This window comes from Candidatus Pelagibacter sp. PS_23, from assembly GCF_059417905.1.
The window spans coordinates 401,300-458,970 of record NZ_CM182071.1 but is presented as its reverse complement, the minus strand read 5'-3'; the positions used below and the strand labels follow the sequence as shown (position 1 = coordinate 458,970).

General features: G+C 30.5%; 62 protein-coding genes and 3 tRNA genes (2 of these 65 running past the window's edge). 16 read left to right on the top strand and 49 right to left on the bottom strand.

What is annotated here, in order from left to right:
- From AC5SLY_RS02490 to AC5SLY_RS02360, 27 genes are all read right to left on the bottom strand, one after another.
- Nucleotides 1–587, bottom strand: partial view of an FtsX-like permease family protein gene (locus AC5SLY_RS02490; protein ID WP_494599041.1) — the 5' portion only. 646 nt of this gene lie to the left of the window's left edge; 587 of the gene's 1,233 nt are visible here — the first part of the coding sequence; its start codon is at nucleotides 585–587; the stop codon falls past the left edge of the window.
- Nucleotides 584–1,918 carry a proline--tRNA ligase gene (gene proS, locus AC5SLY_RS02485; RefSeq protein WP_011282024.1) on the bottom strand — a complete coding sequence of 445 codons (1,335 nt, stop codon included), beginning with the start codon at nucleotides 1,916–1,918 and terminating at the stop codon, nucleotides 584–586. Before proS ends, AC5SLY_RS02490 begins: the two co-directional genes overlap by 4 nt.
- 1 nt (nucleotide 1,919) lies before the next feature.
- Nucleotides 1,920–2,165, bottom strand: coding sequence for a DUF1467 family protein (locus AC5SLY_RS02480; protein WP_494599040.1), 246 nt, complete (start codon nucleotides 2,163–2,165; stop codon nucleotides 1,920–1,922).
- A complete protein-coding gene (locus tag AC5SLY_RS02475) occupies nucleotides 2,166–3,821 on the bottom strand; it encodes a ribonuclease J (RefSeq protein WP_006997020.1) in 1,656 nt (551 codons plus the stop codon). It abuts the gene before it with no gap.
- 2 nt (nucleotides 3,822–3,823) lie between these two features.
- Nucleotides 3,824–4,570, bottom strand: coding sequence for a type III pantothenate kinase (locus tag AC5SLY_RS02470; RefSeq protein ID WP_494599038.1), 747 nt, complete (start codon nucleotides 4,568–4,570; stop codon nucleotides 3,824–3,826).
- On the bottom strand, nucleotides 4,567–5,130 hold the full coding sequence (locus AC5SLY_RS02465) for a biotin--[acetyl-CoA-carboxylase] ligase (protein WP_006997022.1): 564 nt from the start codon (nucleotides 5,128–5,130) through the stop codon (nucleotides 4,567–4,569). Before AC5SLY_RS02465 ends, AC5SLY_RS02470 begins: the two co-directional genes overlap by 4 nt.
- Nucleotides 5,130–6,545, bottom strand: coding sequence for an NADH-quinone oxidoreductase subunit NuoN (gene nuoN / locus AC5SLY_RS02460; RefSeq protein ID WP_494599037.1), 1,416 nt, complete (start codon nucleotides 6,543–6,545; stop codon nucleotides 5,130–5,132). Before nuoN ends, AC5SLY_RS02465 begins: the two co-directional genes overlap by 1 nt.
- On the bottom strand, nucleotides 6,545–8,038 hold the full coding sequence (locus AC5SLY_RS02455) for an NADH-quinone oxidoreductase subunit M (RefSeq protein ID WP_006997024.1): 1,494 nt from the start codon (nucleotides 8,036–8,038) through the stop codon (nucleotides 6,545–6,547). Before AC5SLY_RS02455 ends, nuoN begins: the two co-directional genes overlap by 1 nt.
- The gene (nuoL, locus tag AC5SLY_RS02450; protein WP_494599036.1) at nucleotides 8,038–9,951 is read right to left on the bottom strand and encodes an NADH-quinone oxidoreductase subunit L; all 1,914 of its coding nucleotides are present in this window, start codon (nucleotides 9,949–9,951) and stop codon (nucleotides 8,038–8,040) included. Before nuoL ends, AC5SLY_RS02455 begins: the two co-directional genes overlap by 1 nt.
- Before the next feature lies 1 nt (nucleotide 9,952).
- Nucleotides 9,953–10,261: an NADH-quinone oxidoreductase subunit NuoK gene (gene nuoK, locus AC5SLY_RS02445; protein WP_026225064.1), complete on the bottom strand. Its 309-nt coding sequence runs from the start codon at nucleotides 10,259–10,261 to the stop codon at nucleotides 9,953–9,955.
- A complete protein-coding gene (locus AC5SLY_RS02440; protein WP_006997027.1) occupies nucleotides 10,257–10,889 on the bottom strand; it encodes an NADH-quinone oxidoreductase subunit J in 633 nt (210 codons plus the stop codon). Before AC5SLY_RS02440 ends, nuoK begins: the two co-directional genes overlap by 5 nt.
- Nucleotides 10,890–10,891: 2 nt before the next feature.
- Complete coding sequence (nuoI, locus tag AC5SLY_RS02435; RefSeq protein ID WP_018414061.1) at nucleotides 10,892–11,377, bottom strand: NADH-quinone oxidoreductase subunit NuoI; 486 nt, start codon at nucleotides 11,375–11,377, stop codon at nucleotides 10,892–10,894.
- A 2-nt stretch (nucleotides 11,378–11,379) separates the two neighbouring features.
- A complete protein-coding gene (gene nuoH / locus AC5SLY_RS02430; protein WP_018414060.1) occupies nucleotides 11,380–12,378 on the bottom strand; it encodes an NADH-quinone oxidoreductase subunit NuoH in 999 nt (332 codons plus the stop codon).
- A 3-nt stretch (nucleotides 12,379–12,381) separates the two neighbouring features.
- The gene (gene nuoG / locus AC5SLY_RS02425; RefSeq protein WP_494599035.1) at nucleotides 12,382–14,421 is read right to left on the bottom strand and encodes an NADH-quinone oxidoreductase subunit NuoG; all 2,040 of its coding nucleotides are present in this window, start codon (nucleotides 14,419–14,421) and stop codon (nucleotides 12,382–12,384) included.
- Nucleotides 14,414–15,745 carry an NADH-quinone oxidoreductase subunit NuoF gene (gene nuoF / locus AC5SLY_RS02420; protein WP_494599034.1) on the bottom strand — a complete coding sequence of 444 codons (1,332 nt, stop codon included), beginning with the start codon at nucleotides 15,743–15,745 and terminating at the stop codon, nucleotides 14,414–14,416. The genes nuoG and nuoF overlap by 8 nt, the downstream gene beginning before the upstream one ends.
- Nucleotides 15,738–16,346 (bottom strand): NADH-quinone oxidoreductase subunit NuoE, encoded by a 609-nt coding sequence (gene nuoE / locus AC5SLY_RS02415; RefSeq protein ID WP_494599033.1) that lies wholly within the window; start codon nucleotides 16,344–16,346, stop codon nucleotides 15,738–15,740. Before nuoE ends, nuoF begins: the two co-directional genes overlap by 8 nt.
- Nucleotides 16,346–17,521 (bottom strand): NADH-quinone oxidoreductase subunit D, encoded by a 1,176-nt coding sequence (locus AC5SLY_RS02410; protein WP_006997033.1) that lies wholly within the window; start codon nucleotides 17,519–17,521, stop codon nucleotides 16,346–16,348. The genes nuoE and AC5SLY_RS02410 overlap by 1 nt, the downstream gene beginning before the upstream one ends.
- A complete protein-coding gene (locus tag AC5SLY_RS02405; protein WP_006997034.1) occupies nucleotides 17,505–18,113 on the bottom strand; it encodes an NADH-quinone oxidoreductase subunit C in 609 nt (202 codons plus the stop codon). The genes AC5SLY_RS02410 and AC5SLY_RS02405 overlap by 17 nt, the downstream gene beginning before the upstream one ends.
- A 5-nt stretch (nucleotides 18,114–18,118) precedes the next feature.
- On the bottom strand, nucleotides 18,119–18,640 hold the full coding sequence (locus tag AC5SLY_RS02400; RefSeq protein ID WP_006997035.1) for a NuoB/complex I 20 kDa subunit family protein: 522 nt from the start codon (nucleotides 18,638–18,640) through the stop codon (nucleotides 18,119–18,121).
- Between the two features lie 11 nt (nucleotides 18,641–18,651).
- Nucleotides 18,652–19,020 carry an NADH-quinone oxidoreductase subunit A gene (locus tag AC5SLY_RS02395; RefSeq protein ID WP_006997036.1) on the bottom strand — a complete coding sequence of 123 codons (369 nt, stop codon included), beginning with the start codon at nucleotides 19,018–19,020 and terminating at the stop codon, nucleotides 18,652–18,654.
- 88 nt (nucleotides 19,021–19,108) lie between these two features.
- Nucleotides 19,109–19,185, bottom strand: a tRNA-Asp gene (locus AC5SLY_RS02390).
- Nucleotides 19,186–19,198: 13 nt separating this feature from the next.
- A tRNA-Val gene (locus AC5SLY_RS02385) sits at nucleotides 19,199–19,274 on the bottom strand.
- Nucleotides 19,275–19,323: 49 nt separating this feature from the next.
- Complete coding sequence (gene lon, locus AC5SLY_RS02380; RefSeq protein ID WP_011282012.1) at nucleotides 19,324–21,708, bottom strand: endopeptidase La; 2,385 nt, start codon at nucleotides 21,706–21,708, stop codon at nucleotides 19,324–19,326.
- Between the two features lie 59 nt (nucleotides 21,709–21,767).
- Nucleotides 21,768–23,036 carry an ATP-dependent Clp protease ATP-binding subunit ClpX gene (clpX, locus tag AC5SLY_RS02375; RefSeq protein WP_011282011.1) on the bottom strand — a complete coding sequence of 423 codons (1,269 nt, stop codon included), beginning with the start codon at nucleotides 23,034–23,036 and terminating at the stop codon, nucleotides 21,768–21,770.
- A 91-nt stretch (nucleotides 23,037–23,127) separates the two neighbouring features.
- Nucleotides 23,128–23,739 (bottom strand): ATP-dependent Clp endopeptidase proteolytic subunit ClpP, encoded by a 612-nt coding sequence (gene clpP / locus AC5SLY_RS02370; RefSeq protein ID WP_006997039.1) that lies wholly within the window; start codon nucleotides 23,737–23,739, stop codon nucleotides 23,128–23,130.
- 31 nt (nucleotides 23,740–23,770) lie between these two features.
- The gene (gene tig / locus AC5SLY_RS02365; protein WP_011282010.1) at nucleotides 23,771–25,204 is read right to left on the bottom strand and encodes a trigger factor; all 1,434 of its coding nucleotides are present in this window, start codon (nucleotides 25,202–25,204) and stop codon (nucleotides 23,771–23,773) included.
- Between the two features lie 16 nt (nucleotides 25,205–25,220).
- Nucleotides 25,221–25,305 (bottom strand) — tRNA-Leu (locus tag AC5SLY_RS02360).
- A gap of 100 nt (nucleotides 25,306–25,405) precedes the next feature.
- Between AC5SLY_RS02360 and AC5SLY_RS02355 the strand changes: the two genes are divergently transcribed.
- The 3 genes from AC5SLY_RS02355 to AC5SLY_RS02345 are packed head-to-tail and all read left to right on the top strand — an operon-like array spanning nucleotide 25,406 to nucleotide 26,241.
- Nucleotides 25,406–25,657, top strand: a complete 252-nt coding sequence (locus AC5SLY_RS02355; RefSeq protein ID WP_020169339.1) for a DUF1289 domain-containing protein — start codon at nucleotides 25,406–25,408, stop codon at nucleotides 25,655–25,657.
- Nucleotides 25,650–25,820 (top strand): hypothetical protein, encoded by a 171-nt coding sequence (locus AC5SLY_RS02350; protein ID WP_006997042.1) that lies wholly within the window; start codon nucleotides 25,650–25,652, stop codon nucleotides 25,818–25,820. The genes AC5SLY_RS02355 and AC5SLY_RS02350 overlap by 8 nt, the downstream gene beginning before the upstream one ends.
- Complete coding sequence (locus AC5SLY_RS02345; RefSeq protein ID WP_018414053.1) at nucleotides 25,807–26,241, top strand: hypothetical protein; 435 nt, start codon at nucleotides 25,807–25,809, stop codon at nucleotides 26,239–26,241. Before AC5SLY_RS02350 ends, AC5SLY_RS02345 begins: the two co-directional genes overlap by 14 nt.
- On the opposite strand, the gene AC5SLY_RS02340 is transcribed toward AC5SLY_RS02345, so the two are convergent.
- Nucleotides 26,238–26,375, bottom strand: a complete 138-nt coding sequence (locus AC5SLY_RS02340; RefSeq protein WP_018414052.1) for a hypothetical protein — start codon at nucleotides 26,373–26,375, stop codon at nucleotides 26,238–26,240. The two genes, AC5SLY_RS02345 and AC5SLY_RS02340, sit on opposite strands and share 4 nt — an antisense overlap.
- Nucleotides 26,376–26,393: 18 nt before the next feature.
- Entirely contained in the window at nucleotides 26,394–26,945 is a 552-nt protein-coding gene (locus AC5SLY_RS02335; RefSeq protein ID WP_494599032.1) for a histidine phosphatase family protein, read from the bottom strand.
- Between the two features lie 2 nt (nucleotides 26,946–26,947).
- On the opposite strand from AC5SLY_RS02335, the gene AC5SLY_RS02330 reads away from it, so the two are divergent.
- Nucleotides 26,948–27,622 carry a uracil-DNA glycosylase gene (locus AC5SLY_RS02330; RefSeq protein WP_006997045.1) on the top strand — a complete coding sequence of 225 codons (675 nt, stop codon included), beginning with the start codon at nucleotides 26,948–26,950 and terminating at the stop codon, nucleotides 27,620–27,622.
- Here the strand turns inward: AC5SLY_RS02330 and AC5SLY_RS02325 are convergent.
- Entirely contained in the window at nucleotides 27,615–28,040 is a 426-nt protein-coding gene (locus tag AC5SLY_RS02325) for a YbgC/FadM family acyl-CoA thioesterase (RefSeq protein WP_006997046.1), read from the bottom strand. The two genes, AC5SLY_RS02330 and AC5SLY_RS02325, sit on opposite strands and share 8 nt — an antisense overlap.
- A gap of 57 nt (nucleotides 28,041–28,097) precedes the next feature.
- Here AC5SLY_RS02325 and AC5SLY_RS02320 point away from each other — a divergent pair, with 57 nt between their 5' ends.
- Nucleotides 28,098–28,235, top strand: coding sequence for a hypothetical protein (locus AC5SLY_RS02320; RefSeq protein ID WP_018414048.1), 138 nt, complete (start codon nucleotides 28,098–28,100; stop codon nucleotides 28,233–28,235).
- Nucleotides 28,236–28,237: 2 nt separating this feature from the next.
- Here the strand turns inward: AC5SLY_RS02320 and AC5SLY_RS02315 are convergent, their stop codons facing one another.
- The 6 genes from AC5SLY_RS02315 to AC5SLY_RS02290 all read right to left on the bottom strand — a co-directional run bounded on the left by AC5SLY_RS02315 (nucleotide 28,238) and on the right by AC5SLY_RS02290 (nucleotide 34,460).
- A complete protein-coding gene (locus AC5SLY_RS02315) occupies nucleotides 28,238–28,879 on the bottom strand; it encodes a DUF3047 domain-containing protein (RefSeq protein WP_494599031.1) in 642 nt (213 codons plus the stop codon).
- Nucleotides 28,880–29,080: 201 nt separating this feature from the next.
- Entirely contained in the window at nucleotides 29,081–29,827 is a 747-nt protein-coding gene (locus tag AC5SLY_RS02310; RefSeq protein ID WP_494577518.1) for an SDR family NAD(P)-dependent oxidoreductase, read from the bottom strand.
- Between the two features lie 4 nt (nucleotides 29,828–29,831).
- On the bottom strand, nucleotides 29,832–31,289 hold the full coding sequence (locus tag AC5SLY_RS02305; protein ID WP_494599030.1) for a cytosine permease: 1,458 nt from the start codon (nucleotides 31,287–31,289) through the stop codon (nucleotides 29,832–29,834).
- A gap of 25 nt (nucleotides 31,290–31,314) precedes the next feature.
- Nucleotides 31,315–32,649: a TRAP transporter large permease gene (locus AC5SLY_RS02300; protein ID WP_018414043.1), complete on the bottom strand. Its 1,335-nt coding sequence runs from the start codon at nucleotides 32,647–32,649 to the stop codon at nucleotides 31,315–31,317.
- On the bottom strand, nucleotides 32,649–33,296 hold the full coding sequence (locus AC5SLY_RS02295; protein ID WP_034391601.1) for a TRAP transporter small permease subunit: 648 nt from the start codon (nucleotides 33,294–33,296) through the stop codon (nucleotides 32,649–32,651). The genes AC5SLY_RS02300 and AC5SLY_RS02295 overlap by 1 nt, the downstream gene beginning before the upstream one ends.
- 69 nt (nucleotides 33,297–33,365) lie before the next feature.
- The gene (locus AC5SLY_RS02290) at nucleotides 33,366–34,460 is read right to left on the bottom strand and encodes a TRAP transporter substrate-binding protein (RefSeq protein ID WP_018414041.1); all 1,095 of its coding nucleotides are present in this window, start codon (nucleotides 34,458–34,460) and stop codon (nucleotides 33,366–33,368) included.
- Between the two features lie 151 nt (nucleotides 34,461–34,611).
- On the opposite strand from AC5SLY_RS02290, the gene AC5SLY_RS02285 reads away from it, so the two are divergent.
- From AC5SLY_RS02285 to AC5SLY_RS02260, 6 genes are all read left to right on the top strand, one after another.
- The gene (locus AC5SLY_RS02285; protein WP_027306591.1) at nucleotides 34,612–36,207 is read left to right on the top strand and encodes a GMC family oxidoreductase; all 1,596 of its coding nucleotides are present in this window, start codon (nucleotides 34,612–34,614) and stop codon (nucleotides 36,205–36,207) included.
- Nucleotides 36,207–36,797: a TerC family protein gene (locus AC5SLY_RS02280; protein ID WP_027306592.1), complete on the top strand. Its 591-nt coding sequence runs from the start codon at nucleotides 36,207–36,209 to the stop codon at nucleotides 36,795–36,797. Before AC5SLY_RS02285 ends, AC5SLY_RS02280 begins: the two co-directional genes overlap by 1 nt.
- Complete coding sequence (locus AC5SLY_RS02275; protein WP_018414038.1) at nucleotides 36,798–37,556, top strand: SDR family NAD(P)-dependent oxidoreductase; 759 nt, start codon at nucleotides 36,798–36,800, stop codon at nucleotides 37,554–37,556.
- Entirely contained in the window at nucleotides 37,541–38,341 is an 801-nt protein-coding gene (locus AC5SLY_RS02270; RefSeq protein WP_006997063.1) for a M23 family metallopeptidase, read from the top strand. Before AC5SLY_RS02275 ends, AC5SLY_RS02270 begins: the two co-directional genes overlap by 16 nt.
- Nucleotides 38,341–39,117, top strand: coding sequence for a fumarylacetoacetate hydrolase (locus AC5SLY_RS02265; protein ID WP_494592795.1), 777 nt, complete (start codon nucleotides 38,341–38,343; stop codon nucleotides 39,115–39,117). The genes AC5SLY_RS02270 and AC5SLY_RS02265 overlap by 1 nt, the downstream gene beginning before the upstream one ends.
- A 120-nt stretch (nucleotides 39,118–39,237) precedes the next feature.
- Entirely contained in the window at nucleotides 39,238–40,389 is a 1,152-nt protein-coding gene (locus tag AC5SLY_RS02260; RefSeq protein WP_494599029.1) for a M24 family metallopeptidase, read from the top strand.
- Here AC5SLY_RS02260 and AC5SLY_RS02255 read toward each other — a convergent pair.
- Nucleotides 40,386–41,678, bottom strand: coding sequence for an NAD(P)H-dependent oxidoreductase (locus tag AC5SLY_RS02255; protein WP_494599028.1), 1,293 nt, complete (start codon nucleotides 41,676–41,678; stop codon nucleotides 40,386–40,388). The two genes, AC5SLY_RS02260 and AC5SLY_RS02255, sit on opposite strands and share 4 nt — an antisense overlap.
- Nucleotides 41,679–41,692: 14 nt before the next feature.
- Nucleotides 41,693–42,307: an arylesterase gene (locus AC5SLY_RS02250; protein ID WP_006997067.1), complete on the bottom strand. Its 615-nt coding sequence runs from the start codon at nucleotides 42,305–42,307 to the stop codon at nucleotides 41,693–41,695.
- Here AC5SLY_RS02250 and AC5SLY_RS02245 point away from each other — a divergent pair.
- Together AC5SLY_RS02245 and AC5SLY_RS02240 are read left to right on the top strand one after the other, a co-directional pair.
- Nucleotides 42,306–42,971, top strand: a complete 666-nt coding sequence (locus tag AC5SLY_RS02245) for an ABC transporter ATP-binding protein (protein WP_494599027.1) — start codon at nucleotides 42,306–42,308, stop codon at nucleotides 42,969–42,971. The two genes, AC5SLY_RS02250 and AC5SLY_RS02245, sit on opposite strands and share 2 nt — an antisense overlap.
- Nucleotides 42,907–45,492: an ABC transporter permease gene (locus AC5SLY_RS02240; RefSeq protein ID WP_494599026.1), complete on the top strand. Its 2,586-nt coding sequence runs from the start codon at nucleotides 42,907–42,909 to the stop codon at nucleotides 45,490–45,492. Before AC5SLY_RS02245 ends, AC5SLY_RS02240 begins: the two co-directional genes overlap by 65 nt.
- On the opposite strand, the gene AC5SLY_RS02235 is transcribed toward AC5SLY_RS02240, so the two are convergent.
- The 5 genes from AC5SLY_RS02235 to xsc are packed head-to-tail and all read right to left on the bottom strand — an operon-like array spanning nucleotide 45,493 to nucleotide 50,970.
- On the bottom strand, nucleotides 45,493–46,797 hold the full coding sequence (locus AC5SLY_RS02235; RefSeq protein WP_494599025.1) for an NAD(P)/FAD-dependent oxidoreductase: 1,305 nt from the start codon (nucleotides 46,795–46,797) through the stop codon (nucleotides 45,493–45,495).
- A 9-nt stretch (nucleotides 46,798–46,806) separates the two neighbouring features.
- Nucleotides 46,807–48,645 (bottom strand): carbamoyltransferase family protein, encoded by a 1,839-nt coding sequence (locus AC5SLY_RS02230; protein ID WP_494599024.1) that lies wholly within the window; start codon nucleotides 48,643–48,645, stop codon nucleotides 46,807–46,809.
- Nucleotides 48,646–48,795 (bottom strand): DUF5989 family protein, encoded by a 150-nt coding sequence (locus AC5SLY_RS02225; RefSeq protein WP_271623149.1) that lies wholly within the window; start codon nucleotides 48,793–48,795, stop codon nucleotides 48,646–48,648.
- Between the two features lie 2 nt (nucleotides 48,796–48,797).
- Nucleotides 48,798–49,187, bottom strand: a complete 390-nt coding sequence (locus tag AC5SLY_RS02220) for an SxtJ family membrane protein (protein WP_494599023.1) — start codon at nucleotides 49,185–49,187, stop codon at nucleotides 48,798–48,800.
- Between the two features lies 1 nt (nucleotide 49,188).
- Nucleotides 49,189–50,970, bottom strand: a complete 1,782-nt coding sequence (gene xsc / locus AC5SLY_RS02215) for a sulfoacetaldehyde acetyltransferase (RefSeq protein ID WP_494599022.1) — start codon at nucleotides 50,968–50,970, stop codon at nucleotides 49,189–49,191.
- A gap of 112 nt (nucleotides 50,971–51,082) precedes the next feature.
- On the opposite strand from xsc, the gene AC5SLY_RS02210 reads away from it, so the two are divergent.
- From AC5SLY_RS02210 to AC5SLY_RS02200, 3 genes are read left to right on the top strand one after another with little or no spacing between them, the layout of a single operon-like run.
- Nucleotides 51,083–51,367, top strand: a complete 285-nt coding sequence (locus AC5SLY_RS02210; protein WP_006997074.1) for a UxaA family hydrolase — start codon at nucleotides 51,083–51,085, stop codon at nucleotides 51,365–51,367.
- Between the two features lie 5 nt (nucleotides 51,368–51,372).
- Entirely contained in the window at nucleotides 51,373–52,539 is a 1,167-nt protein-coding gene (locus tag AC5SLY_RS02205) for a UxaA family hydrolase (protein ID WP_006997075.1), read from the top strand.
- A gap of 18 nt (nucleotides 52,540–52,557) precedes the next feature.
- Entirely contained in the window at nucleotides 52,558–53,631 is a 1,074-nt protein-coding gene (locus AC5SLY_RS02200; RefSeq protein WP_494599020.1) for a YeiH family protein, read from the top strand.
- On the opposite strand, the gene AC5SLY_RS02195 is transcribed toward AC5SLY_RS02200, so the two are convergent.
- The 6 genes from AC5SLY_RS02195 to AC5SLY_RS02170 form a co-directional block, all read right to left on the bottom strand.
- A complete protein-coding gene (locus AC5SLY_RS02195) occupies nucleotides 53,628–54,710 on the bottom strand; it encodes a sulfite exporter TauE/SafE family protein (RefSeq protein ID WP_494599019.1) in 1,083 nt (360 codons plus the stop codon). The genes AC5SLY_RS02200 and AC5SLY_RS02195 overlap by 4 nt on opposite strands.
- A gap of 28 nt (nucleotides 54,711–54,738) precedes the next feature.
- A complete protein-coding gene (locus AC5SLY_RS02190) occupies nucleotides 54,739–54,873 on the bottom strand; it encodes a hypothetical protein (RefSeq protein ID WP_011281986.1) in 135 nt (44 codons plus the stop codon).
- A gap of 67 nt (nucleotides 54,874–54,940) precedes the next feature.
- Nucleotides 54,941–55,291 (bottom strand): hypothetical protein, encoded by a 351-nt coding sequence (locus tag AC5SLY_RS02185; protein WP_494599018.1) that lies wholly within the window; start codon nucleotides 55,289–55,291, stop codon nucleotides 54,941–54,943.
- A gap of 18 nt (nucleotides 55,292–55,309) precedes the next feature.
- A complete protein-coding gene (gene aprA, locus AC5SLY_RS02180) occupies nucleotides 55,310–57,169 on the bottom strand; it encodes an adenylyl-sulfate reductase subunit alpha (RefSeq protein ID WP_271741154.1) in 1,860 nt (619 codons plus the stop codon).
- Complete coding sequence (aprB, locus tag AC5SLY_RS02175; protein ID WP_011281984.1) at nucleotides 57,169–57,639, bottom strand: adenylyl-sulfate reductase subunit beta; 471 nt, start codon at nucleotides 57,637–57,639, stop codon at nucleotides 57,169–57,171. The genes aprA and aprB overlap by 1 nt, the downstream gene beginning before the upstream one ends.
- A gap of 20 nt (nucleotides 57,640–57,659) precedes the next feature.
- Nucleotides 57,660–57,671 carry the 3' portion of a hypothetical protein gene (locus AC5SLY_RS02170; protein ID WP_011281983.1) on the bottom strand. The gene runs 783 nt beyond the window's last position, so the window shows 12 of its 795 coding nt (coding positions 784–795); its start codon lies off the right edge, out of view; its stop codon occupies nucleotides 57,660–57,662.

Sequence of the window (57,671 nt, the reverse complement as noted above, 5' to 3'; positions counted from 1 at the left end):
AAATCCGCTAAACCACTATCAAAGATAGATCTAATAATAAAAGTTTCTTGCCGGGGTAGACTTCCTATTATTGTTTCAATGCCTACTGGAGACATTATTGATACTTTATCTCCTACACTAAGATCTAAATTAAAACTTAATTCTTTACCTATTGATATCGAATTCTTTGTTAATTGGTTTGATTTACCAATTAAGTTTCCTTTTTTTACAACATCAAGTTTTAGAAAGTTTTCTCTACTATAACCTCTTAAAATTAAACCTTTAGTGTAGTTTTTGCTAATAACAATTGCTTCACCAGAATTACTAAGTATTAATTCTTTTGAAATTAATTTTAGATTTTCACTATCTAGTTTTTCTAAATCAATAGAAGCCTCATATGGCTTAACAGTAATATGAGCATTAAATCCTACAATCTTATTAATTAACTCACTTCTAAAACCATTCATAACAGACATCACAATAATAAGTACTGCAACACCAAGGCTAATTCCAATAAATGAAAAAATGGATATTATATTTAAAAAACCATCTTTTTTTCTGGTTTTTAAATATCTAAGTGTAATTTCTTTTTCTAATGCTGAAATCAATTTTTTAATTTTTGTTCAGTTAAAATTTGAGTTATTTGATCTAGTGTTAAACTTTTAGGATCCTTTCCAATCTCTTTAAACTCTAATAAATTATCTTCTGAATTTTTTCCTAAAATTATTTGATAAGGCACACCTATCAAATTAAATTTTTTAATTTTAGATGAAAGATTTTCATCCATATCATCAATAATTGTATCAATATTTTTACTTTCAAAATGTTTAAAAAGTTTATTCGCTTTATCTAATGCCGATGTATCATTTTTGTTAATCATAGGTATTATTGCAAGTTCGTATGGTGCTACAGAAAATGGCCATTTCATTATTTCATCTTTTTGATCATATTTAGCTTCTATAATTGCACCAACTAGCCTTGATACACCAATTCCATAAGATCCCATTTTAACAAAATCTTTTTTGCCACCTGGGAGATCTACAGCTGCATTTAAAGCTTTTGAATATTTATCTCCAAAATAAAAAATGTGACCTACCTCTATACCTTTTGTAATTAACCTATTTTCTTCTGACACCTTTTCTTCAAATTCATTTTTATTAAATTTTTCATCGGCTACAGCGTAATATTGTTCATATTTTTTTCTTAAGTCTTGTAAGGATTGTCTATCCAATACAGTTCCTTCACTACCTAAATCAAAAACTCTTTTATCTGTAAAAATTTTACTTTCTCCTGTATCTGCTAAAATAATAAATTCATGAGATAAATTTCCACCAATTGGTCCCGTATCAGCTGCCATTGGTATTGCTGAAAGTTCTAATCTTTTAAATGTTTTTAAATATGAGAAAAAGAATTTATTATACGAGAATGTTGCATCTTCGTCATTAACGTCAAACGAATATGCATCCTTCATATAAAACTCCCTACCTCTCATTATTCCAAATCTTGGTCTAACTTCATCTCTAAATTTCCATTGTATATGATATAATAATTGAGGAAGTGATTTGTAAGATTTTACACTTGATCTAAATATATCTGTAACTAACTCTTCATTGGTTGGTCCATAAAGCATTTCTCTACCTTGACGGTCTTTAATACGAAGCATTTCATCACCATAATCGTCATAACGACCACTTTCTTTCCAAATATCACTGGGCTGTATAGTTGGCATAAGTATTTCTTGGGCACCAATTTTATTTTGTTCTTCTCTTACTATTTGTTCAATTTTTTTCATCACCTTAAAACCTAAAGGTAGCCATGAATAAATACCTGCTGAGGATTGTTTAATCATACCAACCCTTAGCATTAACTGATGTGATTTAATTTTTGCTTCTGATGGGTTATTTTTTAATATTGGAATGAATGACTTTGAAATGTACATTTTAATTAATTATATATCTTAAATTTAAATATTCATATTTTATCAATAAATAAATTATCACGAAAATAACTGTTGTAATACCAGTACAAAAAATGAATTTTTTTAGCATCTTAGGATTTTCAGGAGAACCTGCGTCTTCACCATCAATTTTGATAGATTTTTGTCTATTTACATCAATTGGAAGGATTGTAAAAAAAACTATCCACCAAATTATTATATAAATTATAGCAAGACCTGTTGCACTCATTTAAATTCTTACTAGGTTGATATTGATAAATGGTCTTTTACCAGTGAAATCTTTAGCACATTTTCTACATGTTATTTTTAAAGCATCAATTAAATTAAATTCTTGCTTTTTACTTTTTATAGAAAAAGTTCTAGTTGTTTTTTCGATTGCTTCTTCTAATTCGTATATAAACTCATCGACATCATAAACAGGCAGTCCTCTAAAAGTTAATACCGGTCTTTTGTGGATATTACCTTTTGCAGTAATTAAAATAGTAACCTCCATATATCCATTTGCACTAATGTTTTTTCTATCTTTGATTGATTGAGCATCTTCTTCTACACTCATATTACCATCCAAATAAAGTCTACCACTTGGTGCTTTATCAAAAACATGTGGTTTGCCAGGTGCTAATTTTACAATATCTCCATTTTCAACTTGAACAGGATGTGGAACTTTCATTTCTTTAGCAAACTTCATATGCTCAATCATATGTCTGTGTTCACCATGAACAGGAACTGCACATTGAGGTTTTACCCAATCGTACATCTCTCTAAGATCATCTCTATTGGGATGTCCAGAAACATGAACAAATTCGCTTTCTTCTGAAATAACTTCAACACCATCTTTAACTAGTTGATTTTGTAATTTATACAATTTTTTCTCATTACCTGGAATAATTTTTGAAGAAAAAATAACAGCATCATCTTTTTCAATGAATACATCCGGGTGAGTATTACTAGAAATTCTCATTAGTGCTGCCATAGGTTCCCCTTGGCTACCTGTACAAAGATAAACTATTTTTTCTCTAGCAATTTTTTTGGCATCACGCGCATCGACAGGTTCTATAACATTTTTTAAATAACCACATTGTCTTGCTGCTTTAAATATTCTATGCATGGACCTTCCTACTAAAGATATTTGTCTACCAGTTTTTTCTGCACAATAAAAAGCTGTTTCCATACGTGCAACATTTGAAGCAAAAGAAGCCATTACAATTCTCTTTTTAAGGCTACCCATGATATTTAATAAGCTTTTTCTAACATCTAACTCTGAACCAGCTTTACCCATGCTAAATACATTTGTTGAATCACAAATCATAGCAAGCACACCCTCATTACCAATTTCTTTAAGTCTATCTGAATTGATCTTTTCACCAATAAGTGGCTCAGGATCAATCTTCCAATCACCAGTATGCAATATTACACCTGCTGGAGTTTCAATTCTAAGACCATTGGGCTCAAGGATTGAGTGAGTTAGAGTTATATATTCTATTTTAAATGGATCTAAATTTACTGTTCCATTTAATTGAACTATTTTGAGAAACTTGGTTACATCTATATTTTTTTCTTTAAATTTTTCTTTTATTAAAACCGCTGTAAATGGAGTTGCAAAGATTTTACATTTAAGTTGAGGCCAAAGATGTGCGATCGCACCAATATGATCTTCATGTGCATGAGTTAAAATAATTCCTAAAAGGTCATCTTTTTTATCAACAATAAATCCAGGATCTGGGTAAATAAGATCAATACCGGGTAAAGTATCATCAGCAAATGTAACCCCAATATCAACCATGATCCATTTATGCTCACCAGGTTTACCGTAGGCAAATAGGTTCATATTCATACCAATTTCTCCGGACCCTCCTAGAGGGCAAAATAATAATTCATCTTTCATATTTATTTAATTAAAGTAGTGGCTCTGATTAGGCCTTTAATTGTTATGTCTTTATTTAATGTAACTTTCGTTTTTATTGAATTTTTGAATAAACCAGAAAATCCTCCAGTAATAATAATTTTAAAGGACATCTTAGTCTCTTTCTTAATTAAATTAACAATATTGTCAATTAAACCCTCATATCCCCAAAAAAAACCTGCTCTAACAGCACTAATAGTGTTTAAACCAATTACTCTATTTGTTTTTTTTAAATTGATCTTTGGAATTTGTGATGCTTTATCGGTTAATGTATCCAATGAGAGTTTAACACCAGGTGCTATAACGCCACCATGATAAGTATTTTTAATCAAAACATCAAATGTGGTTGCAGTTCCAAAGTCTAAAATTATAAAATTATCCTTATTATTAATGATGCTAATTGCATTTGCTAATCTATCTGAACCAATTTGTTTATAATTAACTTTAATCTTAATCAATTTATTTAAATTAAGTTTTTTTAGTTCGTGACACTTAATTTTATAAACTTTTTTAAAAAAGATTTTAACTGCATTAAATTTTTTTGGTACGACGCTGCAAAATAAACATTTTTTAATTGATTTATTTTTTAAATTTAGGCCAAGTAAAGATTTATTAAGTGAGGAGTGATTTATTTTTTTTGTTAATAAAGTAACACGTTTAATAATAATGTTTTTAGAGTTTACTAAACAAATTTTAGTTTCAGTATTTCCTATATCGCCAACAATAATCATTTTAAATTTCTATCTAAGTTTTTTATATTAAATTTAGGAAACATTGGAATAAAAGTTTCATAAATTTTTTTTAACCTTAAAGCAGCATAATTAGGGGTAATTTTGGTACCAGTTAAGTCAAACAAATTTGTAGTTAAATAGTTTTTTATAATTGGACTCTTAGTCAAATTTATACCCACTCCAACAACAATAAATTTTTCACCAGATTTGGTTAATATTTCTTGTAAAATACCTGAAATTTTCATTCTATTAATTAATAAATCATTTGGTTTTTTAATTGTAATTTTACCATTATAAAATTTTGATAATAATTTTTTAACTAAAAGACAGTTAACTTTTGTTAAATCTTTCAATGATAATTGGACTTTGTTAATTTTAAAAAAAATACTAACAAATAAATTTCCTTTAAAAGAAGTCCATTTTTTTCCATATTGACCCCTTCCCTTTTTTTGTTTTTCAGCAATTATAATTCCAGATTTATTATTGGTTTTTTTAATTATTTGTATGGCTAGATCGTTAGTACTATTTACAGTTTTAAAATTAAACTTTTTTAATTTCATTAAATAATATTAATTCTAGATACAATTTCCACTAATTTGCTTGGAAAAATAAAATATAAGAGAATTAATAATGTTGAAAAAGTCAGGGATCCTTTTAGCCAAATATTATGATCTGTGTCATAACTTTCTTTTTCTTTATCAAAGTAAATAACCTTAATTATTTTGAGATAATAAAATGCAGCTATTACTGTTGATAAAAGACCCACAATAGCCAAGAAGTACATTGACTGCTCTATGACAGCTTTAAAAATATAAAATTTTGCAAAAAAACCAGCTAGTGGAGGAATCCCTGCTAATGAAAAAAGAATAGCTAGTAATGATAATGATAAAATTGGATGATTTTTTGATAGCCCTGATAAATCATCAATGGTTTCATAGTAAGCATCATTTCTCTTTAACATCAATAGGGAACTAAAAAAGGCAAGATTCATAACCAAGTATATCGACATATATACAATGGAGCTTTGAATGCCTTCGTTTGAACCTGTAGACAAACCAGCTAGAGCATAACCCATATGACCAATTGAACTATATGCAATCAACCTTTTAAGATTATTTTGACCAATTGCAGCAATAGCACCAAAGATCATAGAGGCGATTGATAAAAATATTAATATAGGTTGCCATTGATCGATCATATTAACAAAAGGTATATATAAAAATCTTATGAAAACCGTAAGAGCTGCAACTTTTGGTACAATTGCAAAGAATAATGTGACAGCAGTTGGAGAGCCTTCATACACATCTGGTGCCCACATATGGAATGGTACAGCTGATATCTTAAATGCCAAACCAACAAGTATAAAAACAATTCCAAATGTTAAACCATAATGAGATGAATTCATTAAATCACCAATAACATTAAAATTAGTTGATCCAGAAAACCCATAAACCAAAGAACATCCATACAACAATAATCCTGATGATAAAGCACTCAAAACAAAATATTTTAGTCCAGACTCTGAAGACTTTAATTGATCTCGATTAAATGATGCTAACACATATAAAGCTAAAGATTGCAACTCAAGACCTATATAAAAAACCATAAGATCATTTGAACTGATCATTACCATCATGCCTAAAATTGAAGAAAGAATTAAAACTGGATATTCTATTAAAAAAATCTTAAATATTTTGAGATATCTTGTTGAAATTGATAAAACAAATGCACCTCCTAAAATAGTGAGTATTTTCATAAATGATGAAAGATTATCCACAACGTAACCATCATTAAATAGTGAAATATTTTGATCTAACGGATTATTAAAAATTAAAATACCCGTAATAAGTAAAGATCCTACTGCAAGATTATGAACTATATTTGAGCTATTCTTTTTATAAACTCCAAGAAGCAATAAAAACATTATAGACAAAGATATAAATATTTCAGGTAGTATAAAATTTAAATTATCCATTAATTTTGTACCTCTGTTATATTCATATTTAAGTTAAAATTGTACATCTCTATTAAATCTTTTACAGAAATTTCAATCGTATTAATAAGAGGCTCTGGATAAAATCCAAAAAATAAAACTGGTATTGCTAAACACCACAAAATAAATTTTTCTGAATTATTAAGGTCAGGCATTTTTAAAAGTTCTTTATTTTTAATCTCTCCAAATACAACTCTTCTATATAGCCACAACATATATGCGGCGCCAAAAATAACACCTAAACTAGCTATAACTGCTACTAAGAAATTATCTTTAAATGCCCCCATTAGTATTAAAAATTCACCTATAAAACCACTAGTACCGGGTAAGCCTAATGCAGCTAAAGTGAAAAGCATAAATAATATAGAATATTTAGGCATAACCGAAACTAAGCCACCGTAAGTTGCTATTAATCTGGAGTGCATACGATCATAAACAACTCCAACACATAAAAACAATGCTGCTGAAACCAAACCATGACTTATCATTTGAACTATACTTCCTTCAATACCTTGTTGGGTAATTGTAAAAATACCTAATGTAACAAATCCCATGTGTGCAACTGAAGAATACGCTATTAACTTTTTCATGTCTTCTTGCATCAGCGCAACAAGAGATGTGTATACAATAGCAATCAAACTCAAGGCATAGACTAGAGGCGTAAATAAATCAGAAGCTACTGGGAAAAGTCCTAAAGAAAACCTAATAAACCCATAACCAGCCATTTTAAGTAATATAGCTGCAAGCAAAACAGAGCCAGCAGTAGGCGCTTCAACGTGTGCATCTGGCAACCAAGTGTGTACAGGCCACATTGGAGTTTTGACAGCAAAAGAACTAAAGAAAGCTAACCATAATAAATTTTGATATTTAGTGTCTATACCAAGTTCATAAAGCTGAGTTATATCTGTGGTTCCTGATATCCAGTAGATCGAAATTATAGCAATTAGCATTAAAACAGAACCAAGTAATGTGTATAAGAAAAATTTAAATGCTGAATATACTCTTCTTGCTCCACCCCATATTCCAATTATTAAAAACATAGGTATTAATCCAGCTTCAAAAAATAAATAAAATATAACAAGATCAAGAGAGCAAAAAACACCAATCATTAAACTTTCCATTACTAAGATAGCAATCAGGAAATCTCTAAGTCTGTCTTTAACAGTATTGTTAACTGAGATTATACAAAGTGGTGTTATTAGCGCAGTTAAAACTATAAATAAGATTGATATTCCATCAATACCTATCTTATAATTAATAATTCCCTTTAACCATTCTCTATCTTCAACAAACTGAAAATCAGAAGTGGTTGGGTCAAACTGATACCAAAGGTATAAAGAAATCAAAAAGTTAACAAACGATGTAAATAAAGCAACATATTTACCTGTATTAGAATTCTTATCTTTGGAAAATAATAGAAACAAAGAGCCCACTACAGGAAGTAAAATTAAAGATGATAAAATTGGAAAATTCATTAATTCAAAATTAAAAATGTTAATAACGCAGAAAATCCTAATAATATCATAAATGCATATTGATAGATAAATCCACTTTGAAATTTACTTGCTTTTAAAGATAGCCTATTAATCAATGAAGAAACTCCATCTGGTCCAAATTTATCAATAATTTTAACATCAACCACCTTCCAAAAAAATATTCCTAAATTTTTTGAAAATTTAATGAACAAAACATCATAAAGTTCATCGAAATACCATTTGTTTATTAAAAAATTATGTAATGGTTTATTGGATTGAGCAATTCGATTTGGAATATCTTTATCTTTAACAAATAAATAATAAGCAATTGGAATGGAGGTTAATACAAGTGCTGGTGTAGTTAAAAGAAACCATAAAGGAGGATGTTCTGTACTTAATGGATTTAAAAATTTAATTGAATCTCCCCAAAAACTATTTCCACTACTATTACCAATGAACAAATCCTTAAATAAAAAACCAGCAAAAATAGCTCCAATAGCAAGTATAAATAAAGGTAAAAGCATTACTAATGGGGATTCGTGCATTTCGTTAATATTAATTTTTTTATTATTATAATCACCATGAAACGTTTTAAAAATTAATCTCCAAGAATAAATTGATGTTAAAACAGCAGTCAAAATTCCTACACCTGCTGCATAATATCCTGTTGTATTTCCTTTAAGATACGCAAATTCTATAATTGCATCTTTTGAATAAAAACCAGATAAGAATGGAAAACCAGTTAGAGCTAATGTTCCAATAATCATAAATATATAGGTGTATGGAAGTTTTTTATAAACACCTCCCATCTTATTAATATCTTGCTCATCTTTAAATGAGTGAATTACAGATCCAGAACCTAAAAAAAGTAAAGCTTTGAAAAAGGCATGAGTAAATAAGTGAAACATAGCAACATTATAAGCACCTACTCCTGCCGCAAAAAACATATAACCAAGCTGACTACAAGTTGAGTATGCAATTATTTTTTTTATATCAGTTTGCACTAAAGCTACAGTTGCAGCAAAAAAAGCTGTAGTCATTCCAACAACAGTAATTATATTTAGTGTAAGAGGTGAGTATTCAAAAATTGGAGAACATCTTACAACTAAAAAAACACCAGCTGTAACCATGGTAGCCGCATGAATTAAAGCTGAAACTGGTGTGGGGCCTTCCATGGCATCTGGCAACCAAGTGTGTAAGAAAATTTGTGCTGATTTACCCATTGCACCTATGAATAAAAGAATACAAATTAAATCAATTGCTCCAACATTCATTCCTAAAAATAAAAGTTTTTTTTCAACAATTTGTGGAATTTGATTAAAAACTTCTACATAGTTTACAGTACCAAATAAATAAAAGATTAAAAAAATTCCTAAAGCAAAGCCAAAATCACCTACTCTATTTACCACAAAGGCTTTTATTGCAGCTGCATTTGCTGTTTCTTTTTTAAACCAAAAACCAATCAAGAAATATGAACAAAGCCCTACACCCTCCCATCCAAAAAATAGCTGAAGAAAATTATCAGAGGTAACCAATGTTAGCATTGAAAAAGTGAAAAGTGACAAATAAGCCATGAATCTTGGTTTATGCGGATCATGAGACATATAACCAATTGAGTAAATATGCACTAAAGCTGAAACTAAAGTTACAACAACAAGCATTACAGATGATAAAGCATCAACTTTAATAGACCAATTAACATCTAAAGTTCCAGAGTTAATCCAAGTTGCTACAACTACATTACTTTCATATCCGTTAACAATTACTTGATAGAATAATATAATTGAAAGTAACGCTGAAATTGACACAAAAAGACTAGTTATAATTTCTGAATTCCTATCACCTAAATATTTACCAAAAAAACCTGAAGTTATTGAGGCTAATAATGGAAGAAATATTAAAGCTAATTCCATATTATCCTTTTAAACTGTCAATTTTCTCAACATCAATTGTTGATGAGTTTCTATAATAGACAACAATAATTGCTAAACCTATTGCCGCCTCTGCCGCTGCAACAGTTAATATAAAAAGAGTGAATATTTGACCAGAAATATCGTTTAAAAATATTGAAAATGAAACTAAATTAATATTTACAGCTAATAAAATAAGCTCAATACTCATTAAAATTACTATAATATTTTTTCTATTTAAAAATAATCCGACTATGCCGATAGTAAAAATTATTGCAGCCAATGTAAGATAGTGACCTAAACCTATACTAATCATCAGATTTAACTCCTTTATTGTTCTCAACATCAATTAATTCAACACCATCTGATCTTTCACGAGATATTTGACTAAAATAACTTTGTCTTTTAACTCCAGATCTTTGTCTAAATGTAAGAACAATAGCACCTATCATTGCAACTAATAAAATCATTCCACTTAACTGAAAAACATGAATGTAATCTGTATATAGAACGTAACCAATTGAATGAGTATTGGTTATATTTTTATCTATTGTTAAAGACATTGCCGAGACAAGATCAGGTTTATATTTCCATCCACCAATTACGATTATTAATTCGAAAAATATTATAACACTTACTATTAGTCCAATAGGTATATGTTTTGAACTTTCCTGTGCACTAAACCACTGATTTTTTTGTTGAGCTACATTTAACATCATAACTACAAATAAAAATAAAACAGCAACCGCACCTACATAAACAATCAACATGATCATTCCCAAAAATTCAGCGCCAATCATTATAAATAGGCATGAAATGCTTATGAAATCTAAAATTAAAAAGAAAACAGAATGAACGGTGTTTTTAGATACTGTTACCATTATAGCAGAAACAATTGCTATAAAAGAAAACGTATAAAAAAATATTGCGTGCGCTAACATAATTATCTGTGAGGGTTATCAGCTTTAATATTGGCTGCTAAAACATTTTCCCATCTATCTCCATTATCGAGTAATTTTTCTTTATTATAATAAAGCTCTTCTCTTGTTTCAGTTGAAAATTCAAAATTAGGCCCCTGTACAATAGCATCAACTGGACAAGACTCTTCACAAAGACCACAATAAATACATTTCATCATATCAATATCATATCTAGTAGTTTTTCTGCTACCATCAGCTCTTTCAGAGGATTCAATTGTGATTGCTTGAGCTGGACACACAGCTTCACATAACTTACATGCAATACATCTTTCTTCACCGTTAGGATATCTTCTTAAAGCATGTTCACCTCTAAATCTTGGGCTTATTTTTCCTTTTTCAAAAGGGTAATTTATTGTTTTTTTAGATTTAAATATTTCTTTGATAGCAATATTTAAGCCACCTAAAAAATCTAATAAAAAAATTGTTTTAAATATTCTTGAAATTTTCATAATTAATTAACTGGTAATAAGTTGAAGTAAAACAAATAGCTAGCTGTTAGAACTACCCATGTTAATGATAATGGTAAAAATATCTTCCATCCTAGTCTCATTAATTGATCGTATCTATATCTTGGAACAATAGCTTTAACCAAGGCAAACAAAACAAATAAGAATAATATTTTAAAAATCATCCAAATTGCGCCTGGAATTAAGTTAAATGGATAAAGATCAATGGGCGATAGCCACCCACCTAAAAAAAGTATTGACCCCATAGCGCACATCAAAAGAATATTTGCATATTCTCCAAGCCAAAACATTGCATACATCATGCCTGAATATTCAGTTTGATAACCCGCAACAAGTTCTGCTTCTGCTTCAGGCAAATCAAATGGCGGTCTGTTTGTCTCCGCTAATGCAGAAATAAAGAAAATCACAAACATTGGAAATAATGGAATTATAAACCATAAATTTTCCTGAGCCATAATTATATCGTTTAAATTTAGTGAACCAACACAAAGCAAAACGTTAATAATAATGACTCCAATTGATACTTCGTAAGAAACCATTTGTGCGGCAGATCTAATAGCGCCTAAAAAAGGATATTTTGAATTTGAAGCCCAACCACCCATAATAATTCCATAAACACCTAAAGAAGAAACAGCAAATAAATAAAGGACACCTACATTAATATCAGCCAATACTTGAGTTGTGCTGAATGGAATAACAGCCCACGAAACTAAGGCCAAAGTCATAGTTACAATTGGTGCTAGTATAAAGATTACTTTATTTGAACTTGAAGGAATTATAACTTCTTTAAAAATATATTTTAATGCATCAGCTAATGATTGAAGCAAACCAAAAGGTCCAACAACATTAGGTCCTTGCCTTTTTTGTACAAAGGCCCAAATACGTCGGTCAAGCCACACAATCATAGCCACAGAAACTAAAACAGGAACTAATAAAAATAATATTTTGTAAGTTTGTAAAAAAATAATATTAAGATATTCCATAAATTAACCTTCTGTTCCTGTAGACTTTAAATCTGCTTTTAAATGTCTACACTCAGACATAGTTTTTGAAGCTCTAGCAATTACATTTGAATAATAATAATCATTATCTATTTTAATCAATTCATTTTCAAAAATTAATTCCTTAACTTTTGATGAAGTTAAAGAGTTATTTTTTTCAATATGTAGATTTATCTGATTAATTAAACTGCTATCCAGCTCATCTTTATCATTAAATAATTTTCTATGATTCATGGACTCTGCAAGTTCATTTATTATTACCCAATCATCTTTTGCAAGTTCTGGTGGATAAGATGCTTTGTAGGCTTTTTGTAATTTACCTTCTAAATTTGTAAAATAACCATTTTGTTCTGTATAAGCAGCCCCTGGCAAAATAATGTCTGCTATTTCCGCTCCTTTGTCTCCATGAGAGCCTTGATAAATAATAAACTCATTTTTTTTTTCAAAATTAATAGTGTCTAGACCTAGAAGATAAACAATTTCAAACTTGTGATCTTCCAAGTCTTTCAAAACTTCATTGTCACCATCAGTTGTTTTATATACCCCAAGATCAAACGCACCTACCGTGGATGCATTTTCAGAAATTATATTTAAAGCATTCCAATCATTGGAAAGTTTATTATTTTCACCTAAAAATTGCTTGATTGATTCAAAAATATATTTAGATGATTTACTTTTTAGTGCAGATTGACCCATTATAATCATAGGTTTCTTTGCTTGTTTAATTAAATCAGATACCTCATGTTTACCTTCGATAATTTTTTTAACAGTTTCAGTGTTTCCATCTAAAGACTGGTAAGGGTATGTAAGGTCACCTACTTCATTTAGCGAAATAATTTTAGTTTTGTTTTGAAGATAGGATTTTCTAATTCGGGCATTTAAAATAGTTGCTTCAAATCTAGGGTTTGTCCCTAAAAGGAAAATAAAATCAGCTTCTTCAATTCCATTAATTGATGAGTTGAATAAATAATTTTCTCGCTTTTCTGTATTTAAATAACTGTAATTATCTCTAGACTCTATATTTTGAGAACCTAATGTTTTATTAAAAAATTCTTTAAATATATAAAGTGTTTCCATATTGACTAAATCACCAGTTAACCCACAGATTTTTTCTTTATCAGTGTTTTTAAACTTAGATTTAATTATATTAAAAACTTCAGACCATGATGCTTTTTCAAATTTTCCATTATACTTAATATAAGGTGTATCTAGTCTTTGATTTGATAAACCATCGCAAGCATGTCTTGTTTTGTCAGAAATCCATTCCTCGTTAATGTCTTCGTTTATTCTTGGTAAAATTCTCTTAACTTCCCAGCCATAGGTATCAACTCTTATATTAGAGCCAATAGCATCCATAACATCAATAGATTCGGTCTTTTTTAATTCCCAAGGTCTTGCTTCAAAAACATATGGTTTAGATGTTAAAGCTCCAACAGGACACAAATCAACAACATTAGCAGATAATTCTGATTGCATTGATTGCTCAAGGTAAGTAGTTATTTGCATATCTTCACCACGTCCTATTGCTCCTATTTCTGGTACACCAGCAATTTCTGTTGCAAACCTAACACATCTAGTACAATGGATACACCTAGTCATTTGAGTTTTAATTAAAGGACCCATATTTTTTTCAGGAACTTGTCTTTTATTTTCTTTAAATCTAGATTTATCTACCCCATAAAACATTGATTGATCTTGAAGATCACATTCGCCACCTTGATCACATACAGGACAATCTAATGGGTGATTTGCAAGTAAAAATTCCATCACACCTTTTCTTGCTTTTTCAACAAATTCAGTATTCGTTTTAATATTCATACCTTCAGCAGCAGGCATCGCACATGAAGCAACTGGTTTTGGAGATTTTTCCATTTCAACTAGGCACATTCTACAATTTCCAGCAATTGAAAGTTTTTCGTGATAACAAAATCTTGGAATTTCAACTCCAGCTTTTTCACAAGCTTGTAAGACTGTTAAGCCATCTTCAACTTCAACTTCAATATTGTTAACTTTTAATTTAGGCATTTTTTTTATCCAATAAATGTTGATCGACTAAATAAGGAACTTCATTATTTTTTTTTATTGTTGGTTCAAAATTGTTTCGTTCCTCAATTTCTTTTCTAAAATGTCTTAACAAACCCTGGACAGGCCATGAAGATCCCTCACCAAAAGCACAAATAGTATGACCAGCAATTTGATTTGTAACATCACCAAGCATTTCTACTTCATCTTTTGACGCTTCTCCCTTAGCCATTCTTTCTAACATTCTCCACATCCATCCAGAACCTTCTCTACATGGTGTGCACTGTCCACAACTTTCATGTTTATAAAATCTAGCAATTCTTGCCATACATTTAATAATATCCTGATCATTATTTATAACGACAATACCTGCGGTTCCTAAACCACTTTTCTCAGCAACAAGTGAATCAAAATCCATTGTTAAAGTTTCACATGTTTTTTTTGGTATGATAGGCATAGAAGATCCACCTGGTATTACTGCTTGTAGATTATCCCATCCACCAATTACTCCGCCAGCATGTACTTCTATTAACTCTTTAAGAGATATACTCATTTCCTCTTCAACGTTACATGGTTTATTAACATTTCCAGATATACAAAATATTTTAGTTCCTGTATTTTTCGCTTTTCCTAATGACGCAAACCATTTACCACCTTTTCTCAAAATCGTCGGAACAACAGCTATAGTTTCCACGTTATTAATTATTGTTGGACATCCGTATAATCCTATTAAAGCTGGAAAAGGAGGTTTTAATCTTGGCTGACCTTTTTTACCTTCGATGCTTTCTAGGAGTGCTGTTTCTTCACCACATATATAAGCGCCTGCTCCATAATGAATATAAATATCTAAGTCCCAGCCAGTACCAGAGGCATTTTTTCCTATAAGTTTTTTTTCATAAGCTTCATCGATTGCTTTTTGAAGTTTTTGTCCATCAATAAAATATTCGCCGCGTATATAAATATAGCAAACATGGGCCTGAACTGCGTAAGCAGCAATCAAACATCCTTCTATTAATTTGTGAGGTTCAAACCTTAAAATATCACGATCCTTACATGTGCCAGGTTCAGATTCATCACCATTTATAACTAGATAGTGAGGTCTAGAACCAAGTTCTTTTGGAGCAAAAGACCATTTAAGACCCGTAGGAAATCCAGCACCACCTCTTCCTCTTAATTCCGATGATTTAACTTCTTCTATAATCCATTCTCTACCTTTTTTTATTATTTCAGCAGTATCTACCCAGTCGCCTCTATTTTTTGAAGACTCAACATCTAAACCTTTATCATTATATAGGTTTTGAAATATTCTATCTTTATCGTTAAGCATTTTTTAAATCCAAAAGTGTTTTTCTGTTATTTTCAGGTTCATTATTAACTCTTCCTCTATAAGATCCTGGCTTTGGCGTCTTACCGTCAAGTATCTCATCTAAAATTTTTAAAGTTTTTTCTTTATCTAGGTCTTCATAATAGTCATCATTAATTTGCATCATTGGGGCATTAACGCATGCACCCAAACATTCAACTTCCATCCATGAGCATGATTTATCAGTGGATAATTCATTTTCATTTTCTGAAATTTTTTCTTTGCATGCTTCAACAAGTTTATAAGCTCCTCTGATCATGCATGGTGTAGTTGTGCAAACTTGAATAAAGTGTTTTCCAACTGGTGATAGGTTATACATTGTATAAAAAGTGGCCACCTCATAAACTTTTATATAAGGCATATCTAAAAACTTTCCGATATATTTCATTGCTGCAAGTGGTATCCAGTTATCATTTTGTTTTTGAACGATATATAGTAATGCCATTACAGCGCTTTGTTGTTTTCCTTCTGGATATTTGGAAATCATTTCTTTTGCTGCAGCTAGACTATCTGCTGTGAATTCAAATTTTTCTGGTTGTTCTTTTGCAGGTTTTCTTAAACTCATTATCTATCAACCTCTCCAAAAACAATATCTAACGAACCTAAAACAGCAGGTACATCAGCAAGCATATGACCTTTAATCAAATAATCCATTGCTTGTAGGTGAGAAAAGCCAGGAGCTCTAATTTTACATTTGTAAGGTTTGCTGGTTCCATCAGATATTAAATAAACACCAAATTCACCCTTTGGTGCTTCAACAGCAGTATAAATTTCATCTTTGTCAACACGATAACCTTCAGTGAATAATTTAAAGTGATGAATTAAAGCTTCCATTGATTGTTTAATATCTTTTTTAGGTGGAGGACTAATTTTTCCATCTAATGATTTAATTGGTCCTTTTTCCATTTTACTTAAACATTGTTTGATTATTGAAACACTTTCTCTCATTTCTTCAATTCTACATAAATATCTATCAAAACAGTCTCCATTTTTTCCTACTGGAATTTTAAATTCTAGTTGTTCATAACAGTCATAAGGTTGAGATTTTCTTAGATCCCAAGGAACTCCAGAGCCTCTAATCATAACACCGCTAAAAGAATAATCTAACGCATCTTCCTTGGTTACAATTCCTATATCAACATTTCGCTGTTTAAATATTCTGTTGTCAGTCAATAATGTTTCTAGATCATCTATTATCTTCGGGAACGACTCACAAAAATTACCTATATCCTCTTCAAGACCCATCGGTAAATCTTGATGAACACCACCGGCCCTGAAGTAATTGGCATGTAGTCTTGAACCAGATGCTCTTTCATAAAATGTCATTAATGTTTCACGTTCTTCAAAACCCCATAGTGATGGAGTTAAAGCGCCTACATCAAGAGCTTGAGTTGTAACATTTAATATATGACTTAATATTCTTCCAATTTCACAAAACATTACTCTGATTAATTGGGCTCTAATTGGAACATTTATCTTTAAAATTTTTTCTATAGCTAAAGCAAAAGCATGTTCCTGATTCATTGGAGCAACATAATCAAGTCTGTCAAAATAAGGGACTGCTTGCATATACGTTTTATTTTCTATTAACTTTTCTGTTCCCCGGTGTAGAAGACCAATATGTGGATCAGCTTTTTCAACAACTTCTCCATCTAATTCTAAAATTAATCTTAATACACCATGCGCTGCAGGGTGCTGTGGTCCAAAATTTAGATTTAATGTTTTAATTTTTTTTGTCATTTTCTAGGTCAGTTTGATCTTTAATATATTTTGTTCCTTCCCAAGGGCTTTCGTAATCAAAATTTCTATAATTTTGCTCTAACTTAACTGGTTCACTAATAACTTTCTTTTGATCTTCGCTATATCTAACTTCAGTATGACCAGTTAGAGGGAAATCTTTTCTTAAGGGGTGTCCTTCAAAGCCATAATCAGTAAGTATTCTTCTCATATCTGGATGGTCTTTAAACTTAACTCCATACATATCAAAAACTTCTCTCTCCATCCAATTTGCTGCAGGATAAATGGGTGTTAATGATGGAATAACTTCATTTTCACTTATTAGGTAACTTAATATAATTCTTTGATTAAATTCATGACTTAAAAACAAATACACAACTTTAAAACGTTGAGCATTTTCAGGGTAATCAACAACTGTAATATCAATTAACTGTCTAAATTTTGTATTCTCGTTACTTTTAATAAATAACGTTACATCTATCAAATCTTCATTATCAATATTAATATATAACTGTTCATGTCTAATCTCAGTTTTTTTAATTTTAGTTGTAAGTTCCGAGTTAATTTTTTTTTCAAGATCAATTAAATTTTGCATATAAATTATCTTTCAAAAGATCCTTTGTTTCTAATTTTTTTTTGTAATTGCAAGATTCCATAAAGTAATGCTTCAGCTGATGGAGGACATCCTGGCACATAAATATCCACAGGTACTATCTTATCACAACCACGGACTACAGAATAAGAGTAGTGATAATAACCACCACCATTTGCACAACTACCCATCGAAATAACATATCTCGGTTCAGGCATTTGATCATAAACTTTTCTTAATGCCGGTGCCATTTTATTAGTTAAAGTTCCAGCTACAATCATAACATCAGATTGTCTTGGTGACCCCCTTGGTGCAGCACCAAATCTTTCTAAATCATATCTTGGCATTGCTGTTTGCATCATCTCAACAGCACAGCAAGCTAAACCAAAAGTCATCCAGTGTAATGAACCAGCTCTTGACCAGTTTATTAAATTATCAAGTGAAGTTGTGATAAAACCATTTTTACTAAAGTCTTCAGCAAGTTTTTTAAATTCTTCAGGAATTTCTTTATTTTTATTTTCTAAGTTCATAATCTAAAATTTTATTCCCAGTCTAGTGCACCTTTTTTCCATTCATAAATAAATCCAACCGTAAGAATGAATAAAAATATCATCATTGAAGTAAAGCCAAGACCTCCAATATTACCCAATGATATTGCCCAAGGAAAAAGGAAAGCTATCTCTAAATCAAAGATTATAAATAGAATTGCCACTAAATAAAACCTTACATCAAATTCCATTCTTGAATCTTCAAAGGGTTCAAAACCACATTCATACGCAGATAATTTTTCTGGATCTGGATGTTTTGGTGATAATATTAAGTTTACAACAACAAAAGCACAACTCAGACCAAGTGCAATAATCAAAAATATAATAATTGGTAAGTAATCTTTTAAAAATTCTGAAAGCATTTGAGTCTATATAGCAGTTTTTACCTCTTGTTGAAGGGTACTTACGTCACATTTTTAATAATATAAATGTTAATTAATAGGGAAAAAGTGGCGGGAGTGAAGGGACTCGAACCCTCGACCTATCGCGTGACAGGCGATCGCTCTAACCAACTGAGCTACACCCCCACTTTAGTTGTTTTGGTGGGCAGTAAAGGACTCGAACCTTTGACCCCCTCGGTGTAAACGAGATGCTCTACCAACTGAGCTAACCGCCCAAAACAAGCGCTACTATTACATCAAGGAATAGATAATGTAAATTGGTAATTATTGAATACTGGCTTGAGATTTATCATTAGATTGAGAAATTTTCTCAACCTCGACCCACTCAACTCTTTTTAATTCTTTTGTTAAAGCTATTTTTAATACTTCGTCAGCTTGCTCAACAGGAGTAATTTTTATATCATCAATAATTTTCTTAGGCATATCAACAAGATCTTTTTCATTTTCCTTCGGAATTATAACTTGTTTTATCCCAGCTCTGTGTGCTGCTAATAGTTTTTCTTTTAATCCACCAATTGGTAATACTTGACCTGTTAATGTTACCTCGCCTGTCATTGCAACATCTCTTCTGACGGGGTTATTTGTGATTGCAGAAACTATTGAAGTGACCATACCAATACCTGCTGAGGGTCCATCTTTAGGAGTAGCTCCTTCTGGAACATGAATATGAAAATCCTTTTTTTCAAATAAAGGAGGAATGATTCCATAATCTAAACTCTTTGATCTAATAAAAGATTTTGCAGCTTTGATAGATTCTTGCATAACCTCACCTAATTTTCCTGTAATTTGCATTCTGCCTTTTCCTGGCATTATAACAGTTTCAATTTTAAGAATTTCCCCACCGTATTCAGTCCAAGCTAAACCAGTAACAACACCGATTTTATCTTTACTTTCAAGTTCACCAAATTTAAATTTTTGAATTCCTAAATAGTCTGGTAAATTTTTTAAATCAATTTTAACTTCTTTCTCTTCTCCAGAAACTACTTTCTTAACAACTTTTCTGGCTACTTTTGAAATTTCTCTTTCTAGGTTTCTTACACCAGACTCTTTTGTATAGCTTTGGATAATTTCTTTAATTATATCCTCAGATAAAGTCATTTCATTTTCTTTAACTCCATTATCTTTAACCTGTTTGGGTAGTAGATACTTATTTGCAATACTAATTTTTTCATCTTCTGTATAACCAGCTAATCTAATGACTTCCATTCTATCTAATAACGGTGGTAAAATATTCAAAGTATTAGCTGTAGTAACAAACATGACATCAGATAAATCATAATCAACTTCTAGATAATGATCATTAAATGTTGTGTTTTGTTCTGGATCTAATGCTTCTAACAAAGCAGAAGATGGATCTCCTCTATAATCATTTCCAATTTTATCTATTTCATCAAGAAGAATAAGTGGATTTTTTGTACCTGCTTTTTTCATCATTTGAATAATTTTACCAGGTAAAGAGCCTATATAAGTTCTTCTGTGTCCTCTTATTTCCGCTTCATCTCTCATACCACCAACAGAAACTCTTACAAATTCTCTGTTAGTAGCTTTTGCAATTGATTTTCCTAATGATGTTTTACCAACACCTGGAGGACCAACTAAACATAAAATTGGACCTTTAATTTTTTCCATTCTTTTTTGGACTGCTAAAAATTCAATAATTCTTTCTTTAACTTTTTCTAAACCAAAATGATCTGCATCAAGAACTGCAAGTGCTTTTTTTAGATCAATATCAACTTGGCTTTTTTTATACCAAGGTAGATCTGTCATCCAATCAAGATAATTTCTGATAACAGTAGCCTCAGCAGACATTGGGCTCATATTTTTTAATTTTTTAAGCTCAGCCATGCATTTCTTCTCAACATCTTTTGGCATTTTTGCTTTAATAATTAATTTATTCAAACTTGAAGTTTCATCTTTTCCATCTTCAATTTCACCTAATTCCTTTTGAATAGCTTTAAGTTGTTCATTTAAATAATATTCTCTTTGAGTTTTCTCCATTTGAGTTTTAACTCTTCCTCTAATTCTTTTTTCTACTCCAATAATACTCGTTTCATTCTCCATTATTTTAATTATAGAATTCAGTCTTTTCTTAACATCTATAGTTTCAAATATTTGTTGCTTCTCTGAAATTGTAGCTGTTAGGTGAGATGCGATATTATCAGCGATGTGTGATGCATTAGTTAATTTTTTAATATTATTAATTGTTTCACTTGATACTTTTTTATTAATTGAAGTTAGTTTTTCTAATCTTCTTACAGCAGTCATTGCTAGTGGTATTAAGTCTTCATCTTTAGTCACTACATCATGGTGATGAGCATATTCACAAATAATAAATTTCTCATTATCTTTAAAATCTAAAATTTTTACTCTTTTACTTCCTTCTACTAAAACTTTTACTGTACCGTCTGGTAATTTTAATAACTGAAGAATATTACCTTCACAACCATACATGAAAACATCAGTTTTTTTGGGGTCATCTATTTCTGAATTTTTTTGAGTAACTAGAACAATTTTTTTGTCCTTTTTCATAACTTCATTTAAAGCGGCAATAGATTTATCTCTGCCAACAAATAATGGGACTACCATATTTGGAAATACAACAATATCTCTTAACGGTAATAAAGGTCGTTCAATTTTTACATCCATCATCTAAATATGGATATTAAATATGATATTGCAATAGCTATTTATTACTTATTAACGTGAAATTAGGCAGCAGAAGTTTTGTCAGTCTTTGTTTTGCTACTATTTTTTGAATGAACTATGATTGGTTGAGATAGTCCTTTGGCCGCACTAGCGTCTACAATAACTTCCTCCACATTGTCTTGACTTGGAAGATCGTACATTGTTTTTAATAAAATATTTTCTAAGATTGATCTAAGGCCTCTAGCCCCAGTTTTCTTATTAATTGCTTTTTGTGCAATCTCTTTTATCGCATTTTCTTTAAAACTTAACTTAGCTCCATCTAATTTAAATAATTCTTGGTATTGTTTAATTAGTGAGTTTTTTGGTTCTTGTAGTATTTTAACTAGAGATTTTTCATCAAGATCTTCTAATGTAGCTATCATTGGAAGTCTTCCAATAAATTCTGGGATTAAGCCATACTTTAACAAATCTTCAGGTTCTAAAGTTTTCATCCACTCACCTGTTTTTTTATCATCTGTTTTTTTTACATTTGCACCAAATCCTATTGATGTACCCTTATCTCTTTGAGATATTATTTTATCTAAGCCAGCGAATGCTCCACCACAAATAAACAAAATATTTGTAGTGTCTACTTGTAAAAATTCTTGTTGTGGATGCTTTCTGCCACCTTGAGGTGGAACGCTTGCCACTGTCCCTTCCATAATTTTTAATAGAGCTTGTTGTACACCTTCTCCAGACACGTCTCTAGTTATAGAAGGGTTTTCTGACTTTCTGCTAATCTTATCAACTTCATCGATGTATACAATTCCACGTTGTGCTTTTTCAACGTTGTAATCAGCAGCTTGTAATAATTTTAAAATTATATTTTCAACATCTTCACCAACATAACCTGCTTCTGTTAAAGTGGTTGCATCTGCCATTGTGAAAGGAACATCAAGGATTCTTGCTAGAGTTTGAGCTAATAAAGTTTTTCCACAACCAGTTGGACCAACTAAAAGAATATTTGATTTTGAAAGTTCAACTGTTTTGCTAGTTTTAGTCTCGTAATTAAGTCTCTTATAATGATTATGAACAGCAACTGATAAAACTTTTTTTGCGTGAGGCTGCCCAATAACATAATCATCTAATACAGCACAAATTTCTTTAGGCGGTGGTAACCCATCATGATGTTTAACAAACGTGTCTTTACTTTCTTCTTTGATGATATCCATGCATAGTTCAACGCATTCATCACATATAAATACAGTTGGACCTGCAATAAGTTTTCTAACTTCATGTTGGCTCTTTCCACAAAAAGAACAGTAAAGAATATTTTTATTATTTGTTGTCATATAATTTATAAACGAATCAGTAAAGTTACTTTAATATAGAAGACTCATACTAATCAAGTATCAGTTTAAAGGGGTGTCAAGATGTTGTGTATTAAGATCTATTTTCAACTACTTCATCTATCAAACCAAACTCTTTTGCTGTATCTGGAGTCATAAAGTTATCACGTTCTAGTGCTTTCTTCACATCATCAACAGATTTTCCAGTATGTTTTGAATAAATCTCATTAAGTCTTTTTTTCAAGGCTAAAACTTCGTTAGCATGAATTTCAATATCTGTAGCTTGTCCTTGAAAACCAGCAGAAGGTTGGTGAACCATAATTCTAGAATTTGGCAAAGAAAATCTTTTACCTTTTTTACCTGCAGCTAATAAAAATGAACCCATTGATGCAGCTTGACCAATACATAATGTTGAAACATCTGGTTTAATGTATTGCATAGTATCATAAATTCCAAGACCTGCTGTCACTAGTCCTCCAGGACTATTGATATATAAATTGATTTCTTTTTTTGGATCCTCAGACTCTAAAAACAAAAGTTGAGCTGTAACTAAAGATGCTACGTTATCATTTATTGGTCCTACCAAAAAAATAATTCTCTCTTTGAGAAGTCTTGAATAAATATCATAAGCTCTCTCACCTTTATTTGATTGTTCAACAACCATAGGTACAAGAGTATTCATTTGATCTAATAAATTTGTTGTCATAAGTTGATTCTCTTACTTATACAACTTGTGATTACTTTTTACTAACTTTTTTTGTTGAAGGTTTTTTAGATGCTGAGGGTTTTGGTTTTTTTTCAATTTTAGTAGATTTTGAAGCTTTTTTTTCCTCAGGATGATCGTGGTCATGATTGTGGTCATGTTCATGATTATGATCTTGTTTTTGATGTTCCTTTAAAATTTTTTCTGCTTCTTCTTTGCTAATTTCTTTTTTAGATGGTTTTGCTTTAGTTTTAATTAAATCGATAATTTTTTCTTCATACACGGTTCCTCTTAAGCTAGCTAATGCTGATGGATTTTTTTGATAAAATTCCATAACCATCTTTTCTTGGCCAGGCATCATTCTAAGTTGTTTTTGAACTTCAGCTTGAACTTCTTGTTCGGTTACTTTGATTTTATTTTGTTCACCGAATTCATTTAAGATCAACCCAACTTTAATTCTTTTTTTAGCGATTTCCTCAAAATTTTTTCTACTTTTTTTAGAATCTTCTTCAGTCATACCTTGAGATAAAATCTTAACTTCTTCTTCAATTAAGTTTTCTGGAATTTCATCTACTTTAAAATTTTCAATTTCTTTTAAGATTTGAGTTTTTGCCAATTTATCTAGAGAATTTTTATATTCATCATTAATTTGTTTACTAACTAATACTTTTAAATCAGCAAGATCTTTTGCACCTAAGTTTTTAGCAAAAACATCATCTATTTTTACTTCCTCTGATTTTTTTACTTCTGTAATTTTACAAATAAAATTAGCTTTCTTATTTGCGTATTCTTTTTGTGGATAATTTTCAGGCAGAGTAACGTCAACAGATTTTTCATCATTTTTTTTAACGCCGATAAGCTGCTTATCAAAGCCTTTAATAAATAAGTCCTTACCTAGAATTAATTGAGTATTTTTTCCTTCACCACCAGTAAAATCTTTTCCATCAATCGTTGCTTTGTAGTCAAAAATAACTAAATTTTCCTCTACTGCTCTAACATCTGCTGCAACTTCTTTAAAATTGTTCTGACTTTTGGCAATTTCTTTAATTCTTTTATCTGTTTCATTTGTGTCAATTTTAACTGAATATTCATCAAATTTAATATTTTCAACAGACTTTAACTCTACTTTTGGAAGTTCTGTTATCGACATTACATATTCTAAATCCTTATCTTCACCATAGGTTTTAAGATCAAGCTTTGGTTGTCCGGCTGGCTTAATTTTATTATCTTCTAAAGCTTTAACTGATGTGTCTTTTAGAACTTTATCTAGAACTTCACTAAAAATTGCTTGGCCAAATTGTCTTTTTAAAACTTCTTTAGGCACCTTCCCAGGTCTAAAACCTTTTAAGTTAACAGTCTTTTTAATTTCTTCATATTTTTCATCCATATAAGAATTCATAGTTTCTTTATCTATGAAAACTTTAATGTCTTTGTTTAAACCTTTTTTATTTTCTACTGTAACTTTCATAATTTTTTAAACTTGTTGGTAGGCGAAAAAGGACTCGAACCTTCACATCTTTCAATACTGGTTCCTAAGACCAGCGCGTCTACCAATTCCGCCATTCGCCCACAATTCTTGTGGCTTTATATAGGATAGTTTCTATTTGTCCAATGACAATAATAATGAAATATATTAATAATCAATTATATTTACTAGTAATTTAAAAAAATGATTATTTCTCCATGTATAAGTATATGTAAAACAGATCCTCAAACAGGATATTGTTATGGATGTGCAAGAAATAATGAGGAAAAAAAAATGTGGAAAATGCAAGAAACTACAGAAGAATGGAAAAAATCAAACTTAACAATCATTCAAACACGTCTGAGTGGCTGGCAATTAGAGAGTTTTAAAGAATCTTATGGTCATAAAATTGAAAATGGAATTTCACTTTATAAAAAGAATTTAAATAATGAGTAAATCTACTTTAGCTATATTAATTTATGTTGCAGGGTTAATCTTTGGAGCATTGGTTTTAAATATATGGAGTGCAGAAACTGGACCCAAAGCTTTTATAGGGATAATTTGGACAGCAATTTTATTAATTGCACTTTTTTACGCTGATAAACATGAAAAAAAGTAAAAAAATAATTTTTTTTGGTATCTTTTCAGTCTTATTAGTAAGCTTCCAGACATTTGCTTTATCTGAAATTATGTATTTAACAGGCTGTAAGAATTTAAAAGATGGTTTTATTAAAAATGAATATATTTTAGATTTAGAAAAGTCTTTAATGAAGAGAAATTATATTTATGACAGTAAAACTTTTAAAAAATATAAATCTACTGATCTTAGTGTTAAACAAGAAAATTTAATTGAAAGATTTATCTATGAAGATGAGAACTTAATACTAACAGACAAAATTGGTTACCCACAATTTTATACCCAACTAGTCTTTGAAAAAAATAAACCATTAATAAAAATCAAAACAGTCATAAATGGAGAGCAAGGTATCTCAAAAATTTCAACATGTGATAAAGTGGAAGTTTTCGTAAAAGAAAGTTAAGATTTTTTACTTTTCTTATTTACTTTACTTGTAAAATTTATTTTTTTTGAACCAAATCTACTATTAGTTATATTGCTTCTATGTTTAGCATAAGCCTGTTTTTGAGCTAACTTCATGGCTTTTTTAGATGACATTTTATTAGTTTATATTTTTTAAAAATTTTGTCGAGCAAGAACATCAAAATTTTTATCTGAAATGATTATCTCTCCAGAAGAAGGTGAAATGTTTAGTACTTCTTGAATTGTTACATAATGTGTAACTAACACTAAATTGTTATCACCGTTCCATTCGTTAATATATTTTTTTAAATCATAAATTTGTTTATTTTTATTACTTGCAAATTTTGCACTGAAAAATGAATTTAAAAAACTTTTTGTTTCATATTTATCAAAAGCATGTTGAGCTGTTTGTTTGCATCTACACCACTCACTTGATAACACCTTATCAATTTTAATATTATTTTCTGAAAAAAACTTCCTAATGTTTTTAGATTGTTCAATACCCTCTATACTTAAATTTCGTTGAGTTTCACATTTTAATATATCAAAATCTAACGGATCACCTCCACCTGGTGCAATTGCATGTCTTATAAATATTAATTTTTTACCTTCTTTTAACAAACTTTGTATTTCATCATTTGAATTTGCTTTTACTGAAATATTGAAAGATAAAAGTATTAATAAAAAAAATTTTATAAATTTCATATATGAGTATAAAATTCAAAAAATTAAATAATTCAATAGTTAAATGTAAAAGTTGTCCTAGGTTAATTGCATTTAGTAAAAAAATTTCTATAGAAAAAAGAAAACAAAATATGAAAGATACTTATTGGGCTAAACCAGTTACGGGATTTGGTGATATTAAAGCTAAATTATTAATTGTAGGTCTGGCGCCTGCAGCTCACGGAGGTACTAGGACAGGCAGAGCGTTCACTGGAGATAAATCTGGAGATTTTCTATTTAACTGTTTATTTAAAGCTAACATATCGAATATATCAACTTCTAAGCATATTGATGATGGTTTAAAATTAAATAAAACCTATATTACAAATATTCTTAAATGTGTCCCTCCAGAAGATAAACCTTTAAAAAATGAATTATCCAACTGTTCAACATTTTTTAAAAATGAATTGACCTTATTAAAAAATTTAAAAGTTATTATAGCATTAGGCAAAGTTTCATTTGATAATTGTATAGAATTTTATAAAAAAAATTATCATTTTGATAAAAAATTAATCTTCATTCACGGTGTAAAATATTTATTACCTGATAATAAAATTCTAATTCCTAGTTATCACCCTAGTCCAAGAAATGTTAATAGAAAAATAATTAATACACAAAAAATGGTAAGCTTGTTAAAGAAGGCTAAGAAAATTATTTAATTTTTATACTATCGCAAAAATAAGGTTTAAAAACTTTAAAAATGTCCTCTGGAACTTTTATAGGTTTTCCATTTTTATCTACAAAAACTAAATGTACTTTTGCCTCAACAATTAATTCGTCATCTCTAGAAATAAATTGTGACATAAAAAAAGAAGTCTTTGTAATAGATTTAACAAAGGATCTAATTTTTAACTCATCTTCAAGATAGGAGGGTTTTTTGTACTCAATGTTACAAGATTTAACAACAATTAAAGCTCCATAATCTTCTTTAATTTTTTTATTATTAAATCCGATTGTAAACAATGCTTCTGTTCTTGCTCTTTCAAGAAACCTCAAATAGTTCGCATAATAAACAACACCACCAGCATCAGTGTCTTCATAATAAACCTTTATATTGTGAAAAAAATTTTCGTGCATGAATTTATACTATCAAAAATAAATATTTTTAGCATCAAACTAAGATATAATATAACAATGAAAGTTTATATTATTTGGCTTTTAGGTGTAATTGCTTGGAATTATTTGGTCCCTAATGCTGCACCCATTGAAGATGTAATTGTTGCAGTACTTTTATCTTTTTTAAGTATTGGTCTTAAAAAAATATTTAAATAATCTTATTCAGCTGAAAAATAAATATCTTGATAATAAGAGATAGCTTTTAATTTCGAATTATCAGTGTCAGTCATTATAGCTATACCTGAAATTTCTGTAACATCAATTTCATGAAGTTTCTTAAAATCTTTTTGCACATTTGCTTTAACAGTAACCCATGTATTTTTGTTATTTTTTGTAGTTGAGAGAACATAATCAATAGATTTTTTTGTATATGGACTTGGCCAATATTTTCCAACATCATTATTACTTGAAAAAACATAATTAATTGCCCTGTTAGATAATGGTGTAGAACCTGTTTTTTTTATAACAAAAACTCTAGCAGCATAATCGTGCCCTTTTTTACTATTTTCAATAATTCCAGATAAATCTTTCTCAACTTTCCATGTAATATTAATAATAGGAGTTTTATTAAGATCAATGCTAATTTCTTTTCCCAAGCCTGACCCAACACCTTCAGCCTCTGCTCTTATAAAGTTACCATTTTCGTTAGACCCAACAGCCCAGCTGGTCTCTCCTTTAACTTTTTTAACTTTTAATGTATTTAACTCATCGTTAGTAAAATCGAAAACGTAAACATTTTCAGCTAACAAAGGTTTTGTTATTAAAAATAAATATCCTAATAATATTAAAAAAAATTTCATCAGTATGGGGGTATATCTAAATTAAATTTTAAAACAATATTTGAACACACTTTAATCATTAAATTATCAATATTGGATACTATATAAATAGAATGAAATTAATTTCTATATTTGTTTTATTAATATATTGGTCCATAATTCTACTGGCACCAGTTATTTCTAAAGAAAGTAAGTCTCTTAATATTGATTCTAAAGTGCTAGTTAGTAAGTAGAACGACCACCACTAATATCAAAAACAGCAGCTGTTGAAAATGAGTTTTCTTCTGAAGCTAGCCAGCAAATTAATGAGGTAAACTCTTCTATCTCTAAAAATCTACCTCTAGGAACCTTAGAAAGCATTCTGGCAACATGTTCTTTTGACATTTGATCAAGAATTCTTGTTTTTGCACCAGCTGGGGTAACAGCGTTTACAGCTATATTTTTATCAGCCAGTTCTTTACCTAATGATTTAGTTAAACCAATAGCTCCTGCTTTAGCTGAACTGTAGGCACTAGCATTAGCGTTACCATCCTTACCAGCTACAGATGCAACATTGATGATTCTACCATAATTATTTTTAATCATATTGGGCACAACACACTTGCAACAATTAAAAGTCCCCATTAAATTTATTTGTACTATTTTATTCCACTCATCAACATCATAATCCCATAGAGAGGATGTCGAACCTGTAATACCAGCATTATTAATTAAAATATCAATGTTAGTAGATTTTGTTATTTCATCTACAGTTTCTTTAACATTTTTATAATTGGAAACATCAACAACTTTATAAGACAGATTTGGGTTGTTTAGTTCCTTAGTAGCTTTTTTAAGTTCATTTTCATCTATATCCCAAATAATAGTTTTAACACCTGAGCTTAAAAATCTTTTTGCTATATCAAGACCAAAACCTTGAGCTCCACCTGTGATAATTGCTGTTCTATTATTTAAATCAAACTGATGCATTGGTTTATTTACTAGCTAAAAGATAATAAGTCAAAGATGATACAAATGCTCCAATGATCCAAGAATAAGAGTGAAAACTCATTAAACTTTCATTCCAGATAGTTGAGGCTGCAAAAATAAAACCTAAAACTAAAGAGTAGATAGCTTTCAAATGCCAACCATTAGAATAAAAATACATACCCTTGTCGTCTAAAGAAAAAATCTCATTGTTATTTAAGTTAGTTTTTTTTAATAAATAATAATCAACAACCATAACACCAAATAATGGGCCAAAAAAAGAACCAAGGGTATCTACAAATGCTAATATTCCAATCTGACTTAATAATGGTAACCAAAGCATACCAACAATAAAACCAATAATCGTAATAACAATAGCAGATTTTTTTAAATCTAGAGTTTGAGGAAAAAAATTCAGTAATGAATTTTGAGCTGGAACATAATTTGCTATTAAATTTGTTGATGCAGAAGCAAAAACAATAAAAAATAAGACAATCACAGTTAACTGAGAATTGTCAATTTTACCAATGATATCTGTAGGATTTGTTAAAATTCTTTCCATGAGTTCTAAATTTTTGTTTAGAAAAATATCTGATCCAATGACTATAAAAACTGCAAAGAAAGAAAAAATTATCAAATTTAATATTAAGCTTAAGTTTCCTTTTTTTAATTCACTCTCATTTTTTACATATCTACTAAAGTCACCGTAGTTGACTATAACTACTGAAAAATAAGCAAATAAAGTTGCTGCCACAGTAATCAATGGAGCAACATTGCTACTATTTAAAATGTTTTGTATCGAAAAAATATCAAGAAATGCAGCAGAAGTAACCTTAACATCATAAAGAAAAACTGTTAAAAAAAATATAAGCATTCCTGAATAAACGGTAATCGCAGAAACTTTTATTATAAGTCTATTAAACTGATGGCTTTTACTAAATAAAAAAGCTTGTAATAAAATTGCAAAAACAAATGCTATCCAATCAATTAAATTTAAACCAAAAACAAATACTAAAAAAATATCCTGATCTAAAAGTGAATTATCAATAGAATATAAGGTTATTCTAATTAAGTAGCTAAAAAGTTTTGATAAAAAATATGTTTGAATTCCAAACATGAAAATTCCAACCAATCCTCTTAATAGAGCAAAATATTTAGCTCCTTTTATTCCAATCGAGGTTCTTAAAATTACTGGAAAAGGAAGTCCATATTTTTGAGATGGTTTACCAATTAAATTTGCAAAGAAATAAACAAATATTGAAGCAATTAAACTTCCAGTTAAAACTACAAAAACATTTAATTCATAAACTAAATAAAGTGAGGCAATTAAAGAAAAGGCAATCAAACTTTGGATATTATTTGCCCAAAAATAAAACAGATCTTTCCAATTCCAATTTTTATCATTTGGATTAACTGCAACTAATTCCCAGTTAATTAGAGTATTTTTTGATTTGATCTGATTCACTAAAACTATAATAAACTAATAAGTTCTACTGTCCATATAGATAGGTTGGTAACCATAAAGCTATTTGTGGGAAGATTATTATTAAAATCAATCCTATAATTTGAATTACCATAAATTGCATCATGCCGTAGTAAATATCTTTAAGATCCCACTCTGGAACAACACCTTTAAGAAAATATGCTGATAAGGCGACTGGTGGTGAGAGCCAGGCTGTCTGGAGATTAACTGCAACAAGTATTGCAAACCAAGTTAAATTAAAACCAAGCGCTTCTACTAAAGGCAATATGATTGGAACTATTATCATTACGATTGGTACCCATTCTAGAGGCCAACCTAAAAGAAAAATTATAACCATAATCATTGCAAGAATTAAGTATCTGTTCATCTCTAGACCAAGTAAAAATTCTGTAAGAAGCATGGGTGTTCCAAGTCTTGAAAATACAGCTCCAAAGAAGTTAGATGCAGCAACTAAAACCATAATTAATGCTGCTATTTCTAATGTTTTAACAAGAGAGTCTTGTAATTTTTTGAAAGTTAATTTTCTATAAGCTAAAGCTAAAAGTAAAGATCCCATAGCTCCACACCCTGCAGCCTCTGTTGGTGTTGCAAATCCAAACAAGATACTTCCAAGAGCAGCAAACACTAATGCTGCAGGTGGAACTAATCCTAAGAAAAATTCAACCCAAACTTCTTTCATACTTGTTGCTCTTAATTCTTTTGGTAATACGGGTCCTAAACTTGGATCTATCCAACATCTAATTGTTGTGTATGCCGCATAAAGAGTTGCAAGCAATACACCTGGTATTATTGCTGCAGCGAACAAATCTGTTACAGGAATTTCCATTATTGGACCCATCACAACAAGCATAATGCTAGGTGGGATTAAAATTCCAAGTGTACCACCAGCAGTAATAGTTCCAGCTGCTAATCTCACATTATATCCTGACTTATTCATTGATTTTGCAGCCATGATCCCAAGAATGGTAACTGATGCACCAACAATTCCGGTTGCTGCAGCAAAAACTACAGAAACGAAAAGCACAGCATAATAAAGTGAGCCTCTTACTTTAGCTAACATGAGTTGGAAAGCTGAGAATAATCTTTCCATTAATCCAGCTTGTTCCATCATAATTCCCATAAAGACAAAGAGGGGAACTGCAGCAAGTGTTTGCTCTGTCATGACCATAGAAAACTGCAAGGTCATTAAATAGAATACTAATTTACCAAATCCCAAATAACCAAATACGAAACCTAAGAAAATTAAGGTAAATGAAATTGGAAAACCTACAAAAATTGAAAAAAGCATTACTCCTATAAGAATAAATCCTAATAAAGCAGGATCCATAAATTCAGCTAACATTATTTCTCCTCTCCAGGCCACTTACCTTTAGTAGCTGCCCAATAACTTTTAAATAATTCCGATATCCCTTGAACAATCAAAAGAATAATTCCGACAAACAAACAAGCTTTAATTGGCCACATATAAGGCATCCATGCTGTGTCCATACCCTTTTCACCTCTCATGATAGACTCTTGAAGAAAGCCAGTTGACATGTAAAGAAATACACTTAGTCCTGGAAAATAAAATATTAGGTAAAGCCAAAAATCTATTCTTCCTTGGTTTTTGGTTTTAAAATTTCTGTATAAAAAGTCTGCTCTAATATGAACACCTTTTGAAAGCGCATAACCAGCTCCCAACATAAATAAGGCTCCATACATAAATCTACTCATGTCATAAGCCCACATAGTGGGTGCATTGAAAAGTTTTCTGGCTAAAACTTCATAAACCATTGCAAATATTAACGGTATAGTAATCCAGCAAACTGTGTTGCCAACCCATTTATTAAATAAATCAATTTTTGTAATTGCTAATGCCATCCACTTAGGCATATTTCTTGGCATTTTACCTGAGCCACCTCTTCTTTCAGCAATCATTTCATCTGAAATGTCTAGTTTCATAGGCTTTATAGATTTAAGAGGTTTTTTAGATTTGTGGTTTCTTGGCATAAATATTTAAAAAAAAACTAAAGCGGATCGTAAAATCCGCTCTAGTTATATTTATTTTTTATCTAAATACTACTTTAAAGTAGCTGCGTGAGCCATTCCTAGCTTAGCATTAGACATTTGAGATCCAGACCAGAAAGGAACTGCAATATCAGCAAACGCTTTTTGAGAGTCCCAAACTTCTTTAAAGAATTTGTTCTCATTAGCATTTTTTTCTAGACTTGCTTTTGCAGCAGCCATATATGCTGGGAAATAATCTGCTGGAGTGTCATGTAAAATCACACCGTGTTTTCCAGTCAACTCAGCAAGAGCTTTTCCGTTTTCATATATTCTGTAACTCATAGATTTTGATAGAGATGCATTCGCAGCAACTTCTAAAGCTTTTTTTTCTAAAGCAGACATCTTTTTATACTTAGATCCTGTAATGTAGAAATCAGCATTTACTACTACTTGGTGAAGACCTTGTAGATAGTAATGTTTTAGAACTTTCTGGAAACCGAATGTCATGTCTGGCTTAGGACAACACCATTCAGCAGCATCAATTGTTCCTGCTTCAAGTGCTGGTAAAATATCTCCACCACCCATTGCAACAGAAGCTACACCAATGTCTTTATAAGTTTGGCCAGGAATTCCCGGAGGAGTTCTGAACTTGTACTTTCTAAAGTCGGCCATGCTATTAATTGGCTCTTTGAACCAACCTAAAGCTTCAGGTCCTACTGGTTGTAACATAAATCCTTTGATGTCTCTTCCCATCTCAGACCATAGTTGGTCGTAAAGTTCTTTACCACCACCATATTGGAACCAAGATAAAAAAGCGATGTTATCGATACCAACACCTGCACCTGCTACTGGCGAACCAAATAACATAGCTGCTGGGTGATCGCCTGACCAATAGTGAGTCCAAGCAAAACCACAATCAATTAATCCTTTATCAACTGCATCTAAAGTTTCTTTTACACCCACTACAGATCCAGCTGGCATAATTTCGAACTTAAGCGATCCACCAGTTAATTCTGTTACTGTATCAGTGAAGTCTTTCAACATTACCACTTCATCAGCTTTTGAACTAATTACTGTTTGACACTTAAGAGTTTGTGCAGATGCACCCGTTACTGTCATTACAGTAAGTAGAAGCGATCCAACAAACAAAGATATGATTTTTTTCATATTTATATTTCCTCTTGTTGTGTTTTTTTATAAAAAAACTACCTTTTCAAAAATAAAAAAATAAAACAAGTCTTAATATTAAAAAAATACTAATTATAAGCATTGGTAGTACTAGAATTTTAATTTTTACTATTATAGACATTCTAAATTGATGGAAAATTTTGATTATATTATTTTAGGAGCTGGATCTGCTGGTTGTGTTCTTGCAAATAGATTGTCAGAAAATCCTAATAATAAAGTTCTTTTAATTGAAGCAGGTGGCAAAGACAATTATCCATGGATCCATATTCCAGTTGGTTATTTCAAAACTATGCATAACCCAGATGTTGACTGGTGTTATAATACAGAACCTGATGAGACTATGAACAATAGGTCTATAAGATATCCTAGAGGGAAAACTCTTGGCGGCAGCTCATCAATAAATGGTCTACTTTATGTTAGGGGTCAACACAGAGACTACGATGTTTGGAGGCAGCTAGGAAATAAAGGCTGGAGCTGGGAAGATGTATTACCTTATTTTATAAAAGCTGAAAATCAAGAAAGAGGAAAAAATGAATTTCATGGTGTTGGTGGACCTCTCTCAATAGAAAATCAAAGAATGAGTCTTCCTTTGTTAAATGAATTTCAAAATGCTGCTCAAGAATTTGGTATTCCCAAAACTAAAGATTTTAATACTGGGAACAATCATGGTTGTGGATATTATCAAGTAACAGAAAAAGATGGATTTAGATGTAGTACAGCTGTTGGATATTTAAACCCTGTTAAAAAAAGACCTAATTTAAAAATAATTATTAAAGCCCATGTTAAAAAAATTAATTTTGAAAATAAAGTTGCTAAAGAAGTTGAATATTGGATTGAAAATGAACTATTCACTGTAAGTGCAAATAAAGAGATCATCTTATCTTCAGGGGCAATAGGCTCTCCACAGCTATTGCAGGTCTCTGGAATAGGAAATTCGAATAGATTAAAAAATCTTGGAATTAATGTGGTTCATGAATTAAAAGGTGTTGGGGAAAATTTACAAGATCACTTAATGTTCAGACCAATTTATAAAATTCAAAATATTAAATCTCTTAATAAGAAAATTAATAGTTTATTTGGTAATTTATTAATTGGATTAGAATATATTTTTAATAGAAGTGGACCTATGACCATAGGTGCTAGTCAGTTGGGCATGTTTGCTAAAAGTGACCCTTCTCTTGAACTTCCTGATTTACAATGGCATGTTCAGCCAATGAGTATGGATACATTGGGAGCTACCAAAAACCATGATTTTCATGGTTTTACTCCAACAGTTTCACAAATTAGACCAACTAGTAGAGGTCATATTAGTATAACAGATAAAGACTCACGAACTTACGCAAAAATAAAAATGAATTATTTGTCGACAGATGAAGATAGAAAAATTGCAGCAGCTGGTCTTAAATTAACAAGAAAAATTGTTTTAGAATCTGAGACATTTAAAAAATTTAGCCCAGAAGAATACCGACCTGGAATTCATTTAACAGAAGATGAAGATATTTTAAAAGCAGCAGCAGATTATGCTCAAACTATTTTTCATCCTGTTGGAACATGTAAAATGGGTCAAGATGATATGGCCGTTGTTGATGATCAGCTAAAAGTTCATGGAATTAAAAATTTAAGAGTAATAGATGCATCAATCATGCCCAATATCACCTCTGGAAACACTAACGCACCCACAATAATGATTGCAGAAAAAGGTGCTGATATGATACTAAGCAGCTGATGTTTGCAGAATTATTCGGGCCTGAACAACTTATAATTTTAGGCCAAATTATATTTATCGATTTAGTATTAGCTGGTGATAATGCCATTATTATTGGAATGGTTGCCTCTAAATTTCCACCCGAACAAAGAAAAAAAGTAATCTTTTGGGGAATAGGTGGTGCAGTAATTTTAAGAATTATCTTAACCATGTTAACTGCTTATTTATTACAAATAACAGGATTAAGATTAATAGGAGGATTGCTTCTTCTTTATATAGTCTACAAACTCTACACAGATGTAATTAAAGGTCAGTCAGGTGAAGAAGATATTAAAGTAGATAATTCAAGCTTTATGAAAGCTATATGGACAGTTTTACTTGCTGATTTTACGATGAGTTTGGATAATGTTTTAGGTGTAGCTGGCGCTGCTGGTGATCACTATGTGTTACTAGTATTTGGTTTAGCTTTATCAATAGTTCTTATGGCAACAGCTGCTACTGTTATATCAAGATGGATCAATGAATATAAATGGATAGCTTGGATTGGTTTAATTGCTATACTAGTTGTTGCAATCGAATTGATCTATACTGATTTAAAATTATTTATTTAAATGTACTTACAAAAAATAAATCTTAAAAACAAATATGCATTAGTTACAGGTGCAGGTAAAGGATTGGGAAGAGCTTGCTCAATTGCTCTTGCTGAAGCTGGAGCTACAATCATTGCTTTAAGTAGAACTCAATCAGATCTTGATAAACTTGAAAAAGAAATAAAAAAGATAAAAGGTAAAGTTATCAAAGTTAATTGTGATGTAATGAATTATGAAGATCTTAAAGAAAAACTAGATAAGATTAAGATTATAGATATTTTGGTTAATAATGCTGGGACAAATATTCCAGAACCTTTTGAAAAAATTAAACAAGAAAGTATGAACTACTTAGTAGATTTAAACCTTAAAGCTGCTTTTAATGTTGCTCAATTAGTTGTTAAAAAAATGTTAAAGAATAAAAAAAGAGGTGGATCTATTATTAATATGTCATCTCAACTTGGTCATGTTGGAATGTCTGGTAGAAATGTTTATAATATGACAAAATTTGGTATTGAAGGTTTGACTAAGGGTATGGGTGTTGAGCTTGCAAAAAACAATATTAGAGTAAATACGGTGGCCCCTACTTTTGTAGCAACACCAATGGTTAAAAGATTTTTTAAAAATAAAGAATTTAAAAAACTAGCTTTAGGGAATATTCCTATGGGAAAATTAGCAACAGAAAGTGATGTTGCAACAAGCGTTTGTTTTTTAGCTTCATCCGCTTCATCGATGATTACAGCCACATCAATCCTAGTAGACGGTGGATGGACAGCAAAGTAATATATAGATTACTTTCATTAGTAGCGTTATTTTTTTCAACTCAATCTTTTGCAGTAGAGTTTCAGGGAAAATTCATTCAAGGACATTACATTATTGGAAAAACTGAGCCTGGTTCATCAATTTTTGTAGATAAAAAAAAAGTTAAAGTCACAAAAGATGGTTATTTTGCATTTGGAATTGAAAAAGATAGAAAATTTGACATTACAATTACTGAAAATAATAACAAAATTATAAAAAAAATTAAAAAAAGAAAATATAATATTCAAAAAATTGAAGGCTTACCTAAAAAAAAAGTTACACCACCTGAAGAATTTTATGCAAGAATAAAAAAGGAAAACAAATTAATAGCTGATGCAAGAGAAATTGAAAGTGACTTACAGTTTTTTAAAGAAAAGTTTATTATCCCAGTTGATGATGCAATAATTACTGGTGTTTATGGTAGTCAAAGAATTTTAAATGGCATACCCAAATGGCCTCATTACGGTTTAGATTTTGCTCAAAAAAAAGGCACACCAGTTAAAGCAATGAATAACGGTGTTGTTACTCTAGCTGAAAAGGACTTATTTTATACTGGAGCAACTTTAATATTTGACCATGGTCATGGTATTTCAACTCTTTACATGCATATGGATGAAATTTTTGTAAATGTAGGTGATCATGTTAAAAAAGGAGATATCATTGCTACAGTTGGTTCCTCTGGTAGATCAACAGGACCTCATCTTGATGTAAGACTTAATTGGTTTGGTACTAGACTAGATCCTGCAACTATATTAAACATTCAATAATGAAAAAAACCATATTAGAAAAAACAGCAGATAAATTAGTTAATGCATTTGTTAACAATAAAATTATTGCACCACTCCCAATAAAATTTACAAAAACATTAAGTGAAGCTCAAAAGCTAAGAAAATTATGTGAGAGTAAAGTTAAAGATCCAATAATAGGATTTAAAGCTGCAGGGACAGGTATACCTGTCATGAAAAAACTTAAAGAAAAAAAACCTTTCTATGCTGCAATCTTTAAAAAGAATTTTATAAAAAGTGGAAAAAAAGTAAAAATTAATAAATCAACTTTAGGTATAGAGCTTGAGGTTTGTTACCTAATTAAGAAAAACTTTTTTTCATCAAAAGGATTAATTACAACGAAAAATATAACAAAACATATTTCTCACATGGCAGCTTGTATTGAGGTTATTGGTTACAGGCAAAAGAAAAAAGGCATTACTAGTTTTGGAGATTTATGTAGTGACTTTGGTGCTAATGTTAAGTTTTTAATTGGGCAAAAGAAAAAATATAAAAAAATTAATATTGGAAATTTAAAGACAAATATTGCTAATAAAAAAATTGGACAAAGTATTAATGGAAATACAAATACCGTTTATATAAATCCATTAAACTCACTTAGATTTGTTTTGAATGAATTAAAAAAAGATAAAGTCACTCTTGATAAAGATTTTTATGTATTTACAGGATCGACTGTTGGTGTTGTTCCAATCCTTGGTAAAGGTCTTTATACTGGAAAAGTTGATCAACTAGGTTCAGCTAAAGCTATTATTCATTAATTTTAGATTATCATTTAAAAAAACCTTAGTATTTAACAATAATTTGGGTTCGTTTTACCAAAAAAAATCTTAATTTATGGCTACTTGTGATTAATATTTTTAAAAGTTATAGTTTTTATTATGGCACTTCATTTTAGCAAACAAGAATTTGAGAAAAGAAAACTAGCTACATTAAAATCTATGAAAGAGCATAATCTTGATGCTCTTTTAATGTTTCGTCAAGAGTCTATGTTTTGGCTTACAGGCTACGATACCTTTGGTTATGTTTTCTTTCAAACATTAATACTAGACAATAAAGGAGATATTATTCTTTTAACAAGGGCTCCAGATTTAAGACAAGCAGAAAATACTTCAAACATTGAAGACATAAGAATTTGGGTAGATAAAGACCAGTCTAACCCTACAGATGATCTTAAAATAATTTTAAATGAATTAAATCTAAAAGATAAAAAAATCGGAGTTGAATACGAAGCTTACGGTATGACAGGTCGTAATGCTTTAAGACTTAATAAATCGCTAGAAGGTTATTGTGAGGTAGAAGATCAATCAGAATTAATCACCAAACATAGGGTTGTTAAATCTACTGAAGAAATTGTTTATGTAAAAAAAGCTGCAGAACTTGCGGATCAAGCGCTTGATGAGGCTTGGAAATATGCAAAAGCTGGTGCTAGTGAAGCAAAAATTTTAGCTGAAATGCAAAGAGTTGTTTTAGAGGGTGGCGGTGATTATCCAGCAAATGAATATATTATAGGCTCTGGACACAATGCATTATTATGCAGATATCAATCTGAGAAAAGAATTTTATCAGATACTGATCAGTTAACTATTGAATGGGCTGGAACTTATAAACATTATCACTCTGCAATGTTTAGAACTATTCCTATTGGTAAAGCTGATCCAAAGCATATTAAGATGCATGAGTCTTGTCTTGAGGCTTTGACTAATTGTGCAAAAACTCTAATACCAGGAAAAACTGCGGGAGATGTATTTGATATACATGCTAAAACTTTTGATGATCTTGGGTACAATAAATCAAGAATGAATGCTTGTGGCTATTCATTAGGGACAACCTTCTCACCCAATTGGATGGACTGGCCAATGCTATACACAGGTAATCCTTATGTAATAACTCCTGGTAATGTCTTCTTTATGCATATGATCTTAATGGATTCAGATAGTAAACTTGCTATGAATTTAGGTGAAACCTATTTAGTGACCGAGAATGGTAATGAGAGATTAGGTAAGCAAAAGTTGGATTTGGTTGTTCTTTAAATTAAATCATATTGATACTGTCTAGCTTTAACAACATCTTCTGGAAGATCTAACTCCACATCATCTAATCTTATAGATTGATCTTTATTAATATCTTTCTTAACAATTGCTCCATCAGTTAAACCAAGAGGTAAAATTTTTTCATCTTTTGATTTTTTAGAAGTAATTAATTTCCCTCTAGCACAAAAACCACCCTCACCGTCTAATCGCTCACCAATTTTTAAATCTTTTTTAGCATAAGCTGCAACATCTGCATTATAATTTATAGTTTGACCTGTTGCTTTTTGATCAAGTGCAATTGCATATATTGATTGAGCAAGTTCTAAACCAATATAATGATATGGCCTCCATATAGCTGAATAACTGCCAGACAAATCGGTCACCATTCCATAATCTTTAAAGCAATTTTTGACATATTGATTTTGAGCTTTAATTACTATGTAAACACCCCATCTAAGATCATTTGGAATATCTTTTTGATTTAAATCAATGCTAGATATCACCTCTACTTGACCTTCATAATCAATTAATCCTCCTTCCACTTTTGGAATTAATTTTTTAGCAATGTCATAAACCCCAACAGGTGGAAAAGTTAATCCATTACTTGGACATTTTAAATTTGATGCATTACTGACTGCACACATTTCAATTGCAGATTTATCTCCACATAAAAAACTATTAAACATTTTAGGATTCATACCAGATTCAATTTCAGCACGTTCTTTACTTAAACCGTAGTGACCCCAAACCGTGTCTGGTGTTGAATATTCAAAATCTGGGTGGTACTTCGTTCCTTTTCCTGCACAAACTACAAAAAAACCGTTTAACTTAGCCCATTCAATCTGTTCCATAATTAATGAAGGTTGATCACCATATGCCATTGAACAAATAACATTGTTTTCTTTTGCAAGATCAGCAAGGTATTTCCCACAAGTAACATCAGCTTCAACATTTACTAATATGATGTGTTTTTTGTTTTTAATAATCTTTACAGCATGAACTGTTCCTATAATTGGATTTCCAGTAGCTTCTATAAAAACTTCAACATCTCTATCAATTGCCTCATCTAAAGTAGTTACAAAATTTATTTTATTAACTGTCTCTGTAGTTAAACCGCTCTTAAGACAGTTTTTTTTGGCGTTATCAATATTAATATCAACGATAGTATCAATAGTAATTTTTTGTAATTGATTGTATTGAGCAAGAAACATGCTTACAAATTTTCCACAGCCAATGAATGCAACTTTTATCGGTTTTTTTCTGGATTGTAGTTTAGTATTTAAAAACATTTGATCACGATATACTATTTTTTTATAAAATTGATGATACTTTTTGTAAGTGTATCACTTATAATTATAGTTCCTTTTTCATTTGGGTGCATACCGTCATCTTGATTAAGTTCAGGTTTTAAAGCAACACCCTCTAATAGGAAAGGGATTAAATTTAGTTTATATTTTTTAGCTAAACTTGGATAAATATTATCAAATTTTTTTTTATAACTAATTCCATGAGTTGTTGGAGCAATCATTCCTGCTAAAATTATTTCTATATTTTTTAATTTTGCTGTTTGAATAATTTTTTCTAAATTTTTTTCAGTCTCGATTGGGCTTATTCCTCTTAACATGTCGTTAGCACCCAATCCTAAGATCATTAAGTCAATATTTGGTTGAGATAAAGACCATTCAACTCGATTTAATCCTCCAGCAGATGTGCTTCCAGATACACTTCCATCAATAATTCCAAGATCATAACCACTATCATTAAGATTATTTTGAAGGACAATGGCTAAATGTTTTTCCTGTGGAAGACCATAGCCTGCCATTAAGCTATCGCCAAATAAGATAACGTTTTCTAGAGCATTGACGTTTATGCTCACTAGACAGACGGCAATAATTTTAATAATAAATCTTTTAATCATGGATAGTCTTCTTAAGCTAAAAAACGTTAATCTTAAATACCAAACTGGTAATGATACTATTAAGGTTTTAAAGAATGTTAATTTAGAAACTAAAAAAAATGAGTCTATTTCAATAGTGGGTGAAAGTGGATCTGGAAAAACTAGCTTAATCATGCTTGCTGGGGGACTAGAGAAAGCAACCTCTGGTAAGATATTTTTTGAGGATCAAGAAATATCTAAAATGAGCGAAGATGAAGTTTCTAAAATTAGAAGAAAAAATATAGGTATAGTTTTTCAATCTTTCTATCTTATTCCAAATTATACTGCTGTTGAAAATGTTGCCTTAACCTTGGAGTTAAATAATTTAAAAAACCCTAATGATAGAGCCAAAGAGTTGTTGGATCGATTTGGGTTAAAAAATAGGTTTAATAATTTACCAAGCCAACTTTCAGGTGGTGAACAGCAACGTGTAGCAATTGCAAGAGCTATAGCTATGAAGCCGAAATTAATTTTAGCAGATGAGCCTACGGGAAATTTAGACAGTGAAAATTCTCAAATGATTGCAGATATTTTGTTTAAATATATTAAGGAAGAAAAATCATCTTTAATTATGGTCACTCATGACCCAAAACTTGCAAATAAAGCAAAAAGAAAAATTAAAATCAAAGATGGAAAAATTGTCTAAGCTTTCAGAGTACAAGTTAACTTTGATATATGCCTTAAGAGACTTGAGTAGAAATTATAAAAAAATTTCTAGTATCATTTTAACACTTTTTATCAGTTTATTTATCTTAAGTTCAATTTTTACAATTGAAGATAGTTTAAATAAAGAATTAAATAATAACTCAAGAGCGCTTTTGGGTGGTGATATTGAAATCGATTATAATCGTAATGTTGGCAACTTAGAATTGATTAACCAAGTTAAAGAATTTGCTACTGTTTCACAAATGGTTGAGTTTAGCACCATGATCTCAACTACCAATCAATCTAAAAATAAATCAATATTTTCTAGAATTAAAACAGTAGATCAAAATTACCCATTATTTGGCAAGGTAGGTTATGAGCCAAGTGGTGCATTTAAAAAATTACAAACTACAAAAAATACAATCCTTGTTAATGAAAATATCTTCAAAAATCTTAATTTGGAAATAAATGATAAAATCAAAGTTCAAGACAAGCTCTTTACAGTAATTGGTATCGTAAAATCCGTACCTGATATTGGAGGTGCTTTTGTATTTGGTGATTTTGCTTTAGCAGGAAAACAAACATTAGAACTATTAAAACTTAACAACTTAGGTAGTTTTTTAAATTATGAATATAAAGTAAGATTTAATGATGGAGATAATCCAAAGGCTTTATCTAAAAAAGTTGAGCAATTATTCAAAGATGAAAAAAAGGTTAGACTTAGATATCATGAAAAATCTGACGGTCCTTTAAAGAGAATAATTGATAATTTCTCTCAATTTTTGTCCCTTGTATCGATTAGTGCAATGTTAATTGCAGGAATTGGAATTGCTAACACTCTACTTTCATTCATTAATCAGAATAATATGTCTATAGCAGTTAAGAAGTCTTTAGGCTTTTTCTCAAAGAATATAAAGATAGTCTACTATTTACAATTACTCATTCTACTATTCATAATATCCACTGCCGCCTACTCTTTTAGTTTCTTTCTAGTCCCTATTGTTGATGTTTATTTATCAGCTGGTCTTGGGTTAAATATTAAAGGTAGTTTTTCTATTTTTAATTATTTCAAAGTTTTTTCAGTAGGGTTATTAGTATTAATCATATTTTCTATACCAACTATTAATGCAATTGATCAGGTTAAGGCATCAAACTTATTTAGAAATGTATTTCAAAACCTTCAATTTTATTATTCAAAAAAATCAATCGTTTTAAGTCTATTTTTATTGTCAGTTTTAATATCTTTATTTACTATTGGTTCAGCTCGACCTGTTTATAGCTTGGGTTATTTTGGTGCTTTCTTTGTTTGTCTATTAGTTTTTTATTTATTATCAAACTTAATTATTAAATTATTTAAAGGACTTAAAGAGCACCCAAATATTTCAATTAAAGTATCCGTTAAAAATATCACTCAAACTAAAAGTATTACTCCTATAACCATTATGTCTTTAGGTTTAGGCGTCACTTTATTATTAACTTTGGCTTTTGTGGGCTCAAACTTTAAAAGAGAAATTGCAAAATCTATACCTGAGCTTGCGCCAGATTATTTTTTCATTGGTATTCAAAACAATGAAAGACAAATATTTGAAGATTTAATTTTTGATATGGATAAAGAAGCTAACCTTGAAATTGTTCCAATGGTTTCAACGGGTATTCTAAAAATTAATGAAATAGATCCAAATACTTATATCGATTCAAGTAATGATAGCCACTGGGTGATTAGAAATGACAGAAGGTCTTCTTGGGCTGATAAAGTTTTAAAAGATAACCCAATTGTGGAAGGTAAGTGGTGGGATTTAGATAGACCTGATAAACTTCAAATTTCACTTGATAGCAAAATTGCTAAAGATTTTGATATTAAGATTGGTGATATTTTTACTCTTAATATTTATGGACGTGAAATTGAAGGTGAGATTGTAAATTTCAGGTTAGTAGACTACAGAGATTTTACTATTAACTTTGCAATGTTATTAAACCCTCAATTTGCAAAAAATATACCTCACGAATATTTGGCTACTTCAAAATTTAAAAGCTTAGAGAATTTTAACGAAACTGCATTACTAGATAAAATGCCTAGTCTTTCTATTATAAAAATCACTGATTACTTGGAGAAAGTAACAGATCTTTTAAACAAGGTGTTTATTGCAGTAACCGTTATCTCTGCAATAACTATAGTCATTGGTTTAATTGTAATATCAAGCGCAATTATAGTTCAGGGTAAAATTAAAGAATTTCAAAACTTAATATTTAAAATTCTAGGTTTTTCCAAAGTTGAAGTTCTGCTCTCTTCAATTATTGAGTTTTTTATTATATTCACATCCATAATTTTAATATCTCTCTTTTTTGCAGTTATAGGTTCACAATTTATCATTGAAAATATTTTTCAAATCACTTGGAAGTTTGATTTAGTAATATTTTTGCAGGTAACTATTGGAATTGGACTTGCTACTTTAATGTTAATTATGATTACTAATTTTAAATATTTAAGCCCTAAGGTTTATCCACTTATAAGAAATCAATAACTACACATCAGATTTAGATCTAAACCTTTCAAACATCAATCTTGTTTTAACTCCAATATTTAAAAAAGGCTGAGGTGGAAGCCAAGTAGGCTTAGTTCGAGATTCTATTATATTAATTTCATCACTATTTTCATTACTTGCTTTAATTGCTATCTGTTCACCAAATAAAGTTCCAACTCCAATACCAGAACCATTATAGCAACCTGCAACAAAAACATTGTCTTCTACTTTTTCAAAAATTTGTGAACTATTTCTAGTTCTAGATACAACGCCAGACCAACTAGATTCAATAATATCATCTGCTAAACTTGGAAACCTTTTTTTGATACCAAGTTTTTGATTTAAAGATCTTTTATCCAACTCTGGTTTAGACATTTTAAAAGGACTATGAACTTCTGCAGTATTTCTAATTAAAATTCTTTTATCTTTTGTCATTCTAATAGTTGCTCCCATTGGTCTAACAGGCAGCACACCCCACTCTCTGGGCTCACCAATAGACTTATACTCTGTATCAGTTAATGGTCTGGTCATGCTTGCAGTTAAGGTTAAGGGAAAATTATAATTATTTTTAATACCAAGTGATTTTAAAAATCCATTTGTGCAAAAAATAATCTTTTTTGTAATTATTTTATGATTATTAAATTTACAAATAATTGTATCTTTATTTTTTGACCATTCATCTAGCTGAGAATTTTCCAATAGCTCAACATTATCTGGCAACGTGTCAATCATAGCTCTTACAAGTTTTCCTGGATGTAATAAAATTCCACCCTTAGTATAAAGTGCTAAGTTATAAAAATTCGTACCTAATCTTTTACCTAAATCATCTTTATCAAAAATATTATGTTCAAAATTTAATTTAAATAAAGTTTTGCTAAAATTATCTAGTATCTTTCTATCTTTTTCATTTGATGAGGCAAAATATTTCCCACATTCATTCCAATCACAATCTACCTGATGCTCTTTAATAAACTTTTTCACAACATCAATTCCTAATTTATAAATGTCAGTTTTCTTTTTATAATTAGAAAGTTCTTTATTTGAGGTGAAACCATCATTAAGGGTCGTATCGACTAAATATCCTGAGTTCCTTCCACTTGCACCCTCACCTGCTAATTGAGCATCAACAATAATAATTTTTTGATTTGGGTGTAGTTCTGATAATTTTCTAGCAGCAGACAAGCCTGTATAACCAGCACCTATAATTAGCCAGTCACAGGATTTTTCTTTATCTAAATTTTTTATATTAGATCTTTCATTAAGATCATTTAACCAAGAACATGTGTTATCGTTAACAATATTCATGATTTATAATTAATCTAATTCAAACTCTTTGGCATAATCTTTTTTTAATGCTGGATTTTGATCATTTTTATCTAAGTAGCAATTACCAATCACTAACTTATCTAAGTCTGTACCCATAAAACAATTGAATGCATCTAATGGAGTATTTACAATTGGCTCTCCTCTTACATTAAAAGATGTATTTACAAGAATAGGGCAATTTGTTTTCTCTTTAAATTTTTCAATTAATCTAAAATATTTTTCATTTGTTTCTTTATGAACAGTTTGTATTCTTGCAGAATAATCCACATGAGTAACTGCTGGTATTTCTGATCTTTTTACATTTAGTTTATCTATGCCAAATAAGTTTTTTTGATCTTCTGTCATCTTAATAGTTTTATCTTTATTAATATTTGCAACCATTAGCATGTATGGGCTATCCACGTTAATATCAAACCACTCTGATAAATCTTCTTTTAATATTGAGGGTGCAAATGGACGAAAACTTTCTCTATATTTAACTTTTAAATTTAAATTCTTTTGCATTTTTGCTGATCTTGGATCACCTAAAATAGATCTTCCACCAAGTGCACGTGGACCAAATTCCATTCTTCCTTGAAACCACCCAATTGCTTCTTCTTTTGATAAATCTGCAGCAGTTTTATCTAGTAATTCTTCATCTTTAAAAATTTCATATTTTGCACCAGCTTTATCAAGATATTCTTCAATTTCTTTTTGTGAATATTCTGGTCCTAGATAAGATCCCTGCATATTGTCTTTAAGATCAACTTTTCTAGGATTATTTTGATCAATGTGCCACAAAGCTTGAGCAGCACCTAAAGATCCACCAGCATCACCTGCTGCAGGTTGAACCCAGATATTATCAAATATTTTTTCTTTTAATATCCTTCCATTAGCAACACAATTAAGAGCAACACCTCCTGCTAGACATAGATTGGATACATTAAATTCTTCTTTTAAAGATTTAGCAATTTTAATCATTATATCTTCTGTCACTTTTTGGATGGATGCTGCAATATTCATATGAAATTGTGTTAGTTTTTCATGTCCAGAATCTCTAACTTTTTGACCAAATAAGTTATCAAATTTTTTATTAGTCATTGTTAGACCAGTTGCATAATTAAAGTATGACTGATCTAAATGAAATGATCCATCTTCTTTTACATTAATTAGATTATCTTTTATTTTATCTTCATAAATTGGAACTCCATAAGGAGCTAACCCCATAAGTTTATACTCACCACTATTCACTTTAAAACCTGTGTAATAAGTAAATGCCGAGTAGAGCAATCCTAAAGAATGAGGAAAATGAATTTCTTTTTTAATTTCTAAGTTGCTTCCCTTACCAATAGCAACTGTTGTTGTTGCCCATTCACCAACACCATCAGCAGTTAATACTACTGCTTCTTCAAATGGAGATGGGAAAAAAGCACTTGCTGCATGACTTAAGTGATGATCTGAAAAAAAAATTTTTTTATCATCATTAAAATTATTATCATGTCTCTTCAATTCATTAAAAAGCATTTTTTTTTGAAAGAGTTTATCTTTTAGCCAGACTGGCATTGCCATACAAAAAGATTTAAAGCCTCTTGGAGCAAAGGCAACGTAAGTTTCAAGTAATCTTTCAAATTTTAAAAAAGGTTTTTCAAAAAAAATAACCTGATCAACGTCACTAAGTTTAATTTTTGCAAAATTTAAAACAAATTCGATTGCATTAAATGGGTAGTTTGCATCATGTTTTTTTCTAGTAAATCTTTCTTCTTGAGCAGCAGCTATAATCTTGCCATCTACAAGAATAGTTGCTGCACTATCATGGTAAAAAGCAGAAATACCTAAAATAGTTTTCACTTAAAAAATTGTATAAATAAATGGAGCTACAGCTGAACCTTGACTTAAGACAATTAATCCACCAAATAATACTAAAACTAATAGAATTGGTAGTAGCCAATATTTTTTTCTAACTTTTAAAAATTCCCAAAATTCTTTTAAAAAATCCATAACTAAAATTGATTTTTCATCTTACTTTCAATTTTAGATCTTTCAATCCAATATGTTTTTTTATTGCCTTTTTTTAAATTTAGTAAATTCTTTCCTAAAACCCTCATAATTAGAGATGTGGGCGTAACAATAGCAAAGAAAACTATACCCATAACTATTGGTGAAACAAAGCTACCTAATAAGATTCCAAACTTAAACCAAATTTTGTTTAATGGGGTTAGAATTTTTGAATTTAATAATCCTAAAATTAAAAAAATTATAGCAATTATTAAAGGCCAAATTCTAATATTTCCATCCTTAAATAAAGGAAATATTGAAACAATTAAAAAGAATAAAAAAAAAACTATTCCAAAACTTTTATTTGATCCGATTTTAATATTACTATTGCTCAAATCAAATTAGTGAAGGTTGCTTGATCATATCTTCTTTTTTGATCCCTGCTACTTTAACTGGTCTTTTCATAGCATCTCTTCTGAAAGGCTCTCCCAGTTCTTGGTTAAGAATTACTTCAATAAATGTTGTAATCCCTTTCTTTTGATCTTCACATGATTGCTTGATAGCAACAGTAGTCTCTTCCATGGTTCGAACAGTGACACCTTTTAATCCACAAGCATCAGCAACTTTTGCATAACTTAATTCTGGATCAAGCTCTGTTCCAACGAAGTTATCATCAAACCATAAAGTAGTATTTCTTTTTTCAGCACCCCATTGGTAATTTCTAAAGATTACCATTGAAATTGCTGGCCATTCTGGTCTAGCACATGAGCTCATTTCGTTCATGCTAATACCAAATGCACCGTCACCTGCAAAACCAATTACTGGTGTATCAGGACATCCAATTTTTGCTCCAAGAATTGCTGGAAAACCGTAACCACAAGGACCAAATAATCCTGGTGCTAAATATTTTCTACCTTTTTCAAATGTTGGATAAGCATTTCCAATTGCACAGTTATTACCAATATCACTTGAGATAATTACATCATCAGGCATACCTGCTTGAATTGCTCTCCATGCTTCCCTAGGAGACATTCTATCTGCATCTCTTTTTCTAGCTTCTGCATTCCAAACTGTACCTTCATCATCATCTTCGTGATCTAAACTTGATAACTCTTGTAACCAAGCAGATTTAGTTTGGTGAATTGTATTTTTTCTCTCTTCTCTATTTGTATCTCCTGCTGTTGAAGAAAGTTGAGCTAAAATTTGTTGTGATACTAATTTTGCATCCCCACAAATACCAACTGTGACTTTTTTAGTTAAACCAATTCTATCTGAATTCATATCAACTTGAATGATACTTGCATCTTTAGGCCAGTAATCCATTCCATAACCTGGTAATGTTGAGAAAGGATTTAATCTTGTACCAAGTGCAAGAACAACATCAGCTTTCTTAATTAATTCCATTCCAGCTTTTGATCCGTTATACCCTAAAGGTCCAGCTGCTAATGGGTGACTTCCTGGAAAACTATCATTATGTTGATACCCTGAACAAACTGGAGCATCTAATTTCTCAGCTAATTTTTTACAATCTTCAATCGCTCCACCAATTACAACACCTGCGCCAGATAATATTACTGGAAACTTAGCGTTTGACAATAAGTCCGCTGCTTTTTTAATTGCATCAACACCACCTGCTTGTCTTTCAAGTCTAACAATTGGAGGAAGATCAATGTCAATTACTTGTGTCCAATAATCTCTTGGAACATTTATTTGTGCTGGAGCTGATCCTCTGATTGCTTTTTCAATTACTCTATTTAATACTTCTGCCATTCTTGAAGGGTCTCTAACTTCTTCTTGATAGCAAACCATATCTTTAAATAAGTTCATTTGTTCTACTTCTTGAAAACCACCTTGACCCATAGTTTTGTTAGCAGCTTGAGGTGTTACTAATAATAATGGTGTGTGGTTCCAGTATGCAGTTTTAATTGGTGTTACAAGACCAGTAATTCCAGGACCGTTTTGAGCAATAACCATTGACATTTTTCCAGTAGATCTTGTGTAACCATCAGCAATTAATCCACCGTTTGTTTCATGAGCAACATCCCAAAAAGTAATTCCAGCGTCAGGAAAGATATCTGAAATAGGCATAAAAGCTGAACCGATAATTCCGAATGCGTGTTCAATTCCATGCATTTGTAAAACTTTTACAAAAGCTTCTTCTGTTGTCATTTTAGTCATAATAATTAGGCCTTCCTGCTTAAGTTGTTAAAAAAATCTATAAATAATTTGTTAATTTTTAAGATTAATATATAAGATTTAAAAAATTTCAAACAAACAAATCGACACAATTATGGCTACAGATATTATTATACACGACGAAAAAGATAACGTAGGAGTAGTTGTTATTGATAAAATTACTCCAAAACAAGATTGCGCATGTTGGATTATGGAGAATGATAAAACAGTTCAAATTCAATCAGTAGATGAAATTCAATTAGGACATAAAATTGCAATGGTTGACCTTAATGAAGGTGATACTATTTTAAAATATGGTCATGATATTGGAAAAGTAGTTAAATCAATCAAAAAAGGTGAGCATGTTCATGTTCACAATGTAAAAACGAAGAAGTGGTAAAAAATATGGAAATTCCAAAAAGTTTTTTAGGTTATAAAAGAGAAAATGGCAGAGTTGGTACTAGAAATCACGTAATCATCTTACCTGTAGATGATATCTCTAATGCTTGTGCTGAAGCTGTAGCAAATAATATTAAAGGTACGATTGCCCTTCCACACTCTTATGGAAGACTTCAATTTGGTGCTGATTTAGATCTACACTTTAGAACAATGATTGGGACTGGAAAAAACCCTAATGTTGCTGCTGTAATTGTCATTGGAATTGAACCTAAATGGACAAAAAGAATTGTTGATGAAATTGCTAAAACTGGAAAACCAGTTGAAGGATTTCATATTGAAAGAACTGGTGATATTGGAACAATCATGAAGGCTTCTAAAAAAGCTCAAGAATTTGCAATGTGGGCTTCTGAAAAACAAAGAGAAGAGTGTCCTTTAAGTGATTTATGGATTTCAGTTAAATGTGGTGAATCTGATACAACATCAGGTCTTGCTGCTAACCCAACAGTTGGAAACTTAATGGATAAATTAGAGCCATTAGGAGTTCATTTATGTTTTGGTGAAACCTCAGAATTAACTGGTGCTGAAAAAGTTTGTGCTACACGTGGTGCCACTCCAGAAGCTTCAGAAAAATTCATGAAAACTTGGAGCGATTACAACGACTTTATTTTAAAAGAAGCAACAGATGATCTTTCCGAAAGTCAACCAACTGCAGGAAATATAGCAGGTGGATTAACTACAATTGAAGAAAAAGCATTTGGAAATTTCCAAAAAATTGGAAATTGTAAGTTTATTGATGTTTTAGAGCCAGCTGAAGAACCTACTAAAGGAAAAGGATTATACTTTATGGATACTTCATCCGCTGCAGCAGAGTGTATTACACTTCAAGCAGCTGCTGGATTTAACATTCACTTATTCCCAACAGGTCAAGGTAATATCGTAGGTAATCCAATTGAACCTGTTGTTAAGTTAACTGCCAACCCATTAACTGTAAAAGGTATGGGTGAGCATATTGATTGTGATGTATCAAAAATTCTATCTCGTGAAATGAATTTATCACAAGCTGGTGATGAATTAATCAAATCAATGATTAGAGTTGCTAACGGTAGATTAACTTGTGCTGAAGCTTTAGGTCATAAAGAGTTTGTTATGACTAAACTTTACAGAAGTGCTTAAAAATTTATCTATAAAGTAATGTTATTTAAAAAATATCTGGTCATTTTGCCAGGTATTGTTTTAGCGTTTGTTCTCTACAGTTTATCTCAAGGATTTAATAATATTATTGGTATTGAATTATTAGGTTACGATAAAAGTCCAATATCGACAGCCATGATTGCTATTTTACTCGGAATGCTTTTGGGAAATATATTCAAAATGAGAGACAACTTTGTAAAAGGTTTGGACTTTACTCAATCATATATTCTCAAACTTGGAATAATTTGTTTAGGAATTCAATTAAAACCTTTTGAGTTTTTAGAATTTGGAGCAGTCGCAATACCTTTAATCATAATTTGTATTGTAACAGTACTAATAGTTATAAAACTCTTAATTAAAAAACTTAAAATCCCAACAAGAATGGCTTACTTAATAGCTATTGGTAGCACAGTTTGTGGGACAACAGCAATTATGGCAACTGCTCCAGTAATTGGTGCAAAAAAAAATGAAGTATCATATGCAATTGCTAACATCACTTTGTTTGGAATTTTATCGATGCTTATATATCCTTATTTTGCTAATTATTACTTTGGTGCTGAACCAATGTTTGTTGGTTTATTTTTAGGCACATCAATTCATGAAACATCACAAGTTGCTGCAGCTGGACTTATTTACGATCAACAGTTTAATAGCCAAGAAACATTGAATATTGCAACAGTCACAAAATTAATAAGAAATACTTTTTTAGTAATAATGATTCCGTTATTTGCATTTCTTTATAATAGAAACAATGTTGTTAAAAAAAATTACTCAATATTAGCTATTTTTCCATATTTTGTAATAGGTTTTGTGGCAATGATAATTTTAAGAAATATTGGAGATCAATTTTTTTTAAACTCATATAATAATTTATGGCTAGAGACAGTTGACATTATTAAATCATCTTCAAAAGTATTTTTAACAATGGCAATGGCTGCTATTGGTTTATCTACAAATCTGAGAGATCTTAAAAGCATGGGTTACAAACCTTTTTTAGTCGGATTTATAGGGATGGCGACAGTAGGTTTGGTAAGTATTTTGAGTATAGAATTCTATATTAACTTTTTAAACTAAGACTTCTTCAGTAACATCTTTTTTTTGAAATTAGAGAAAATACGTCTAATAAGAGCAGCACCTACACCCAACAGAATTGCAAACATAATTGAAAATAACCCGTAAAAGAATGGCATGTCTTCTGAAAATTCTAAAATAAATAATGAGAAAAAATTCAAATCTGCATTTAAAACTTGTATTATTTCTTTTTCAGTTTGTTCTGCAAAAAAAGTTTCATAGGCAATAGCTATTCCAACTATCAATAATAAAATTGCCAGTAATGCTTTTAAACCAGAACTATCAATTTTTTCACCAAGTTTCTGTCCCGCTTGAACCCCTACAATTGATCCAATAACTAACATAAATACCAACATTAAATCTATAGAACCAAAATTAATTGAATGCAAAAAAGTAACTATGACACTGACAAAAATTGTAACAAACAAAGAAGTTCCTGGAACTAATTTTGTTGGCATTTTAATTATATAAATCATTGCGGGTACTAATATAAAAGCACCACCTATCCCCATTATAGCGGCAATAAATCCTACAACTAAACCAATTATAATTGGAGTAAAAATACTTTCGTATAATTTTGATTTTGGAAACCTCATTCTTAATGGAAGACCATGTATCCAATAATGAACGTGTAATTTTTTTTTAACTACAAGATTTCTTTTTGCTCTGTCTATTTCTCTAAGACTTTCAACCAACATTAATGTACCAATAATTGCAAGGATATACATGTAGGCTAAAGAAATAACCGTATCAATTTTTCCAATACCTTTAAAATATGTAAAAGTATAAATACCTAAAGATGTTCCAATTGTTCCACCAATTACAATCATAAGACCCATTTTGTAATCTAAAGTATTTTTTAAATAATGAGTTGTTGATCCTGATACTGATGTTGCAAGAATATTGTTAGCTTCATTTGCAACCGCATATGCAGGTGGCACGCCTAAAAAAATTAAGAATGGTGTCATTAAAAAACCACCACCAACACCAAATAAACCAGAAAGTACTCCAACGATTGCACTCAATAAAAGTATTTCAATCGGGTTAACAAATACTTGAGCTATTGGTAAAAATACATCCATAAAAAATTATTAGTTGTTAAAAAACAAACTAATTAAATGTGATAAAAGTTCCAACTAAAATAACACCCCAATAAGCAGCTAAGCTAACAAAGATACCTGTTTTGATAATAGTTGCCTTAAAATCTAAAATTTTTTTTAATATTTTTATATTGGAAATTGACATTACAACCGTCAATACACCCAGTTAATTATTTGTCAAATAAATATTTAATATAAAGTGATTTTTTTTATTAGTAGATTGTTGCTCCAAAAACCTTAACATCATCACCCTCGATACCAAGAACCAATCTACCTAGGAACTCACCTTCAATCTCTTTACTTCTTTGTTTAAATAGAACGGTGATGTTTTGACCTCGTCTTAAACAACCAAATGCTTGGTAGTCTTCTTTTAGGCTTGTTAAAAGTTTATTATTAGCCCACTGTTTTCCAAGCTCTACTTCATTTGCTCCAAATAACATTTGAGTTCCAAAATCTTTAGTAAAACCACCATAATCTTTCATATTGGAAGTTTTAACAAGATTATCCCAAATAGGATTAGCAATTACTATAATCTCATCATCAGATTTCTCTAAAAGATTCATAATTTAAGTTTAACTGTTTTAAGAAGCTTTTTTCTTCTCGTTCTCGTCAACTATGTGGTAAACCGGCACTTTTTCAAGAGAGAATTTACCAGTTTTAGGATCACGTCTAGAAACTGTTAAACAATGCCAATTATCATCATCAAGTTTCATATGATCACCTCTATAATAGTAACCAGGCCAACGTGTTTCTTCTCTAAACATAGTGTGTTCAGTTACACATTGAGAAGTTAAAGCTCTGTGTTTTAATTCCCAAGCTCTCATAAGTTGGTGCAAATCTTCAGCTCCTACTTTTTCTAAATCTTCCTCTAACCAAGCAAGTAATTCTAGGCCTCTTTTAAGCATATTACCATTTGTCATGTAGTTAGTTGCAATACCACCAACATATTCGTCCATAATTCTTTGTAAACGTTGAAGACCTTGAATAGGAGAAATATAACTTGGTGAAACTGTTCCACCTGTGATCTCATTTTGAGCTACTTGGTATGTCTCTAAAGGTTTGAATACAGCAGTTTTAAAGTCTTCACATTGTTTATCAGTAACTTTAATACCTTCTGCTTTTTGATCTTGAATATATTTAACAGCAGCTTTTGCAGCTAAACGACCTTCAGTAAATGATCCAGAAGAAAACTTATGGGCACTTCCACCTACAGTATCACCTGCACCAAAAAGACCATCAATTGTTAACATTCTGTTATAACCCCAGAAATATTCTGGTGGAGATAAATCTTCAGGTCCACTAACCCAAGCTCCAGAGCATGTTGCATGAGAACCCATAACATATGGCTCAGATGTAGTTAATTCTGGATTTGTGTATTTAGGATCTATGTTTTGAGATGCCCAAACAACAGCTTGACCAACGGTCATACCTAAAAAGTTTTCCCAACCAACTGTTTCTAAATGTGGATCTTGGAATGCTTCAGTAGTCACCATATGAATAGGTCCACCGCCTGCAATAGTTTCTTGTATGAAGGCATGGTTTCTTAAACATGTTGGTGTTGGATGGTGATCAATATACTCACCAACTAATTCTTTAGTTTGGTCATACCATTTCTTTTCATAATTCTCTCCATTTGCATTTTGAGTATATGTTTTAAGGTGTAAGAAATATGCTCCAACTGGACCATAACCATCTTTGAATCTACATAACACAATTCTGTTTTCCATTTGTGTCATTTTAGCTCCAACAGCGATAGGTAATGCATAAGCTGAACCATTACTCCATGGTGCATACCAAGTTCTTCCCATTCCTTCTCCGACTGCTCTTGGTTTGAAAATGTGAGACGCTCCACCTGCTGCAACGATTACAGTTTTTGCTCTAAATACATGGAAATCACCAGTTCTCATATTAAAACCAACAGCTCCACCTACTCTATTTTCTTGAGCCTCATCCATTAAAAGATGAGTAATCATTATTCTGTTATAAATTTTATCAGCTGATTTTTTTGCAGCCTCTGCAACGATTGGTTTATAACTTTCACCATGAATCATGATCTGCCATTTACCTTCTCTAAGGTAACGACCTGTTTTTTCATTCTTCATCATTGGTAGACCCCACTCATCAAACATATGAACAGTTGAATCAACGTGACGAGCCATGTCATAACCTAAATCTTCTCTAACCATACCCATCAAATCATTACGTGCATATCTTACGTGATCTTCAGGTTGGTTTTCACCCCACTGCATACCCATATAACAGTTAATAGCGTATAAACCTTGAGCAACTGCTCCACTTCTATCGATGTTAGCTTTTTCAACACAAATAATTTTCATGTCTCTTCCCCAGTGCCTAGCTTCAAAAGTAGCACCAGTTCCAGCCATTCCACCACCAACAACTAGAACATCGCAATCTTCAAAATGTGTTTTATGCTTAGCCATTAGTAGTAAACCCCTTTTTTAAATGAATCTTTTGGTACTACTGGTAATTTACCATCAATATTTAAACCATTAGGCTCAGTGTAAAGCATTTGAGAATTGATCTCACCTTGATTAGGTTTTTCACCTTCTGCTAATTTAGGAATAAATTTTCCCCAAGGTTTTGTTGTAATTGGAGATACAAAATCTTTTGTAGTTCCATTTCTAAATTTAATTTTCCAAGAAATAGTTCCTTTTTCTTCTTCACGTCTAACTCTTACACTGTGACCCATAGGAGCAAAGTCAGCATAACCACGAACATCAATTGCATGATTAGGACAAGCTTTTACACAAGAATAACATTCCCAACAAAAATTTGGTTCAATATTTACTGCTCTTCTAATATTTTCATCGATGTGCATTATATCTGATGGACAAATATCCACACAGTGACCACATCCATCACATCTCGTCATGTATACAAAAGTTGACATATTATTTTACCTCTCTCTTTTTAATAATGTTT

Coding starts and splice junctions, on each gene's coding strand:
- proS (WP_011282024.1), bottom strand. CDS start 1,918: ATGTACATTTCAAAGTCATTCATTCCAATATTAAAAAATAACCCATCA.
- AC5SLY_RS02480 (WP_494599040.1), bottom strand. CDS start 2,165: ATGAGTGCAACAGGTCTTGCTATAATTTATATAATAATTTGGTGGATA.
- AC5SLY_RS02475 (WP_006997020.1), bottom strand. CDS start 3,821: ATGAAAGATGAATTATTATTTTGCCCTCTAGGAGGGTCCGGAGAAATT.
- AC5SLY_RS02470 (WP_494599038.1), bottom strand. CDS start 4,570: ATGATTATTGTTGGCGATATAGGAAATACTGAAACTAAAATTTGTTTA.
- AC5SLY_RS02465 (WP_006997022.1), bottom strand. CDS start 5,130: ATGAAATTAAAAAAGTTTAATTTTAAAACTGTAAATAGTACTAACGAT.
- nuoN (WP_494599037.1), bottom strand. CDS start 6,545: ATGGATAATTTAAATTTTATACTACCTGAAATATTTATATCTTTGTCT.
- AC5SLY_RS02455 (WP_006997024.1), bottom strand. CDS start 8,038: ATGAATTTTCCAATTTTATCATCTTTAATTTTACTTCCTGTAGTGGGC.
- nuoL (WP_494599036.1), bottom strand. CDS start 9,951: ATGGAATTAGCTTTAATATTTCTTCCATTATTAGCCTCAATAACTTCA.
- AC5SLY_RS02440 (WP_006997027.1), bottom strand. CDS start 10,889: ATGTTAGCGCACGCAATATTTTTTTATACGTTTTCTTTTATAGCAATT.
- nuoI (WP_018414061.1), bottom strand. CDS start 11,377: ATGAAAATTTCAAGAATATTTAAAACAATTTTTTTATTAGATTTTTTA.
- nuoH (WP_018414060.1), bottom strand. CDS start 12,378: ATGGAATATCTTAATATTATTTTTTTACAAACTTACAAAATATTATTT.
- nuoG (WP_494599035.1), bottom strand. CDS start 14,421: ATGCCTAAATTAAAAGTTAACAATATTGAAGTTGAAGTTGAAGATGGC.
- nuoF (WP_494599034.1), bottom strand. CDS start 15,745: ATGCTTAACGATAAAGATAGAATATTTCAAAACCTATATAATGATAAA.
- nuoE (WP_494599033.1), bottom strand. CDS start 16,346: ATGAGTTTAAGAAAACCTGCAAAAGAACAACCAGAAAAATTTGAATTC.
- AC5SLY_RS02410 (WP_006997033.1), bottom strand. CDS start 17,521: ATGACAAAAAAAATTAAAACATTAAATCTAAATTTTGGACCACAGCAC.
- AC5SLY_RS02405 (WP_006997034.1), bottom strand. CDS start 18,113: ATGCAAAATTTAATTGATCTTGAAAAAAAAATTAACTCGGAACTTACA.
- AC5SLY_RS02400 (WP_006997035.1), bottom strand. CDS start 18,640: ATGAACTTAGAAAATAAAAATAAAGAAATTCCTGAAGAATTTAAAAAA.
- AC5SLY_RS02395 (WP_006997036.1), bottom strand. CDS start 19,020: ATGCTTTCAGAATTTTTAAAAGATTACTTACCAATTATTATATTTTTG.
- lon (WP_011282012.1), bottom strand. CDS start 21,708: ATGATGGATGTAAAAATTGAACGACCTTTATTACCGTTAAGAGATATT.
- clpX (WP_011282011.1), bottom strand. CDS start 23,036: ATGACAACAAATAATAAAAATATTCTTTACTGTTCTTTTTGTGGAAAG.
- clpP (WP_006997039.1), bottom strand. CDS start 23,739: ATGACAACAAATTTATTAGATCAAATGAATACTCTTGTACCTATGGTT.
- tig (WP_011282010.1), bottom strand. CDS start 25,204: ATGAAAGTTACAGTAGAAAATAAAAAAGGTTTAAACAAAGACATTAAA.
- AC5SLY_RS02355 (WP_020169339.1), top strand. CDS start 25,406: ATGATTATTTCTCCATGTATAAGTATATGTAAAACAGATCCTCAAACA.
- AC5SLY_RS02350 (WP_006997042.1), top strand. CDS start 25,650: ATGAGTAAATCTACTTTAGCTATATTAATTTATGTTGCAGGGTTAATC.
- AC5SLY_RS02345 (WP_018414053.1), top strand. CDS start 25,807: ATGAAAAAAAGTAAAAAAATAATTTTTTTTGGTATCTTTTCAGTCTTA.
- AC5SLY_RS02340 (WP_018414052.1), bottom strand. CDS start 26,375: ATGTCATCTAAAAAAGCCATGAAGTTAGCTCAAAAACAGGCTTATGCT.
- AC5SLY_RS02335 (WP_494599032.1), bottom strand. CDS start 26,945: ATGAAATTTATAAAATTTTTTTTATTAATACTTTTATCTTTCAATATT.
- AC5SLY_RS02330 (WP_006997045.1), top strand. CDS start 26,948: ATGAGTATAAAATTCAAAAAATTAAATAATTCAATAGTTAAATGTAAA.
- AC5SLY_RS02325 (WP_006997046.1), bottom strand. CDS start 28,040: ATGCACGAAAATTTTTTTCACAATATAAAGGTTTATTATGAAGACACT.
- AC5SLY_RS02320 (WP_018414048.1), top strand. CDS start 28,098: ATGAAAGTTTATATTATTTGGCTTTTAGGTGTAATTGCTTGGAATTAT.
- AC5SLY_RS02315 (WP_494599031.1), bottom strand. CDS start 28,879: ATGAAATTTTTTTTAATATTATTAGGATATTTATTTTTAATAACAAAA.
- AC5SLY_RS02310 (WP_494577518.1), bottom strand. CDS start 29,827: ATGCATCAGTTTGATTTAAATAATAGAACAGCAATTATCACAGGTGGA.
- AC5SLY_RS02300 (WP_018414043.1), bottom strand. CDS start 32,649: ATGTTAGCTGAATTTATGGATCCTGCTTTATTAGGATTTATTCTTATA.
- AC5SLY_RS02295 (WP_034391601.1), bottom strand. CDS start 33,296: ATGCCAAGAAACCACAAATCTAAAAAACCTCTTAAATCTATAAAGCCT.
- AC5SLY_RS02290 (WP_018414041.1), bottom strand. CDS start 34,460: ATGAAAAAAATCATATCTTTGTTTGTTGGATCGCTTCTACTTACTGTA.
- AC5SLY_RS02285 (WP_027306591.1), top strand. CDS start 34,612: ATGGAAAATTTTGATTATATTATTTTAGGAGCTGGATCTGCTGGTTGT.
- AC5SLY_RS02280 (WP_027306592.1), top strand. CDS start 36,207: ATGTTTGCAGAATTATTCGGGCCTGAACAACTTATAATTTTAGGCCAA.
- AC5SLY_RS02275 (WP_018414038.1), top strand. CDS start 36,798: ATGTACTTACAAAAAATAAATCTTAAAAACAAATATGCATTAGTTACA.
- AC5SLY_RS02270 (WP_006997063.1), top strand. CDS start 37,541: ATGGACAGCAAAGTAATATATAGATTACTTTCATTAGTAGCGTTATTT.
- AC5SLY_RS02265 (WP_494592795.1), top strand. CDS start 38,341: ATGAAAAAAACCATATTAGAAAAAACAGCAGATAAATTAGTTAATGCA.
- AC5SLY_RS02260 (WP_494599029.1), top strand. CDS start 39,238: ATGGCACTTCATTTTAGCAAACAAGAATTTGAGAAAAGAAAACTAGCT.
- AC5SLY_RS02255 (WP_494599028.1), bottom strand. CDS start 41,678: ATGTTTTTAAATACTAAACTACAATCCAGAAAAAAACCGATAAAAGTT.
- AC5SLY_RS02245 (WP_494599027.1), top strand. CDS start 42,306: ATGGATAGTCTTCTTAAGCTAAAAAACGTTAATCTTAAATACCAAACT.
- AC5SLY_RS02250 (WP_006997067.1), bottom strand. CDS start 42,307: ATGATTAAAAGATTTATTATTAAAATTATTGCCGTCTGTCTAGTGAGC.
- AC5SLY_RS02240 (WP_494599026.1), top strand. CDS start 42,907: ATGACCCAAAACTTGCAAATAAAGCAAAAAGAAAAATTAAAATCAAAG.
- AC5SLY_RS02235 (WP_494599025.1), bottom strand. CDS start 46,797: ATGAATATTGTTAACGATAACACATGTTCTTGGTTAAATGATCTTAAT.
- AC5SLY_RS02225 (WP_271623149.1), bottom strand. CDS start 48,795: ATGGATTTTTTAAAAGAATTTTGGGAATTTTTAAAAGTTAGAAAAAAA.
- xsc (WP_494599022.1), bottom strand. CDS start 50,970: ATGACTAAAATGACAACAGAAGAAGCTTTTGTAAAAGTTTTACAAATG.
- AC5SLY_RS02210 (WP_006997074.1), top strand. CDS start 51,083: ATGGCTACAGATATTATTATACACGACGAAAAAGATAACGTAGGAGTA.
- AC5SLY_RS02205 (WP_006997075.1), top strand. CDS start 51,373: ATGGAAATTCCAAAAAGTTTTTTAGGTTATAAAAGAGAAAATGGCAGA.
- AC5SLY_RS02200 (WP_494599020.1), top strand. CDS start 52,558: ATGTTATTTAAAAAATATCTGGTCATTTTGCCAGGTATTGTTTTAGCG.
- AC5SLY_RS02195 (WP_494599019.1), bottom strand. CDS start 54,710: ATGGATGTATTTTTACCAATAGCTCAAGTATTTGTTAACCCGATTGAA.
- AC5SLY_RS02190 (WP_011281986.1), bottom strand. CDS start 54,873: ATGTCAATTTCCAATATAAAAATATTAAAAAAAATTTTAGATTTTAAG.
- AC5SLY_RS02185 (WP_494599018.1), bottom strand. CDS start 55,291: ATGAATCTTTTAGAGAAATCTGATGATGAGATTATAGTAATTGCTAAT.
- aprA (WP_271741154.1), bottom strand. CDS start 57,169: ATGGCTAAGCATAAAACACATTTTGAAGATTGCGATGTTCTAGTTGTT.
- aprB (WP_011281984.1), bottom strand. CDS start 57,639: ATGTCAACTTTTGTATACATGACGAGATGTGATGGATGTGGTCACTGT.